Source organism: Mycolicibacterium setense (assembly GCF_000805385.1).
In the GTDB taxonomy this organism is placed as follows: Bacteria; Actinomycetota; Actinomycetes; order Mycobacteriales; family Mycobacteriaceae; genus Mycobacterium; species Mycobacterium setense.
On record NZ_JTJW01000007.1, the window covers coordinates 113670 to 171183 of the forward strand.

General features: G+C 67.2%; 54 protein-coding genes and 1 riboswitch (2 of these 55 only partly in view). Of the genes, 23 read left to right on the top strand and 31 right to left on the bottom strand.

Annotation, left to right across the window (positions count from 1 at the left end; all coding sequences use genetic code 11):
- The 3 genes from QQ25_RS17910 to QQ25_RS17920 form a co-directional block, all read left to right on the top strand.
- Window positions 1-689, top strand: the 3' portion of a protein-coding gene (locus QQ25_RS17910; protein WP_101906133.1) for a 3-methyladenine DNA glycosylase. Its footprint begins 238 nt before the window's first position; 689 of the gene's 927 nt are visible here — the last part of the coding sequence; the start codon falls outside the window, past its left edge; its stop codon occupies window positions 687-689.
- Window positions 690-767: 78 nt separating this feature from the next.
- Complete coding sequence (locus QQ25_RS17915; protein ID WP_039320952.1) at window positions 768-2990, top strand: malate synthase G; 2223 nt, start codon at window positions 768-770, stop codon at window positions 2988-2990.
- Window positions 2991-3045: 55 nt separating this feature from the next.
- Window positions 3046-5334: a substrate-binding domain-containing protein gene (locus QQ25_RS17920; RefSeq protein WP_039380216.1), complete on the top strand. Its 2289-nt coding sequence runs from the start codon at window positions 3046-3048 to the stop codon at window positions 5332-5334.
- Between the two features lie 77 nt (window positions 5335-5411).
- Here the strand turns inward: QQ25_RS17920 and gcvP are convergent, their stop codons facing one another.
- From gcvP to secA2, 11 genes are all read right to left on the bottom strand, one after another.
- Entirely contained in the window at window positions 5412-8276 is a 2865-nt protein-coding gene (gcvP, locus tag QQ25_RS17925) for an aminomethyl-transferring glycine dehydrogenase (protein ID WP_039380218.1), read from the bottom strand.
- A gap of 152 nt (window positions 8277-8428) precedes the next feature.
- Window positions 8429-8527: riboswitch (glycine riboswitch) on the bottom strand.
- A 141-nt stretch (window positions 8528-8668) separates the two neighbouring features.
- Window positions 8669-9289 (bottom strand): MerR family transcriptional regulator, encoded by a 621-nt coding sequence (locus tag QQ25_RS17930; RefSeq protein WP_039320974.1) that lies wholly within the window; start codon window positions 9287-9289, stop codon window positions 8669-8671.
- 255 nt (window positions 9290-9544) lie between these two features.
- Window positions 9545-10039 carry a bifunctional nuclease family protein gene (locus tag QQ25_RS17935; protein ID WP_039320976.1) on the bottom strand — a complete coding sequence of 165 codons (495 nt, stop codon included), beginning with the start codon at window positions 10037-10039 and terminating at the stop codon, window positions 9545-9547.
- 121 nt (window positions 10040-10160) lie between these two features.
- On the bottom strand, window positions 10161-10916 hold the full coding sequence (ftsR, locus tag QQ25_RS17940) for a transcriptional regulator FtsR (protein WP_039320978.1): 756 nt from the start codon (window positions 10914-10916) through the stop codon (window positions 10161-10163).
- Between the two features lie 3 nt (window positions 10917-10919).
- A complete protein-coding gene (gene garA, locus QQ25_RS17945) occupies window positions 10920-11399 on the bottom strand; it encodes a glycogen accumulation regulator GarA (RefSeq protein WP_039321183.1) in 480 nt (159 codons plus the stop codon).
- A gap of 190 nt (window positions 11400-11589) precedes the next feature.
- Window positions 11590-11985, bottom strand: coding sequence for a glycine cleavage system protein GcvH (gcvH, locus tag QQ25_RS17950; RefSeq protein WP_039320980.1), 396 nt, complete (start codon window positions 11983-11985; stop codon window positions 11590-11592).
- A 45-nt stretch (window positions 11986-12030) separates the two neighbouring features.
- Window positions 12031-12783 carry a DUF881 domain-containing protein gene (locus tag QQ25_RS17955; protein WP_039321186.1) on the bottom strand — a complete coding sequence of 251 codons (753 nt, stop codon included), beginning with the start codon at window positions 12781-12783 and terminating at the stop codon, window positions 12031-12033.
- Between the two features lie 214 nt (window positions 12784-12997).
- Window positions 12998-13330: a small basic family protein gene (locus QQ25_RS17960; protein ID WP_003882035.1), complete on the bottom strand. Its 333-nt coding sequence runs from the start codon at window positions 13328-13330 to the stop codon at window positions 12998-13000.
- Between the two features lie 28 nt (window positions 13331-13358).
- The gene (locus tag QQ25_RS17965; RefSeq protein ID WP_039380220.1) at window positions 13359-14258 is read right to left on the bottom strand and encodes a DUF881 domain-containing protein; all 900 of its coding nucleotides are present in this window, start codon (window positions 14256-14258) and stop codon (window positions 13359-13361) included.
- Window positions 14255-14884 (bottom strand): CDP-alcohol phosphatidyltransferase family protein, encoded by a 630-nt coding sequence (locus QQ25_RS17970; RefSeq protein ID WP_039320988.1) that lies wholly within the window; start codon window positions 14882-14884, stop codon window positions 14255-14257. The genes QQ25_RS17965 and QQ25_RS17970 overlap by 4 nt, the downstream gene beginning before the upstream one ends.
- Window positions 14885-14893: 9 nt before the next feature.
- The gene (gene secA2, locus QQ25_RS17975; RefSeq protein ID WP_039380222.1) at window positions 14894-17251 is read right to left on the bottom strand and encodes an accessory Sec system translocase SecA2; all 2358 of its coding nucleotides are present in this window, start codon (window positions 17249-17251) and stop codon (window positions 14894-14896) included.
- Between the two features lie 119 nt (window positions 17252-17370).
- Here secA2 and QQ25_RS17980 point away from each other — a divergent pair, with 119 nt between their 5' ends.
- Together QQ25_RS17980 and QQ25_RS17985 are read left to right on the top strand one after the other, a co-directional pair.
- The gene (locus QQ25_RS17980; protein ID WP_039380224.1) at window positions 17371-19302 is read left to right on the top strand and encodes an ABC transporter ATP-binding protein/permease; all 1932 of its coding nucleotides are present in this window, start codon (window positions 17371-17373) and stop codon (window positions 19300-19302) included.
- 28 nt (window positions 19303-19330) lie between these two features.
- The gene (locus QQ25_RS17985) at window positions 19331-21235 is read left to right on the top strand and encodes an ABC transporter ATP-binding protein/permease (protein WP_039380226.1); all 1905 of its coding nucleotides are present in this window, start codon (window positions 19331-19333) and stop codon (window positions 21233-21235) included.
- Here QQ25_RS17985 and QQ25_RS17990 read toward each other — a convergent pair.
- The 6 genes from QQ25_RS17990 to QQ25_RS18015 all read right to left on the bottom strand — a co-directional run bounded on the left by QQ25_RS17990 (window position 21232) and on the right by QQ25_RS18015 (window position 27590).
- Window positions 21232-22719: an FAD-binding protein gene (locus tag QQ25_RS17990; RefSeq protein ID WP_039380230.1), complete on the bottom strand. Its 1488-nt coding sequence runs from the start codon at window positions 22717-22719 to the stop codon at window positions 21232-21234. The two genes, QQ25_RS17985 and QQ25_RS17990, sit on opposite strands and share 4 nt — an antisense overlap.
- On the bottom strand, window positions 22716-23210 hold the full coding sequence (locus QQ25_RS17995; RefSeq protein WP_039321189.1) for a VOC family protein: 495 nt from the start codon (window positions 23208-23210) through the stop codon (window positions 22716-22718). Before QQ25_RS17995 ends, QQ25_RS17990 begins: the two co-directional genes overlap by 4 nt.
- 104 nt (window positions 23211-23314) lie before the next feature.
- Window positions 23315-23989 (bottom strand): Rv1815 family serine proteinase, encoded by a 675-nt coding sequence (locus tag QQ25_RS18000; RefSeq protein ID WP_162627822.1) that lies wholly within the window; start codon window positions 23987-23989, stop codon window positions 23315-23317.
- A gap of 178 nt (window positions 23990-24167) precedes the next feature.
- Entirely contained in the window at window positions 24168-24776 is a 609-nt protein-coding gene (locus QQ25_RS18005) for a LysM peptidoglycan-binding domain-containing protein (protein ID WP_039321002.1), read from the bottom strand.
- Between the two features lie 286 nt (window positions 24777-25062).
- A complete protein-coding gene (locus QQ25_RS18010) occupies window positions 25063-25971 on the bottom strand; it encodes a sterol desaturase family protein (RefSeq protein ID WP_409370958.1) in 909 nt (302 codons plus the stop codon).
- A gap of 38 nt (window positions 25972-26009) precedes the next feature.
- Window positions 26010-27590 (bottom strand): carboxylesterase/lipase family protein, encoded by a 1581-nt coding sequence (locus QQ25_RS18015; RefSeq protein ID WP_039380234.1) that lies wholly within the window; start codon window positions 27588-27590, stop codon window positions 26010-26012.
- Between the two features lie 76 nt (window positions 27591-27666).
- On the opposite strand from QQ25_RS18015, the gene QQ25_RS18020 reads away from it, so the two are divergent.
- Together QQ25_RS18020 and QQ25_RS18025 are read left to right on the top strand one after the other, a co-directional pair.
- On the top strand, window positions 27667-28002 hold the full coding sequence (locus QQ25_RS18020) for a DMT family transporter (RefSeq protein WP_039321008.1): 336 nt from the start codon (window positions 27667-27669) through the stop codon (window positions 28000-28002).
- Complete coding sequence (locus tag QQ25_RS18025) at window positions 28002-28325, top strand: DMT family transporter (protein ID WP_039321011.1); 324 nt, start codon at window positions 28002-28004, stop codon at window positions 28323-28325. The genes QQ25_RS18020 and QQ25_RS18025 overlap by 1 nt, the downstream gene beginning before the upstream one ends.
- Here QQ25_RS18025 and QQ25_RS18030 read toward each other — a convergent pair.
- From QQ25_RS18030 to QQ25_RS18040, 3 genes are read right to left on the bottom strand one after another with little or no spacing between them, the layout of a single operon-like run.
- Window positions 28275-29531 (bottom strand): MFS transporter, encoded by a 1257-nt coding sequence (locus QQ25_RS18030; RefSeq protein WP_052235900.1) that lies wholly within the window; start codon window positions 29529-29531, stop codon window positions 28275-28277. The two genes, QQ25_RS18025 and QQ25_RS18030, sit on opposite strands and share 51 nt — an antisense overlap.
- 44 nt (window positions 29532-29575) lie before the next feature.
- A complete protein-coding gene (locus QQ25_RS18035) occupies window positions 29576-30484 on the bottom strand; it encodes an SDR family NAD(P)-dependent oxidoreductase (RefSeq protein ID WP_039380235.1) in 909 nt (302 codons plus the stop codon).
- Complete coding sequence (locus QQ25_RS18040) at window positions 30481-31089, bottom strand: TetR/AcrR family transcriptional regulator (RefSeq protein WP_039380237.1); 609 nt, start codon at window positions 31087-31089, stop codon at window positions 30481-30483. Before QQ25_RS18040 ends, QQ25_RS18035 begins: the two co-directional genes overlap by 4 nt.
- A gap of 213 nt (window positions 31090-31302) precedes the next feature.
- On the opposite strand from QQ25_RS18040, the gene malQ reads away from it, so the two are divergent.
- The 4 genes from malQ to QQ25_RS18060 all read left to right on the top strand — a co-directional run bounded on the left by malQ (window position 31303) and on the right by QQ25_RS18060 (window position 36098).
- Complete coding sequence (malQ, locus tag QQ25_RS18045) at window positions 31303-33474, top strand: 4-alpha-glucanotransferase (protein WP_039380307.1); 2172 nt, start codon at window positions 31303-31305, stop codon at window positions 33472-33474.
- Between the two features lie 79 nt (window positions 33475-33553).
- Window positions 33554-33964 (top strand): hypothetical protein, encoded by a 411-nt coding sequence (locus tag QQ25_RS18050; protein WP_039321019.1) that lies wholly within the window; start codon window positions 33554-33556, stop codon window positions 33962-33964.
- Between the two features lie 98 nt (window positions 33965-34062).
- Window positions 34063-34962 (top strand): metal-dependent hydrolase, encoded by a 900-nt coding sequence (locus tag QQ25_RS18055; RefSeq protein WP_039380240.1) that lies wholly within the window; start codon window positions 34063-34065, stop codon window positions 34960-34962.
- A gap of 11 nt (window positions 34963-34973) precedes the next feature.
- On the top strand, window positions 34974-36098 hold the full coding sequence (locus tag QQ25_RS18060; protein ID WP_201774247.1) for a PDR/VanB family oxidoreductase: 1125 nt from the start codon (window positions 34974-34976) through the stop codon (window positions 36096-36098).
- A 4-nt stretch (window positions 36099-36102) separates the two neighbouring features.
- On the opposite strand, the gene QQ25_RS18065 is transcribed toward QQ25_RS18060, so the two are convergent.
- Complete coding sequence (locus QQ25_RS18065; RefSeq protein ID WP_039380311.1) at window positions 36103-36600, bottom strand: NUDIX hydrolase; 498 nt, start codon at window positions 36598-36600, stop codon at window positions 36103-36105.
- Window positions 36601-36903: 303 nt separating this feature from the next.
- Here QQ25_RS18065 and QQ25_RS18070 point away from each other — a divergent pair, with 303 nt between their 5' ends.
- Both QQ25_RS18070 and QQ25_RS18075 read left to right on the top strand, forming a co-directional pair.
- Entirely contained in the window at window positions 36904-37203 is a 300-nt protein-coding gene (locus QQ25_RS18070; protein ID WP_039380241.1) for a hypothetical protein, read from the top strand.
- A gap of 100 nt (window positions 37204-37303) precedes the next feature.
- Complete coding sequence (locus tag QQ25_RS18075) at window positions 37304-38074, top strand: SGNH/GDSL hydrolase family protein (RefSeq protein ID WP_039380243.1); 771 nt, start codon at window positions 37304-37306, stop codon at window positions 38072-38074.
- On the opposite strand, the gene QQ25_RS18080 is transcribed toward QQ25_RS18075, so the two are convergent.
- Genes QQ25_RS18080 through QQ25_RS18090 form a run of 3 tightly spaced genes read right to left on the bottom strand, consistent with a single transcriptional unit; the run spans window position 38071 to window position 39940 of the window.
- On the bottom strand, window positions 38071-38463 hold the full coding sequence (locus QQ25_RS18080; protein WP_039321030.1) for a DUF732 domain-containing protein: 393 nt from the start codon (window positions 38461-38463) through the stop codon (window positions 38071-38073). The genes QQ25_RS18075 and QQ25_RS18080 overlap by 4 nt on opposite strands.
- Before the next feature lie 52 nt (window positions 38464-38515).
- Entirely contained in the window at window positions 38516-39079 is a 564-nt protein-coding gene (locus tag QQ25_RS18085; protein ID WP_029109350.1) for a hypothetical protein, read from the bottom strand.
- A gap of 60 nt (window positions 39080-39139) precedes the next feature.
- Window positions 39140-39940: a ketosteroid isomerase family protein gene (locus QQ25_RS18090; RefSeq protein WP_039321035.1), complete on the bottom strand. Its 801-nt coding sequence runs from the start codon at window positions 39938-39940 to the stop codon at window positions 39140-39142.
- Between the two features lie 87 nt (window positions 39941-40027).
- Between QQ25_RS18090 and QQ25_RS18095 the strand changes: the two genes are divergently transcribed.
- The 3 genes from QQ25_RS18095 (at window position 40028) to QQ25_RS18105 (ending at window position 42745) form a co-directional block, all read left to right on the top strand.
- On the top strand, window positions 40028-40414 hold the full coding sequence (locus QQ25_RS18095; RefSeq protein WP_039321037.1) for an Rv0313 family protein: 387 nt from the start codon (window positions 40028-40030) through the stop codon (window positions 40412-40414).
- A gap of 113 nt (window positions 40415-40527) precedes the next feature.
- A complete protein-coding gene (locus QQ25_RS18100; RefSeq protein WP_039321039.1) occupies window positions 40528-40965 on the top strand; it encodes a hypothetical protein in 438 nt (145 codons plus the stop codon).
- A gap of 106 nt (window positions 40966-41071) precedes the next feature.
- Entirely contained in the window at window positions 41072-42745 is a 1674-nt protein-coding gene (locus QQ25_RS18105) for an acyl-CoA synthetase (RefSeq protein WP_039380245.1), read from the top strand.
- A gap of 72 nt (window positions 42746-42817) precedes the next feature.
- Here QQ25_RS18105 and QQ25_RS18110 read toward each other — a convergent pair whose 3' ends face one another.
- From QQ25_RS18110 to QQ25_RS18120, 3 genes are read right to left on the bottom strand one after another with little or no spacing between them, the layout of a single operon-like run.
- A complete protein-coding gene (locus tag QQ25_RS18110; RefSeq protein ID WP_039321050.1) occupies window positions 42818-43276 on the bottom strand; it encodes an SRPBCC family protein in 459 nt (152 codons plus the stop codon).
- A gap of 19 nt (window positions 43277-43295) precedes the next feature.
- Window positions 43296-44480 carry a cytochrome P450 gene (locus tag QQ25_RS18115; protein ID WP_052235901.1) on the bottom strand — a complete coding sequence of 395 codons (1185 nt, stop codon included), beginning with the start codon at window positions 44478-44480 and terminating at the stop codon, window positions 43296-43298.
- Entirely contained in the window at window positions 44477-45313 is an 837-nt protein-coding gene (locus tag QQ25_RS18120) for a mycofactocin-coupled SDR family oxidoreductase (protein ID WP_039380246.1), read from the bottom strand. The genes QQ25_RS18115 and QQ25_RS18120 overlap by 4 nt, the downstream gene beginning before the upstream one ends.
- A 115-nt stretch (window positions 45314-45428) precedes the next feature.
- Between QQ25_RS18120 and QQ25_RS18125 the strand changes: the two genes are divergently transcribed.
- The 5 genes from QQ25_RS18125 (at window position 45429) to QQ25_RS18150 (ending at window position 50843) form a co-directional block, all read left to right on the top strand.
- Window positions 45429-46034, top strand: coding sequence for a TetR/AcrR family transcriptional regulator (locus QQ25_RS18125; RefSeq protein WP_082017597.1), 606 nt, complete (start codon window positions 45429-45431; stop codon window positions 46032-46034).
- A complete protein-coding gene (locus QQ25_RS18130) occupies window positions 46031-47539 on the top strand; it encodes an AMP-binding protein (protein WP_039380248.1) in 1509 nt (502 codons plus the stop codon). The genes QQ25_RS18125 and QQ25_RS18130 overlap by 4 nt, the downstream gene beginning before the upstream one ends.
- 404 nt (window positions 47540-47943) lie before the next feature.
- The gene (locus QQ25_RS18140; protein WP_039321059.1) at window positions 47944-48504 is read left to right on the top strand and encodes a hypothetical protein; all 561 of its coding nucleotides are present in this window, start codon (window positions 47944-47946) and stop codon (window positions 48502-48504) included.
- Between the two features lie 6 nt (window positions 48505-48510).
- Entirely contained in the window at window positions 48511-49842 is a 1332-nt protein-coding gene (locus QQ25_RS18145; protein WP_039321061.1) for a Dyp-type peroxidase, read from the top strand.
- Window positions 49839-50843, top strand: a complete 1005-nt coding sequence (locus QQ25_RS18150) for a hypothetical protein (RefSeq protein WP_039380251.1) — start codon at window positions 49839-49841, stop codon at window positions 50841-50843. Before QQ25_RS18145 ends, QQ25_RS18150 begins: the two co-directional genes overlap by 4 nt.
- Window positions 50844-50857: 14 nt before the next feature.
- Here QQ25_RS18150 and QQ25_RS30850 read toward each other — a convergent pair whose 3' ends face one another.
- The 3 genes from QQ25_RS30850 to QQ25_RS18165 all read right to left on the bottom strand — a co-directional run bounded on the left by QQ25_RS30850 (window position 50858) and on the right by QQ25_RS18165 (window position 53385).
- Complete coding sequence (locus tag QQ25_RS30850) at window positions 50858-51928, bottom strand: DUF7159 family protein (RefSeq protein WP_131546192.1); 1071 nt, start codon at window positions 51926-51928, stop codon at window positions 50858-50860.
- A 117-nt stretch (window positions 51929-52045) separates the two neighbouring features.
- The gene (locus tag QQ25_RS18160; RefSeq protein WP_052235903.1) at window positions 52046-52588 is read right to left on the bottom strand and encodes a nuclear transport factor 2 family protein; all 543 of its coding nucleotides are present in this window, start codon (window positions 52586-52588) and stop codon (window positions 52046-52048) included.
- Window positions 52585-53385 (bottom strand): SDR family NAD(P)-dependent oxidoreductase, encoded by an 801-nt coding sequence (locus QQ25_RS18165; RefSeq protein WP_039321068.1) that lies wholly within the window; start codon window positions 53383-53385, stop codon window positions 52585-52587. The genes QQ25_RS18160 and QQ25_RS18165 overlap by 4 nt, the downstream gene beginning before the upstream one ends.
- A gap of 96 nt (window positions 53386-53481) precedes the next feature.
- On the opposite strand from QQ25_RS18165, the gene QQ25_RS18170 reads away from it, so the two are divergent.
- Window positions 53482-54744, top strand: coding sequence for a spinster family MFS transporter (locus QQ25_RS18170; RefSeq protein ID WP_039321070.1), 1263 nt, complete (start codon window positions 53482-53484; stop codon window positions 54742-54744).
- 6 nt (window positions 54745-54750) lie between these two features.
- Here the strand turns inward: QQ25_RS18170 and QQ25_RS18175 are convergent, their stop codons facing one another.
- Window positions 54751-55146, bottom strand: a complete 396-nt coding sequence (locus tag QQ25_RS18175; protein WP_039380252.1) for a DUF4267 domain-containing protein — start codon at window positions 55144-55146, stop codon at window positions 54751-54753.
- 119 nt (window positions 55147-55265) lie between these two features.
- Here QQ25_RS18175 and aceA point away from each other — a divergent pair, with 119 nt between their 5' ends.
- On the top strand, window positions 55266-57514 hold the 5' portion of the coding sequence (gene aceA / locus QQ25_RS18180; protein ID WP_039321075.1) for an isocitrate lyase ICL2. 34 nt of this gene lie beyond the right edge of the window; the window shows 2249 of its 2283 coding nt (coding positions 1-2249); its start codon is at window positions 55266-55268; the stop codon falls past the right edge of the window.

A 57514-nucleotide genomic window follows, 5' to 3' on the forward strand; every position in this document is an offset into this window, starting at 1 on the left:
GCTTCGGGGTGGTGCTCGCCGGCGAGGGTGCCCGCGGGTACCTGCAGCGCACCGGGTACGGCCCGCATCCCGACGGCGTCACGGTCCGGGACGATTACCTGCTGTCCCGTGTCGAGACGGTCCGGTTCGTCGCACGGTTGATGCGCGCGACCGCGACGCGCGCACCCCGGATGAACTGCTTCGGTCTCCATGAATGGGCCATGGTCTACCGGGCCCCCCAGCTACGGCACGGCCAGGTTCCGCTGCGCCTCGGCGCCGCCGGTACCGATGCGGTTGTCGAGTCAATGCCGTTGCGGTGCACCCACTTCGACGCGTTCCGCTTTTTCACCGACGCCGCGGTCGGCCGCAACGACCGACACCTGAGCCGCGACCAACAGGCCGACGCCGAGCAGCCCGGCTGCATCCACGCCGCCATGGATACCTACAAGTGGGCCTACAAATTGGGCCCACTGGTGCCGTCGGAGTTGGTGATGGACGCACTCGAACTCGCGGCCGACGCGCGGGCGCTCGATATGTGTGCCAGCCCATACGACTTGACGCAGTATGGTTTCCAGCCGATCGCCATCGAAACACCGGCCGGGCGTGCCGAATACGTCAGGGCCCAACAGCGCATCGCCGAGCGGGCGGCTCCGTTGCGGGTCACCCTGGCAAACCGGTGTGAGCTGTTGCTCACCAGGCTGGACGGCTGAAAGGCCGACGTTACCAATGGGTAAGCTGGATAAACGGCAGGCATCGCACGGTGCCTGGAGCCGAGGGAGGAAACGCGCATGACCAACCGCGTGACTGTCGGAAACCTGCGTGTCGCGCAGGTGCTGCACGACTTCATCACGAACGAGGCACTGCCGGGCACGGGCGTCGACCCGGACAGCTTCTGGTCCGGCGTGGACAAGGTCGTCGCCGACCTCACCCCGAAGAACCAGGAACTGCTGGCCCGCCGCGACGATCTGCAGGCACAGATCGACAAATGGCACCGCGCGCATGTGCTGGAGCCGGTCGACCCCGACGCGTACAAGCAGTTCCTCACCGATATCGGCTACCTGCTGCCCGAGCCGGCTGACTTCACCGTCACCACCTCCGGCGTGGACGACGAGATCACCTCGACCGCCGGCCCCCAGCTCGTCGTGCCGATCCTCAACGCCCGATTCGCCCTCAATGCGGCCAACGCCCGGTGGGGCTCGTTGTACGACGCGCTGTATGGCACCGACGTCATCAGCGAGGAAGACGGCGCGGAGAAGGGGTCCGGCTACAACCAGATCCGCGGCGACAAGGTGATCGCCTACGCGCGCAACTTCCTGGACGAGGCCGCGCCGCTGGCGGCCGGCTCCTGGAGCGACGCCACGGGACTCAAGATCGTCCAAGAAGACGGGGCCGGCCAGTTGCTGGTGACCTACGGTGACGACCTCAGTACCGGCCTGGCCACGCCCGAACAATTCGTCGGCTACACCGGTGAGCTGGGCCGGCCCCAGTGGTCGGTGCTGCTGCGCAACCACGGTCTGCACATCGAGATCCTCATCGACCCCGACTCCCCCGTCGGATCCACCGACGCCGCAGGCATCAAGGACGTCGTCCTGGAATCCGCGATCACCACGATCATGGACTTCGAGGACTCCGTGGCCGCCGTCGACGCCGACGACAAGGTGCTCGGCTACCGCAACTGGCTGGGCCTGAACCGCGGCGATCTGTCGGAGGAAGTCGCCAAGGGTGGCAAGACCTTCACCCGTGTGCTCAACCCCGACCGGACTTTCACCACCCCGGACGGTGAGGGCGAGCTGACCCTGCCCGGACGCAGCCTGCTGTTCGTCCGCAACGTCGGACACCTGATGACCAACGACGCCATCGTCGACGCCGACGGGAACGAGATCCCCGAAGGCATCCAGGACGCGCTGTTCACGGGCCTGATCGCCATGCACGGGTTGAAGGATGCCGCCGACAATGACGGCGCGAATGGTCCGCTGAAGAACAGCCGCACCGGGTCGGTCTACATCGTCAAGCCCAAGATGCACGGCCCCGACGAGGTCGCCTTCACCTGCGAGCTGTTCGGGCGCGTCGAGGACGTCCTCGGCCTGCCGGGCGGCACCCTCAAGGTCGGCATCATGGACGAGGAACGCCGCACCACGGTCAACCTCAAGGCCTGCATCAAGGCTGCCGCCGACCGCGTGGTGTTCATCAACACCGGTTTCCTGGACCGCACCGGCGACGAGATCCACACCTCGATGGAGGCCGGGCCGATGATCCGCAAGGGCGCCATGAAGGCCCAGCCGTGGATCAAGGCCTACGAGGACAACAACGTCGACGTCGGCCTGGCCACCGGCCTGGCCGGTAAGGCCCAGATCGGCAAGGGCATGTGGGCCATGACCGACCTGATGGCCGACATGGTCGAGCAGAAGATCGGCCAGCCGAAGGCCGGCGCCACCACTGCGTGGGTGCCATCGCCGACCGCGGCCACCCTGCACGCGATGCACTACCACCAGGTGGACGTCGAGGCCGTGCAGAAGGAACTGGCCGGCAAGACACGCAGCACCATCGAAGAACTGCTGACGATCCCCCTCGCGGATTCCTCCCTGACGTGGTCGCCGGAGGAGATCCACGAAGAGGTGGACAACAACTGCCAGTCGATCCTGGGCTACGTGGTCCGCTGGATCGACGCCGGTGTCGGCTGCTCGAAGGTGCCCGACATCCACAATGTCGCGCTCATGGAGGATCGCGCCACCCTGCGGATCTCCAGCCAGCTGCTGGCCAACTGGCTGCGTCACGGCGTCATCACCGAAGAGGACGTCAAGGCCAGCCTGCGCCGGATGGCCGCCGTGGTCGACGAGCAGAATGCCGGCGACGCCGACTACCTGGCGATGGCCCCCGACCCGGAGGCCAGCATCGCGTTCGCCGCGGCACAGGAGTTGATCCTGTCCGGGGCCCAGCAGCCCAACGGCTACACCGAGCCGATCCTGCACCGGCGCCGCCGCGAGTTCAAAGCGAGCACCGCCGGGAAGTGATTAGACTTCGGCGGGTCCGGATGACTAGTCGGCGCGAGACGTACAGGGGTTAGGAATGGGCAGGCACAGCATTCCCGACCCTGAGGATGCACCCGACGAGCCGCACGTCGGCGAGCCCGGGTTCTCCGATGACTATGAGCCCGATTATGAGCCGCCCCGCCGCGAGCAGTCTCGGCATGCCGGAGACGATTTCGGGGCGCCCGGGCATCAGGCCGACCGCGGTTACCGGGATGCACCCGCCTACCGCGACGAGCCCGGTGACCGGGGGTACCGGGCCGAGCCCGATTACCGCACGCCGCCGCCGTACGTAGACGGTGACGACGACTACGAATCGGACTATCGCGATTCGGAGTATGCCGACTACGACGAGGCGGACTACGTCGAGGACGCCGGTTACGACGACGAGTACATCGACGGATACCGCGGCAAGTACGCCGATGCCGACGACGACTATGCGCCGCAATACTCGGCCGAGTTTTCCGACGCCGAGTACGCGGACGACGACTACGCCGACGACCAGCCGACCGCGCAGTTCGGTGCCGTCTCCGAACCGCCACCGCCGTCCACCCCGTCGAGTCGCCAGCACGGCGGCGACTGGGACGGCGGTGAGTGGACCGGCAGCCATCGGGCTGTCGAATCCGGGCGGCGCGGTGTCAGCGTCGGCGTGATCGTCGCCCTCGTCACTGTGGTGGCCGTGGTCGGCGCGATGATTCTGTGGAAGTTCTTCGGTGACGCCCTCGCCGGCCGCAGCGATGCGGCGGCCGCGCGCTGCGTGGACGGCGAACTCGGTGTCGCCGTCATTGCCGACCCCACCATCTCGACGCACATCGAAGGGCTCGCCAACGCCTACAACGAGTCGGTCAGCCCCGTCGGTGATCGCTGCGTCAAGGTCCGCGTGCAGTCCGCCGAATCCGACCGCGTGGTCAGCGGTTTCGCCAACGCGTGGCCCAAGGAACTCGGCGACCGTCCTGCACTGTGGATTCCGGCCAGCAGCATCGCCGAGGCGCGACTGGAGGCGACCGCCGGCGCCAAGACCGTCAGCGACAGCCGCTCCCTGGTCACCTCACCGGTTCTGCTCGCGGTCCGTCCGCAGCTCAAGAACGGACTGGCACAACAGACCTGGGCCGCCCTGCCGCAGCTGCAAAGCAGCCCGGCCGCGATGAACGCACTCAAGCTACCGGGTTGGGGCACACTGAAACTCGCGCTGCCGACTCACAGCAACGGCGACGCCGCCTCGCTGGCCGCCGAGGCCGTGGCCGCGGCGTCCGCTCCCGCGGGCGCACCGGCGACCTCGGGTATGAGCGGTGTCAACAGCCTGCTGCACGGGCAGCCCAAGCTCGACGACGCCGAGTTGGGAACCGCCCTGGACGCGTTGCTCAACGCCTCCGATCCGGCGACCGCGCCGGTACACGCGGTGGCCACCACCGAACAGCAGGTCTTCCAGCGGGGCACCGCGCTCGACGACGCCAAGTCCTCACTGGCTGGCTGGGTACCGCCCGGCCCGACGGCCACGGCCGACTATCCGACGGTCCTGCTGGCCGGAGACTGGCTGGAGAAGGAGCAGGTAACCGCGGCCAGCGAGTTCGCCCGCTACCTGCGCAAACCTGAGCAGCTCGCCGAGCTCGCGAAGGCCGGTTTCCGGGCAGAGGGAACCACACCTCCGTCCAGCGACGTGACCGATTTCGGGCAGCTGGCGGCCCCGTTGTCGATCGGTGACAACTCCATGCGGGTGACGCTGGCCAACGCAACGGCCGCGCCGACGGGAAGCCCCGCGGTCACGATCATGCTCGACCAGTCGATGCCGACCGAGGAGGGCGGCAAATCCCGGCTGGCCAACGTGGTGGCCGCACTCAACGGCCGGCTCAAGGCGCTGCCGGACACCGCCGCGGTCGGCCTGTGGACCTTCGACGGCACCGAGGGCCGGTCGGAAGTATCGACGGGGCCGCTGGCCGAGCCGGTGAGCGGTCAGCGCCGCTCCGAGGCCTTGACCTCGACGCTGGACGAGCAGTCCGCTTCCGGTGGCGGCGCGGTGTCCTTCACCACCCTTCGCATGCTCTACAACGAGGCACTGTCGAAATACCGTGAGGGCCAGACCAATTCAATACTGGTGATCACCACCGGACCGCACACCGACCAGAGCCTGGACGGAGCCGGCCTGCAGGACTTCATCCGCGGCGCATACGATCCAGCCCGGCCGATCGCGGTCAATGTGATCGATTTCGGCACCGGCTCGGACCGGGCCACCTGGGAAGCGGTCGCGCAGGCGAGTAGCGGCACCTACCAACACCTCTCGAGCTCCACTTCGCCCGACCTGACCACCGCCGTCAACACCATGCTGGGCTAGACGCGCCGCCTTCTATCCCAGGGCGGCGGGAAGCGATCGCCCGCAGCCCCGGGGTGGAAAACGACGCGCGAAACGGCTCAGGCGAACGCCTCGACCGGCGGGCAGGAACACACCAGGTTCCGGTCACCGTACGCCCCGTCGATGCGACGAACCGGCGGCCAGACCTTCGGACGGAACCCCTTGCCCAACGGGTAGGCGGCCTGTTCGCGGGTGTACGGATGATCCCAATCCGCCACGAGAAGGCACTCGGCCGTGTGGGGGGCACCGCGCAGCGGGTTGTCATCCACCGGCCACTCCCCCGAACCGACCCGGTCGATCTCGGCGCGGATCGCGATCATCGCGTCGCAGAACGCGTCGACCTCGGCCAGGCTTTCACTCTCGGTCGGCTCGACCATCAATGTGCCTGCCACCGGGAAGCTCATGGTGGGTGCGTGGAAACCGAAGTCGGCCAGACGCTTTGCCACATCGTCGACGGTCACGCCGGTGTCCTTGGTGATCCCTCGAAGGTCGAGGATGCACTCGTGGGCCACCATGCCGTTCTCGCCGGTGTAGAGCACCGGGTAGTACTCATCGAGCCGGCGGGCCACGTAATTGGCCGACGCGATCGCGGTCAGACTCGCCGCGCGCAATCCCTCGGCACCCATCATCCTGATGTAGGCCCACGTGATCGGCAGGATCGACGCCGACCCGTACGGCGCGGCCGAGACCGTGTGCTCGTCGGGCAGCTCATCGGCGAGCGGATGGCCCGGCAGGAACGGCGCCAGATGCGATCGCACCGCGACCGGGCCGACACCGGGGCCGCCACCGCCGTGCGGGATGCAGAACGTCTTGTGCAGGTTCAGATGGCTGACATCGCCACCGAAGCGGCCTGGGCGGGCCAACCCGACCAGCGCATTGAGGTTCGCGCCGTCCACGTAGACCTGCCCACCCACGTCGTGCACCGCCGCGCAGATCTCGGCGACGTCGTGCTCGTACACCCCATGAGTCGAGGGGTACGTGATCATCAGCGCCGCAATATGATCCGAGTGCGCAGCGATCTTCGCGCGCAGGTCGTCGAGGTCGACGTCACCGTTCTCGCGGCAGGCCACCACCACGACCCGCATGCCGGCCAGCGCCGCCGAGGCCGCGTTGGTGCCATGTGCGCTCGACGGGATCAGGCACAGATCGCGATCGGTGTCGCCGCGGGAGACGTGGTACGCCTTGATGGCCAGCAGCCCGGCGTACTCACCCTGAGAACCGGCGTTGGGCTGCAACGAAATCTGGTCGTAGCCGGTGATGCCGGTGAGCCAGTCCTGCAGATCGGCGATCAGTTTACGCAATCCCGGGTTGTCCGACGCAGGCGCGAACGGGTGCTGCCGGGCGAACTCCGGCCAGGTGATCGGCTCCATCTCGGCAGCCGCGTTGAGCTTCATGGTGCAGGATCCCAGCGGAATCATGCTGCGGTCCAAGGCGATGTCCTTGTCCGCCAACGACCGGAGGTACCGCATCATCTCGGTCTCGGTGCGGTAGGAGTTGAACGCCGGATGAGTCAGGAACTCTGATGTGCGCGTCGCGATTCCGGCACTGGCCGGATCGGGCGCCGGGGCGGCTCCCCGGCTCGATGTCGCCGCCGGGGCGGCTCCGAAGGCCTGCAGTACCGAAGCCACATGCTCGTCGGTGGTCACCTCGTCGCACGACACCGACACATGATCGGCGTCGACGCGCCACAGGTTGATCCCCTTGCCCTTGGCCGCCGCAATCACGTCGTCGGCGCGTCCGGGAACTCGGGCCAGCACGGTGTCGAAGTACTTGTCGTGCACCAGCGCATCGCCGAGTGCCGCCGCGATGGTCGAGGCATGGCCGTGCACGCGGCGCGCGATCGCGGTCAATCCCGGTGCGCCGTGGTAGCTGGCATACATCGCCGCCATCACCGCCAGCAGCACCTGAGCGGTACAGATGTTGCTGGTCGCCTTGTCCCGGCGGATGTGCTGCTCACGGGTCTGCAGGGCCAGCCGGTAGGCCGGCGCCCCGTCCGCGTCCACGGACACGCCGACCAACCGGCCCGGCAACTGCCGGGCATGCTTGGCGTGCACCGCGAGGTAACCGGCGTGGGGTCCGCCGAATCCCATTGGTACCCCGAACCGTTGGGTCGTCCCGAAGGCCACGTCCGCCCCCGCCTCCCCCGGTGGGGTGATCAGTGTCAGCGCCAGCAGGTCCGCCCCGACGGCGACGAGCGCACCGCGCTCATGTGCGGCGCTGATCAGTCCCGACCAATCGTCGACACGCCCACTTGCCCCGGGCAGTTGCACGATGACGCCGAAGAACTCTCCGTCCGGAAGCCCTTGGCGCAGATCGGCGGTGACGATCTCGATGCCGAGCGGCTCGGCGCGGGTGCCCAGCACGGCCGCCGTCTGCGCGTACACATCGGTGTCGACCACCAGTCGGTTGGTCTTGGATTTGGTCGCGCGGTGCATCAGCGTCATGGCCTCGGCGGCGGCGGTGCCCTCGTCGAGCATCGAGGCGTTGGCCACTTCGAGTCCGGTCAGGTCCGACACCATGGTCTGGAAGTTGAGCAGCACCTCGAGGCGGCCCTGGCTGATCTCGGGCTGGTACGGCGTGTACGCGGTGTACCAGGCGGGGTTCTCAAGGATGTTGCGCCGCAACACGGCGGGGGTGAAGGTGTCGAAGTAGCCTTGACCGATCATCGAGACCGCGGTCGTGTTGGACTCGGCGAGGGCGCGCAGCTCGGCCAGCGACTCCTCCTCGGAGGCCGGCGCGGGCAGGCCCTCCAGGCCCGGTGCGATGCCGTCGAAGGAGAGCGCGTCGAGTATGCCTGCCGGTAGTGCCTTGGCGGCGAGCTCGTCCAGGGAGGCCACGCCGATCACCTCGAGCATGGTGCTGACGGCGGTGGCGTCCGGGCCGATGTGACGATCGGCGAAACGCGATTGATGCTGGTCGGACACGACACTCTCCTGAGGCGCAGACGTGCTCAGACGTCCTAGGCGTCCCTCTCCCTCTGTCGTCGACCCGGTCCGGGCGCCTGAGAGATTCAGCCCGGGTGCCGGGCCTTTCCCCATGGGCGGGTACCCAGCGGGCACCACTTTCCAGAGGCATCGGGGCCTGCGCGGTCCGGGGTGCCTGAGAGGTTGACGGAGAGGTATTGCTCCTTCGGCGTCCGTGGCTGGCTGTCACGAAACTCTCCCGCACGAGGGCGATGCGTCCCTCATCCTACCGGGCTTCTACCGGCTGCTCGGCAAGCCCGCGAAGTGCGCCCCGCGCGTCGAAGATGCCGTGAGCGCCACGACTCCACAGCGTTGGTGTGGGCCGGCTTCAGGTGTCTGTCCGCGAAGGTAAGTCAGCCGATTTTGCGGTCGCGACTTTTGCGCCGCGAGGCCAGCTCGTCCTCAGGCGACGGGATGGACTCGCCGCCGTCGGCGCGCTCGCCCGGGAAATCGGCGATGGTGCCGGTCAGCTCACGCATGGCGCCGGACACCGCGATGCCGAACACGCCCTGGCCGCCCTGCAGCAGGTCGACAACCTCTTCGGCGGAGGTGCACTCGTAAACCGTGGTGCCGTCGGAGAACAGCGTGATGTTGGCCAGATCCTGCACACCGCGCTGGCGCAGGTGGTCAACCGCAACCCGGATGTTGTGCAAGGAGATGCCGGTGTCCAGCAGTCGCTTGACGATCTTGAGGACCAAGACGTCCTTGAACGAGTAGAGGCGCTGGCTGCCCGAACCGGCCGCGCCCCGGATGGAGGGAACCACCAGGGATGTGCGGGCCCAGTAATCGAGCTGCCGGTAGGTGATACCGGCAATCTGGCATGCGCTGGGACCGCGGTAACCGACCAGTTCGTCGGGCACAGAATCGTCGGGGAAAAGCCCGCCCTGCACGGGTTCGCCAGATGGCCTGACCGGCGGCTCCGCACCGCTCCCGGTGGTCAGATCCAGCTCTTCCTGCCGTGGCGTGTCACCCACTGTGAATCCTCTCGCCGATCGAACTCGCCCGCACCGAACTTCTAGGTCCTGCACTGCAGCAATCTCTGCCGCGACGGTTTGCTGCGAGCTCGAATGTGTCGAGCATACGCTTCCCGCCGGGCCCTGATTGCCCGCTGTGAAGAAAGTATGGCGCCCGAATTCCCGCCCGATTGTCTCCCGCGCCGCGTGTCGACACCGGTATACCCACTTGAGACGTACCCGTGATCTGCGACCGGACGGCGGGGCGGGCGACGGTCATGTCGCCTTGAAGTCGTCCGGCGAAACGCTGTCGAGGAACTCCTTGAACTTTTCCACCTCGTCCTCACGGACGGTGCCCGCGGCCTCTTCGTCGTTCTCGTCGGGGATCAGCAGGCCGGCCTCGGCCAGCACCGCCTCTTCCACGTAGATCGGGACGCCGACGCGGAGGGCGATCGCCACCGAGTCCGACGGCCTGGCCGAAACCTTGATGTCGCGGTCGAAGATCAGATCGGCGTAGAACGTGCCTTCCTGCAAGTCCACGATCCGCACCTCTTTGAGCGAATGCCCCAGGGCGGTAATGACATCTCGAATCAGGTCGTGTGTGAGGGGCCGGGTGGGTTCGACGCCCTGCTGCTCCAGGGCGATCGCTGCAGCCTCCGACTGCCCGATCCAGATCGGTAGGTAGCGATCGCCGTTGGACTCCCGCAAAAGCAACACGGGCTGGTTCTGCGGCTGTTCCACCCGAATCCCGACCACGCGAACCTCAGCCATCTGTGCCTGCCCTCCGCACCGCCGTGCCGTTTCGTCGTATTTTCGTCCTCGCGCAGTCCGCCGTTACCAATCGGCAGGGGTCCCGACTTGGACGAACTGGCCGTCGAAACGAGTCTAGTCCTCAGCGATCCAGAACGTCGCGTACGGCGGACTTGATCAGAGACGTGTGCAAAGTGATGGCCAGGGCGGCCACTTCGCGGGCCAGGTCGTCGGCGCGGTCGCGGGCTCCGGCCCTGCCCGCCTTGCCCACTGGGCCCGCGATCTGGGCGATCAGATCGGATTGGCGATCAGCCGCGGAGCGGAATGCCCGCAGGTGTCTGGGCTCGACGCCGTAGTCGCCGAGGGCGCGTGCGCACTGAGCGATCACCACGGAATGTTCGTCGAAAAACCCGCCGGGCCCGGGGGTGATGATGCCGTTGCGGACCAGTGCCCCCAGCATCTCCTCGTCGATTCCCGACCGGGCCAACAGGTCTTCGCGGGACAGCCGCACCTGCGGCGGTCCGACCGCAGCGACGACGGCTGCGCCGGACCCGGCCGCAGCGTCGTCGTTGTCGCCGGACACCGGCACCAGACGCGGAACCCCATAGGGGGATCCGGCCTGCGGCAACTCCCCGTCCGGTAGAGCGTCCAGCTGAGCCTTGATCACCTTCAACGGCAGATACTGGTCCCGCTGGGCGGTCAGGATGAACCGCAACCGCGCACAGTCGTATGCGGTGAACCGCCGGTAGCCCGACGCAGTGCGCTGCGGTGTCACCAACCCCTCGGCCTCAAGGAACCGGATCTTCGAGATGCTGACATCCGGAAAGTCTCCCCGGAGCAGGTCCAGGACTGCACCGATCGACATCCCGGCCAGTGCAGGTCTGTCGGGGGCAGTCATCGGCTAGCTGGTCTGGCCGCTGTCGTCGTCAGAACGGGGGCCCGTGAGGAACACCAGACGGAACTTCCCGATCTGCACTTCGTCACCGTTGGCGAGGACGGCCGAATCGACCGGCTCCCGGTTGACATAGGTCCCGTTGAGGCTGCCGACGTCGACAACCTGGAACTCACCGCTCTCCAACCGGAATTCGGCATGCCGACGACTCACCGTGACGTCATCGAGAAAGATGTCGCTGTCAGGGTGGCGCCCCGCCGACGTCGTCGGCTGATCGAGCAAGAAACGCGATCCGGCATTCGGTCCGCGCTTGACGACGAGCAATGCCGAACCCGCGGGCAGGCCCTCGACACCGGAAACGGCGCCTTCGGCACCGGCCGTTGCGGGCGCATCCAGTTCGTTCAAAAAGTCCGCGCGGAAAACCGAAGTGGTTTCCACCGTCACGTCCTCCGACTGGTCGGCCCCCAAATTGCTGTCCTTGTCCGTCACCCGCTGCTCCTCACTGGCTGCTGTGGCGTTCGCCCGGCGTGGCCCCAGCCCATCGTCGGTCTCACGTCGACCGTACCGCGCATCAGGCATCATTGGGTCCACCACCGCCGGATCCGATGGGGAAGATATCTGCGCGCCGGGTACGGCCCAACCGGTCTAGGCGACCGGCCCCCGAAACCCTAACAATTCCTTAGTCGGTCACCGCGGCGCGGTAGCCGTCCGCGTCGAGCAAACCTGCCAGGGCGTCTTCGAGCGTGCCCTCCTCGAGGCGCAGATCGACCAGCCAGCCTTCGCCGTAGGGGTCGGAGTTGACCAGCTGCGGACTGCCGTCCAGATCCCCGTTGACCGCAACGACTTTCGCCGCCACGGGGGCGTACAGGTCCGACACCGATTTAGTGGACTCGACCTCGCCGAATGCGTCGCCCGCGGCCAGCTGGGCACCCACGTCGGGCAGTTGGACGAACACCACGTCGCCCAGCGCGGACTGCGCGTAATCGGTGATGCCGACCCGCACCGTGTCGTCACCGGTACGCAACACCCACTCGTGTTCCGAGGTGTAGTACAGGTCGGCTGGGATCTCGCTCACGGCGCTCCTTATTTCGTGGAGTTGGTTGCATTGCTCATTTGAAGCTCACTTGACGGGCTGAGCGTATTGGCGTGGTTTCGGTTGCCGCAAGGCGGTGACGTCGACGCGCTCGGCTTGTTGTACCACCATCGTGCCGCCGACACGTTTGACACTGTCCATTGCCCCACCGGGAATGTTCATCGCCGCCGCCAGCGTCGGCGGATCCCCAATCGCCAGAACCGAATACGGCGGCCGCAAGGTCACGTCGTCGACCGTGAGCTGCCCGGGAGTGCCGATGATCCAGGTGTCCAGGCCCACCCGCACAGCGGTTTGCTGATCGCCACCCCGGATCTCGATGGCCTCGGCCCCTGCCGCGCGCAGCTCGTTGATCACATCGAGCATGGTCTCTGCGGGCACCCCGGGCGCGTTGTCTTCTATGGTGAGCGTCACTCCCGGGCCTGTCGCGGCCACCGTCCCGATCTGGATGGACAGCGCTTCCAGCCGGGATTGCGCGTTCTCGATCGCGGCCTGATCACTGCTGCCCGAGGCCTGCAACTGTTGCAGGGTGCGCTGTAGGTCGGCCACCTCGGTGTTGAGCGACCCCTCACGTTGCTGCAGGGAATCGAGCAGCACCAGCAGATCCGCCGGCCGCGCGGTCTCCAGCGAATCCCCCGACTCGTTCTGGCGAACCTGCGTGACGATCGCCATGCCGAGCAGAATGCACAACAGGACCCCGAGACCACCGAAAACGAGCTGCGAACGGCTGCGGCGCACGATCCGCAGATTCCGGAATCGGCGTGGCGAGACATCGGCGGGCATCTCGTGACGGCCATGGTGCTCGGCGTGATGCTCCGCTGGGTGCTCCGGTGGGTGGTCCGCCTGGGTTTCCGGGGGATCGTCCGGCGGCGTTTCGGGCTTGGCTTCAGGTTCCGGCTCGGCCGCGGCTTCCGGCTGGATTGTGTCCTCGTCAGGCCCGGTGGAGCCCGCCGGCGGATCCGGCTCGGCCTGAGGGGTGGACTGCGGTTCGCTCATGTCAGGCGCCGAACAACCTGCGCCGCAGTGCGGCGGCATTACCGAAGATCCGGATGCCGAGGACCACGATGATGGCCGTCGACAACTGGGTGCCGACGCCCAATTGGTCGCCGACGTACACGATCAACGCCGCCACCAACACGTTGAACACGAACGACACCACGAAAACCTTGGCGTCGAATATCCGCTCCAGGTAGGCGCGCAACCCGCCGAAAACCGCATCGAGTGCCGCCACCACGGCGATCGGAAGGTATGGCTCGACGAATTCGGGAACGCTCGGGTGGAACACCAATCCGAGCACGATCCCGACGACCAGTGCGACGATCCCGATCATCTAACGGTCAATCCTGTGCACGTGCGGCCTATCCAATCTGTTTGGCGAAGTTGACATCCCGTACCGAAACCGCGGGCACGGTCAGACCGTCGCCCGCAGTCACGTTCACCCCGACCCCGTAGGAAGTCTCCAGCAACCGCAGCCGCTGCAGGCCCGGGGTGCGGTCGAACGTATCGGCCATCCCTTTCGGCGGTCCGATGGCCACAATGGCATACGGACTCGTGATCGGCTGGTTGTCGACCAGAATGCCGCCCCCGGCCTGGCGGATCGTCACACCGGCGCCGACCCGCACTCCGCCCACCGAAACGGCCTCTGCCCCACTGGCCCACAGTGAATTCACCACCAGCTGCAGGTCCCGGTCGAGGATGATCTGCTGGCCACCGGCGACCCGCTGCTTGGACACGTCGCTGAGGTCTTTGGACAGTCCGGGGTCGGTGACGGTGATGGTCAGCCCCGGACCGATCATCGGAATGGCGGCAGCGACGATGTTGGCCGTGTCCAGACTGCCGAGCAGCTGCTGGCCGTTCTCGTCCATGCCGAGCCTGCTGCGCCGCTCGGCGTCCACCTGATCGACGAGTGCATCGCGCTCGGCACTGACCTGGTCTGCACTGATCTGAGCCGCGCGCACCCGCCCGGCCAGGGTGTGCTGGGCTTCTCTGGCGGCCGGGGCCGCCGTCTGGGCCTGACCCGCGGCCATCGCGAACACGGTGGCGATCACCCCCGCCCCCAACACCAGCCAGCCGGCATCGCGTAGGCGTCGAGGCGGGCGGGCGCCTGCCTCACGTGCGGCCGCGGCCGCGGCGTAACCGGGATCGAGGTGCTCGGACAGCAATGACCGCAGCAGCGAGGGCAGTGGAATCCGCTTGGGCGCGTGGGCCTCATGGTCGTTGAGCCCGGCCCCCGACGCGTAGCCGCCCAGGGTGCTCATGATCTGGCAGGGAGTTGTCGCACCACCATCGCCACCTGGATCAGGTACAGCACCGCCGACCACAGGTACAACGCCGCACCCCACAACAGGAAGGCCCACCCGCAGGCCAGCGCCACCCGGCTCCACGTCGCGTCCCACTGTCCCAGCAGCACCCACGGGAAACCCGACATCAGCGCGAACGTGGCGGCCTTGCCCAGGTACGTCACCGGCAGCGCGGTCAGGCCGTGGCGCCGCAACAGGGGCAGCGTCGCGGCCAGCACCGCATCGCGGCCCAGCAGGGTCAACACCAGCCACCACGGCACCACGCCGTACAACGCCAGCGCGACCGGAACGGTGATCATGTAGATCCGGTCGACGAGTGGGTCGAGCAGTTCGCCGAGACGGGACGACTGATTGTCGACCAGACGCGCGATCTTGCCGTCAGCCCAGTCGGAGAAGCCGCTGAACATCAGGATCGCGACGGCCCAACCGTTGGCGTGCGCACCGAACAGCAGCCACAGGAACACCGGGACCAGCACCAGGCGCAGCACACTGAGCGCATTGGGCACGGTAAGCACCCGATCGGACGCAGGTGGTGCGGTCCGGCTCGCTGCGCTCCTGCCCTCAGGAGCAGGCGCGTGGTCCATGCCTAAAACCTAGCGGAACACGCCCGGCAGGCTCAGCGCCGACATGGTGTCGTCGTTGAGCGGGTTGTCGTGGACCATGTAGGTCCACGTCGACGTGGGCCGTGCGAGCTTGGACAGGTCGATGCCGGGTTCGTCTTCGATCGAGTCGGCGGTGTCGAAGGTCTGCTGGGCGGCCTCGATGGCATCGGCGGCCAGCGACGCGAACGCGTCGACGGCCATCCGGTGGAATTCGTCGAGCGGGTTCTGGCGGCCCAGGGCCCGCAGGTGGATGCTCTCCCGGATGTCGGCTAGGAACGCCAGGTGGTCACACCAGCCGCGGTCCAGGTGGTAGAGCATGATCAGCCGGCAGATCTTCTCCAGCTTCTCCTCGCCGCCTTCCCCGAGTTCCTCGACGAGCTTTTCGTACCGCTCGGGCGAACGTTCCTTGAGCTCCTGGCGCGCGGTGTCGGTGCGCAGCAGGGTTTCCCGACGGTCCACGATGATGGCGCGTTGCTGCGCGATCAGCTGGTTGTAGCGCCACGTGTTGGCGTGCACGTCGAGCAGCCTGCCCTCGGCGACCCGCTGCGCGTGGTCGAGCAGGCTCGGGGCCTTGGGCGCGAGGATCCGGCCGTCTTCGTCGGTTTCGGTCGGCAGCTTCGTGTCGTCGAGATGGGAGGACACGACCTCGTCCTCCCAGCTGGAGAAGAACACCGTCGAGCCCGGATCGCCCTGCCGCCCGGCGCGCCCGCGCAGCTGATTGTCCAGCCGTTCGGTGTGATGCCGGCCGGTACCGACCACGTGCAGCCCGCCCAGGTCGGCCACCTTCTCCTTCTCCGCCGAGTCGTCGGCGGCCTCGGATCCGCCCAGCCGGATGTCGGTGCCACGACCGGCCATCTGGGTGGACACCGTCACCGAGCCGAGCTTGCCCGCCTCGGCGATGACGGCCGCCTCTTCGGCGTCGTTCTTGGCGTTGAGCACGACGGCGGGGACACCGGCCTTGACCAGCCTGCGGTGCAAGTCTTCGGATTCGGCGACGTCGTGCGTGCCGACCAGCACCGGCTGGCCGGTCGCGTGCACCTCGGCGATGTGCTCGACGATGGCATGGTTCTTGGCCGCCTCGGTGAGATACACCCGGTCGGTCTCGTCTTCGCGAATGTTGGGCTTGTTCGGCGGGATCGGCGACACCCCGAGCTTGTAGAACTGGCGCAACTGCTCGCCGGCGGCCAGCGCGGTACCTGTCATGCCGCAGACCGTCGGGTAGCGGTTGACCAGCGCCTGCACCGTGATGGTGTCGAGCACCTCACCGGTCTCGGTGGTCTCGATACCTTCTTTGGCCTCAACCGCGGCCTGCAGGCCGTCCGGCCACCGTTGCAGCGAGGCGATCCGTCCGCGTGACGCGTTGATCAGGTGCACCGCGCCGTCCCGGACGATGTAGTGCACATCGCGCTGCAGCAGCACGTGCGCGTGCAGCGCGACGTTGACCTCGGTGAGCGTGGTCGCGACGTGCTCCTCGGAGTACAGGTCGATATTGCCGAGTCGGGCCTCCAGCTTGCGGGCGCCGGTGTCGGTGAGGTGCACGTTGCGGTTGTCGTCGTCGGTCGCGAAATTCTCGTGCGAGTCCGGCCCGCTGATGAGGTCGCCGACCATCCGGATGATCTCGACGCGCGGCTGTTCCCGATGGCTGGTACCGGCCAGCACCAGTGGCACCAACGCCTCGTCGACCAGCACCGAGTCGGCCTCGTCGATGAGGGCCACATCGGGATTGGGTGAGACCAGGTCCGCGACGTCGGTGACCAGCTGATCGCGCAGCACGTCGAACCCGATCTCGTTGACCGAGGCGTAGGTGACGTTGCATTCGTAGGCCTCGCGCCGCTGTTCGGCCGTGGAATCGGCGGTGATCCAGCCGACCGTGAGTCCCAGCGCCTCCAGCAGCGGGGTCATCCACTCGGCGTCGCGACGCGCCAGGTAGTCGTTGATGGTGATGACGTGGACGTGCCTGCCGCCGATCGCGTAGCCGGCCGCCGCGATCGCGCCGGCCAGGGTCTTGCCCTCACCGGTGGCCATCTCCACGACGTCGCCGGCGAGCATGCGCAGCGCCGCGAGCAACTGCACGTCAAAAGGACGCAGACCGGTGGTCCGGTCGGCGGCTTCGCGCGCGAGTGCCAGGAATTGGGGCATGTCCGCGGACGCTGCGAGGTCCTGCAGTTCGAGTAGCTTGGCGGCCTTGGTGAGCTGCTCGTCGTCGAGCTTGGCAGCCTTGTCTTCGAAGGCGGCTGCTCCCTTGACCTCTGAGAGCGACCGGGCCTCGTTGCGCTCGGTGCTGGCCCCCAATAGCTTCCAGAACTTGCTGCTCACGCGGCCCGGTTTGGCGCTGGACGTCTTCGGCACACGTTCACGGTACGCGGACGCGGCGGATGCCTTTGAGCGTGACCCCGGACAGGATCGGCGCAGCACACCGGGACGGCGCCCCACAGGCTCGTCGCCGTTGCGCGGGGTACCTTGCCCGCATGGAGATGTTCACTCCGACCCTGGACTGGGGCAACGAGCTCGCGACGTCGCTGGTGTGGATCGCCAAGGGCTGGCTGATCGCGGCGGTGTGCACGCTGGTGATCCTGGTGCTGCTCGCCAAGTTCACCACCTGGGGCCGCCAGTACTGGCGGATCACCAGCGGATACTTCACCGGCCGCGACAGCGTGATCGTGTGGGCATGGTTGGCCGCGTTGCTGCTCTCGGTGATCACGAGCGTGCGCCTGACCGTGCTCTTCAGTTTCTACGGCAACGACCTGATGACCAGTTTCCAGGTGATCGCCGGCGGCATCTCCAGCGGCAACGAGGCCGTGAAGCAGTCTGGTAAAGACGGCTTCTGGATGGCGATGACCGTATTCGGCATCCTGGCGACACTCAACGTCGCACGGATCATGCTCGACCTCTACATGACCCAGCGCTTCATGCTGCGGTGGCGCGCCTGGCTCACCGATCGCCTCACCACCGACTGGCTCGACGGCAAGGCCTACTACCGCGCCCGCTTCATCGACGACACGATCGACAACCCGGATCAGCGCATCCAAACCGACATCGACACCTTCACCGGCAGCGCCGACTCCCTGCCCAACCGGCCCAACAACACATCAACGGCGACCTTGTTGTTCGGCGCCATCAACGCGATCGCCTCGATGATTTCGTTCACCGCGATTCTGTGGAATCTGTCGGGTGGGATCACCCTGCCGCTGGTCGGCATCGAGCTTCCGCGGGCGATCTTCTGGATCGGCATCGTCTACGTCCTGTTCGCCACGGTCGTGGCGTTCTGGATCGGCCGGCCCATCATCACGCTGTCGTTCAACAACGAGAAGTACAACGCCGCGTTCCGCTACGCGCTGGTGCGGCTGCGCGACGCGTCGGAAGCGGTGGCGTTCTACCGTGGCGAGATCGCCGAGCGCACCGGGCTCCGGCGGCTGTTCGAGCCGGTCGTGACGAACTACAAGAATTACGTCAACCGGATGACCAAGTTCCTCGGCTGGAACCTGACGATCGACCAGGCCCAGGAGCTGATTCCGTACGTCGTGCAGTTCCCCCGGTTCTACAGCGGCGAGATCACCCTCGGCGCGCTGTCGCAGACCGCGAGTGCGTTCCGCAGTCTGCTGGACGGCCTGTCCTTCTTCCGTGGCGCCTACGACAACTTCGCCGGTTACCGGGCCGCGATCATCCGCCTCCACGGCCTCGTGGTCGCCAACGGCGACGCGAGAGAGTTGCCCGAAGTGACCACCACTCCGTGTGTGGACGGCACGGTGAAGCTCACCGACGTCGAGGTCCGCACACCCGATGGCAGGCAGCTCATCAAGCCGCTCGACCTGCACCTGCAGGTGGGCGACACATTGGTCATCACCGGGCCCTCGGGCAGCGGCAAGACGACCCTGCTGCGTAGCCTCGCCGAACTGTGGCCGTTCACCTCGGGCACCCTCACCCGACCGTGCGGCCCCAACGAAACCATGTTCCTATCGCAGTTGCCCTACGTCCCGCTCGGCGACCTGCGCGCGGTGGTGACCTACCCGGGTGAGGAAGGTTCCATCGACGACGAGGCACTCAGGCGGACCCTCGACGAGGTGGCGCTGGCTCATCTGGTCAGCCGGCTGGACGAGGTGCAGGACTGGGCCAAGGTGTTGTCCCCCGGTGAGCAGCAACGGATTGCGTTCGCCCGCATCCTGCTCGTCAAGCCCAAGGTGGTGTTCCTCGACGAGTCGACCTCCGCGCTCGACGAAGGTCTCGAATTCATGCTCTACCAACGGGTGCGCACCGAACTGCCGGACACCATCCTGGTCAGCGTCAGTCACCGCACCACCGTCGAGCAGCACCACACGCACGAACTCGAGCTCCTCGGCGAAGGCGAATGGCGGCTGGGACGAGTCGAAGATGACGAGGCCGGCCTGATCAAGCAACCGTGAGCGCCCGTTCCCGGTAACTTCCCGGGGTATGGAGATGTTCACCCAGTCGCTGGACTGGGGCAACGAGATCCTTGCGTCGTTGTTCTGGGTGCTCAAGGCCTGGGCGATCGGCGCGGTGGCGCTGGTCGCGGTGGCAGCGGTGCTGGCCCGGTTCACCACGTGGGGCCGTCAGTTCTGGCGGGTCACAAGTGGATATTTCATTGGGCGCCAAAGCATTCCGGTGTGGGGGCTGCTCGGTGTTCTGCTGTTTTCGGTGATGCTCTCGGTGCGCATGGACGTCTTGTTCAGCTACTACCTCAACGATCAGACCACGGCGCTGCAAGTGGCCTTCTCCGGCGCGGGATCGGGCGATGATGCGGTGCGCCGCTCGGGAATCGACGGTTTCTGGCAGTCGATCCTGATCTTCGCGATGTTGGTGACGGCCGACATCACCCGCACCCTGCTCGACCTGTATCTGATGCAGTACTTCATCGTTCGGTGGCGGGTCTGGCTGACCACCCGGCTCACCGGCGACTGGCTGGATCAACGGGCCTACTACCGCGGACGTTTCATCGGCGGCTTCGGCGGTACCCCGATCGACAATCCGGACCAGCGCATCCAGCAGGACATCGATGTGTTCACCACGGGCACCGGACCCGAAACCAACACTCCGACCGTCGCCACCGCGCAGACGCTGTTGTTCGGATCGGTGTACGCGATCGTCTCGGTGGTGGCGTTCACCCCGATCCTGTGGAACCTGGCGGGGCCCTTGACGATTCTGGGTGTGACGGTGCCGAAAGCGTTGTTCTGGATCGCTTTGTTGTGGGTGTTGATGACGACGGTGGTGGCGATCTGGATCGGCAGACCGATGATCCGCCTGACGTTCCGCAACTCGCTGACCAACGCGGCGTTCCGGTACGCGCTGGTGCGCGTCCGCGACGGCGCCGAGGCGGTCGGCTTCTATCACGGCGAACGTACCGAACGCGGCACGCTGGCAGACCGGTTCGCCAACGTGATCGCGAATTACCGGCGGCTCGTCGTGCGTGGCGTCGCCTTTCTCGGCTGGAACCGGTCCATCAACCAGATCATCGACCCGCTCCCGCTGATCATCCAGGCGCCTCGGTTGTTCGCGGGTCAATTGACGTACGGCGACGTCCTGCAATCGGCGAGTGCGTTCAGCCGGGTGCAGAGTTCGCTGAGCTTCTTCCGCTCGGTGTACGACGCGTTCGCCGGGTACCGAGCCGCGATCATCCGCCTGGACGGGCTCGTGACTGCGAACGAACAGGCAAGGGCGCTACCGCGATTGGACACCGGGGTGAGCACCAACGGCGGGGTCGAGCTCGAGGATGTCGAGGTGCGATCGCCCGACGGTGATCTACTGCTGCACGATCTGGACATGCAACTGGCGCCGGGCGATTCGCTTGTCATCACGGGGCCGTCCGGCACCGGGAAGACGACGCTGTTGCGCAGCCTGGCCCGGCTCTGGCCGTATGGTTCGGGCACGGTCCGCTATCCCGAGGTGGGCGGGGTCATGTTCCTGTCCCAGCTCCCCTATGCCCCACTGGGCGATCTGCGGACGGTGGCCTCTTATCCCTCACCGGCCGGTACCTACAGCGACGACGAGGTCCGGGCGGCGCTCGACGCCGTCGCCCTGGGAAACCTGACCTCCCGGCTCGATGAGGATGCCGATTGGGGAAAAGTGTTGTCCCCGGGCGAACAACAGCGGATCGCGTTCGCCCGGGTCCTGCTGGCCGGACCGTCGGCAGTATTCCTCGACGAGGCCACCTCGGCACTCGACGCCGGTCAGCAGCATGCGTTGTATACGACGCTGCGCACCGAGTTGCCCGACTGCATCGTGGTCAGCATCAGCCATCGGGACAGCGTCAACCGGCTCCACGACCGGCGCCTGGAACTGCTCGGCGCCGGTCGGTGGGAGCTCACGCCCGTGCGTTAGCGTGCCGCCGCGTGCGCTCCCGCGCGACGCCCGAAGAACGAACCTTCGCCGAGCTGAACACCACTGGCGTATCCCATGCCGTCCTGGGCGATGTTGGACGCACACGCGCCCGCCGCGTACAGGCCGGGGATGACGGTGCCGTCCGGCCGCAGTACCTCGCCGTCGATCGACACCGTGAGCCCGCCCATGGTGAAGCCCGAGTACATGGCGACACCGAGCGAGAGGTCGAATGCCGCGTACGGTCCGGTGTCCTGTGCGGCGATGTAGTCGGGTTGCTTGTGGAAGTCGGGATCCTCGCCGTTGGCCGCGAACTTGTTGTAGCGGTCCAGCGTCTCCGCCAGGTTGCCGGCCGGAATGCCCAGCGCCTCTTCGACTTCGGCGATCGTCTCGTACCCGTCGATGAACTGGATCAGCGGCATGGCCGGCATCTCCATGTGCGCCTCGTCGACGATGAGGTATGCCTGCTGATCGGGCTGTTGCAGGACGAATGCCGAAGTGCGGGAATGGTACGAATCCTCGGCGACGAACCGCCGGCCCTGATTGTTGACGATGACGCCGGTCAGCAGGATCTCGGGAGGATAGGCCGCGGCGGTGATGAACAGCTGATCCATGCCGTTTGCCACGCCACCGGCTGCCACACCCATCCGGATACCCAGGCCGTCGTCGTTGGGGTTGCCCAGGATGTAGGGCTCGACCTCACCGTGGTGCTTGGTGCGGCGCTTCTTGCCGAGCGCGGGAGTGTATTCGGCGACCATCTCGGGGTTCATGGCGAAGCCGCCTGCGGTGATGACGACCGATTTGGCTTTGACATAACCGGTTTCGCCGAAGTGCTTCCATTTCACACCGACAACCCGGCTCTGATCCGGACTACCGTCGACGATCAGGTTGGTGGCCCCGACCTCGTAGCGGATCGTGACACCCAGCGTCTCGGCACGTTTGAGCAGCAGGTCGATCACCATCGCCGCCCCACCCAGCTCCCCCGGCACGGGCACCGAGTGCCCGCGTGGAGCCGGTTTGGCCTGCTCGGTGAACGGCCACACCTTCTCGTTGCCCGTGTAGGACAGGCCCTCGGTGCCGGGCGGCACCACCACCTTGCCCGGGTAGAAGCTGCGCTCGAATTGGAAGCCCAGTGCCTCAAGCCAATTGAAGTGCTCGACACTGCCGTCGCAGTAGGCGCGGATCTTGTCCAGATCGGGTTCGCGGGATACGGCGACCAGGTACTTGTACATCTCGTCGGCGGTGTCGGCGTGCCCCGTCGCCTCCTGCACGGCGGTGCCGCCGCCGAGGTAGAAGTGCCCACCGGCCATCGAGGTGGTGCCACCGGCGGCCGCCGCCTTCTCCAACACCAGGACGCGGGCGCCCTGTGCTGCCGCGCTGACCGCTGCGCAGCCTCCGGCGATGCCGAATCCGACCACCACGACGTCGAACTCGTCGGACCAGGAATCGACGTCCGCAGCCGCTACGACCTCGGGGATTTCCTTCACTGCTGCTCCTGTTTCACATACTCGAAGAACGCCCGAATCTCGGGCGGAATGTAAGCGATCTCCAGATACGGCACGCCCGCTGCGGGGGCCGAGAGGTAGGCGAATCTCATGCCCCCGGGCATGACGCCCTGACACACGACCGGTGTCCCGTCGCCTTCGGCATCGCGCAGCTTTGCGTCGAATGCGTACGCATCGGCGGCCTCGACGCAGATGTGGTGCAGCCCCGCACCGTGCCGGTCGAGGAACTCGGTGTAGACACTGTCCCCGCGCACCGGCGCGATGAGTTCCAGTTGGGTGTCACCGGCGTAGCTCAGTGAGATGTCGGCGGTGAAATCGGCAGGTCGGCCGCGGTAACTGCAGCTCTCGGGGCTGAAATGCACCCCGGGCATGCGCACCCACCGGCGTGCGCCGAGCAGCGTGCTCAGGGCCCGTTCGGTGGCGTCGAGATCGGCGGTAACCCACGCGATCTGGACAGGTGTCTGGTCAAGCATCGCCATGAGAATATCGCCGACTCGACGCGAACGCTAGAACGTGTTCTAGTTCCGCGATTCGTCACGCCGGCGAGCCGCACGGCCGGGTGTCCGGTTCACACCGGTCAGGGCTGCCCGACCAGGTTGGACACCTCACCAGCCTGAGGTCCTCCGTCGCTGCGGGCCTGTCCACTGGCGTTCTGCCAGGACACGGCCGCCGGATAGTTGCCCCACGTGCTGTTGAACATCCCGACGATGGCGGCACGGCCATCCGGCGTGATCACGTACACCGGACCACCGGAATCGCCCTTCTGGCTCACCACACCGTTGGCCATGGTGAACCAACCGTTGTTGACCGCCTGGATGGTGCCGCACGTCTCCCCGGTGACCACACCGAAGTGACAGACCGGAGCCCCCGGCGTCGGCACCACGGCGGGATCCTCCGTCAACATCCGCCCTCCCGGGAGGATGTTGTTCACCACGACGTCGCCGGCCAATTGGATGGTCTCCCAATCGGAGATCATGTGGTTGGTGTCGACGGTGGCGCCGTCGGGCGTGTTGTCCCGGAAGGAGCCCATGTGCCCGATGAAGTTCCCATCCCGGTCGTTCACCGGGCCGGCACCGCGGCAATGGCCCGCCGTGAACGCCATCCGGCTACCGGGATCCACGAAGCCCAAAGTGCAGACATTGGTGTCCTGCCGGATCTCCATGCCCGGATACACCAGCGAACCCACCGCGGACGCCGTCGGCGCCGGACACACCAGCAGCCCGGCCACCGGAACCACGACCAACGTCCGCATCACCCCACCAAGCCACCTCTGCACGGCCGGCCTCCCTCGTTATCGGACGTGGTGCACGTCACCCTACCGACATCAATATCTATCCCACGGCAACTTCGTTACCGGGGGTACCCGTATCCCGGCGCGGAAAACGACGACGGCCCGGACCACGAGGGCCCGGGCCGTGCATCCGAACAGGTCAGGGAATCGTCAAGACCTGGCCGGGGTGGATCAGGTCAGGATTGGCGATGCCGCTGGCATCGGCGATCTGCTGGTACCTGTTGCCGTCACCGTAGAACCGCTCGGCGATCGCCCACAGCGTGTCACCGGAGACCACGGTGTAGGTCCGAGGCGCCGGCGGGGGCGGGGGTGGCGGCGGCGCGGCCGGCTCGGGCGCGGCAACCGGCTCCTCGACGGCGGCCGGAGCGACCTCGACCTCGGGCGCAGGTGCCTCGGGGGCCGGTGGCGGCGGCTCGGAGGTCTCGGTCTTGGACGACCACGCGGGCCCGTCCGCGGCGTACAGCACCAGGTTGCGGTCGTCCTGGAGAACCAGTTTGACGTTCTTCTTGCCCTTGGTGTCGGTGTGCCAGACCGGCTTCTCGGAGGTGTACAGCACGAAGTTGCCGTCGGTCTGCACCTCCGCCCGCTCCACGTTCTGGCCGTTGGTGGAAGTCGACCAGACCGCTTCGTCGCGTGCGTACAACACGAGGTTGCCGTCGTCCTGCAACGTCAGCGTGTACGCGCCGTTGTTGGAGGTGAGCGACCCCCCCTTCTCCAGCTTCTGTCCTTCGGTCAGTGTGTCTCCCACGCAATGCCCCTTTCTGAACCGTGACCCGGACTGTGTGCGCCCGGTTCAGTCGACCTTACTGATTTGAAGTTTGCTTTGGTGCTATTCGGCTCGGCCCGAATTCAAACGTCACACAAACTCTGGGGAACACCGGGAATTTCGCCGTCAGAAGGCCCGGATCACACGGGCGCGGCGTGTCGCAGATCGAAGCCCGAGCCGAATAGCGATCCACGTCAATTGTTGTGCCGGGCAATGCTTGTGGCGGAGAACGACGCCTTTCATGGCCGGACGTACAGCGGCAGCGCCGCTAACCGACCGGCTGCGACCGGGAAACCTCGGAGGGCTGCCAGCCCGGCGGGCCGAAGACATACCCCAGCCTGTCCCGCAGCCGGTTCGCCTGCCGCACGTCACGGGCGATCGCCACGTATTCGTGCGTCTGCAACTTCCAGATGTTGAAGGTGTTCACCGGCTTGGTCAGCCCGTAGTGCGGGCGGAACACCTCGGGCTGGAACGTGCCGAACATCCGGTCCCAGATGATGAGAATCCCGCCGTAATTGCGGTCCAGGTACAGCTGGTCGCGGCCGTGGTGCACGCGATGATGAGACGGTGTGTTGAAAACGAATTCGATTGGTCGCCACAACTTTCCGACGCGTTCGGTATGCACCCAGAATTGATAGACCAGATTCACCGAGAAGCTGGCGAACACCAGCCACGGCGGAATACCCAGCAGCGGCAAAGGAATCCAGGCCAGGATCTCGCCGCTGTTGTTCCATTTCTGCCGTAACGCGGTGGCGAAGTTGTAGTACTCGCTGGAGTGATGGGCCTGATGCGTGGCCCAGATCAGGCGCACCCGGTGCGCCACCCGATGGTAGGTGTAGAACAGCAGATCCACCCCGACGATCGCGATGACCCAGGTGTACCACCGGTTTCCGGGTAGATGCCACGGCGCCAGGTAGGCATAGATGGCGGCATAGCCCACCAGCGCGAGCAGTTTCCATCCGCCCGTGGTGAGGATCGACACCAGTCCCATCGAGATGCTCGCCCAGGCATCGCGGGTGTGGAACCCACCGGCGGGTGCGCGTTCGGATTCGAGGTGTTCCAGGCGGCGGGCCGCGACCCATTCCACGGTCAGCAACACCAGGAAGAACGGGATCGCGAAGAACACCGGATCCCGCATCGGCGGAGGCAGAAAATCCAGAACGGACCTGATCATCATGTCCATGTCAGCGTCCTCGTGGTCTCAGCGGATCGGTCTCAACGGAAGTTGAGGATCTGGCTCCCCCAGGCCGCGTGCAGATCGCGGTCGAGGTCGGCGACGGCCTTGTCGTGTTTGTCGATCACCAGGGTGGCCCGGTCATCGCGGCGATACGGCCGCCACACCGGTTCCCCGAGTGCGCCCGCGGGCTGCCCGGTGGTGGCGAAACTGACCCAGCGGCGACGTACCCGCGCCGATACCGCGCGACCGTGCTTGAGCCCGCCCATCTTGAACGTCGGATCCTTCGGCCCGGCAACAAGATTGCCCCACACGTACGGCAGCTCGGTGGCGTGGGCGGCGCCGAGTCGCAGCAGCCGCAGCATCGGCGTCGTGAAGTCGAAGCGGTACAGGTACACCGGGGCGACGGTGCTGTGCCCCTCGGCGAACCACAGGGTCGGCATCCGGAACCCGATGTCGCGCGCCATGCCCAATCCGATCGCCTTGGGACGCAAACCCGCATAGGCCGAGGTGATCTGGGCTTCCGTCGGCAGTTGCAGGCCCGGTTGTTCGGCGGCGATCGCGGCGAACATGGAACGCAGCGCGTCCGGGGTGACCGGCATCAGCGGCGACTTCATCCAGCGGAACACCGTGGCCTCGTGCTCGTTGGTCCCGATGATCAGCGGCACGGCGTGGGTGCGCCCCTCCTGCGCGGCGGCCACCGGATACTCCGGGACGATGTCACCGTCGACGACGGGGGCGAATGCCAGCAGCCCCGGGGTCTGGGTCGGAACCGCGTCGAACACCGCCTTGGCGCCGGCCAGAATGCCGGGTACCGACATGCCGGACAATCGACCGACGTCGTCGCCCGCGATGCCGAGCCGCTCCAGGAACTGCGCGGCCACGGTCCGGGACCGCTCGGCGTCGTACACCGATGTCGCAGGCGAACTCTGCGCGATCGCAGCGTGGAACAGCCCTTCGGCGGCCGGGCTGGCCAGCAGGGTGGTGACGATCCCGCCGCCGGCCGACTCGCCGAACAGCGTGACGCGGTCGGGGTCGCCACCGAACTCGGCGATGTTGTCGCGTACCCAGTGCAATGCCGACAGCACGTCGCGCAGGCCGAGGTTGCTGTCGAAACGCAGGCCCTTCGCCCCGGGCCGTCCGTTGAATTCGGACAGGTCCAGGAAGCCGAACGGCCCGAGCCGGTAGTTGAGGGTGACCACGACGACGTCGCCTTCGGCGGCCAGCACCCTCCCGTTGTAGAGCGGTTGGCTTCCCGAGCCCAGGACGTAGGCGCCGCCGTGAACCCACACCATGACCGGCTTGGCGGCGCCGTCCCCGGCTCCGCTGGGCGCCCAGACATTGAGCACCAGACTGTCCTCGCCCTGCCGACCGCCGAGGTCCAGCGGGAGCCTCGGATCGGTGATCTGCGGGCATACCGGACCGGCCACGGTCGCGTCGGCGACCTCCTGCCACCGCGCGGGCGGTTGCGGCGACCGCCACCGCAGCTCACCGACCGGAGCGGCCGCGTACCGGATACCCAGCCACTGCTTGACCGTGCCGTCGTCGGTACCGCGAACCGGTCCGTACTCGGTGTCGGCGACCGGCCGGCCCCTGGTGCGGGCGCGTGTCGGATCGGTCATGCGGACTCCTCGGTAAAGCTGGGCGAACTCCCCCACGGTACTCACCCGCCTTCGGGCGCTCGGATAGGTTTGTCGAGTGCGGACGTGGGTGTTGTTGATTGCGGCCGTCGCCACCGAAGTCACCGCCACCCTGTCGCTGCGCGCGTCCCAGGACCATGCGGGTTGGCTGGCCCTGGTGGTGTCCGGGTATCTGGCCGCGTTCGTGTTGTTGACCCTGGTGCTCCGGGCCGGCATGCCCGTCGGTGTCGCCTACGGCATCTGGGGTGCGCTCGGTACCGCCGCGACGGCCGTACTGGCCGCGTTTTTGTTCGACGACCCGTTCACCTGGCCGATCGCGGCAGGCATCGGTTTGATCATCGCGGGCGTGCTGCTGGTCGAACTCGGGTCGCACCCACGGGAGGCCGAATCATGATGTGGCTGGCGCTGACCGGGGCGATTCTGGTCGAGGTGTGCGCCACGCTCGCACTGCGGGCATCGGACGGTTTCCGTCGCAAGGTCTGGATCGCGCCGGTGATCGCCGGTTACCTGATGTCGTTCTACCTGCTGTGGCTGGCGCTGTCGTTCGGCGTGCCGGTGGGGATCGCCTACGGCATCTGGACCGCGTGCGGGGTGGCCCTGGTGGCGGTCGTCGCCAAGTTCCTGTTCTCCGAGCCGTTGACTCCGGTGATGATGCTCGGCATCGTCTTAATCGTGTCGGGTGTGTTCACGATCGAGCTCGCGGGCGTCACGCACTGAATCCGATATCGCCGCGGGCCTGCGCGGAAGCACCCCGGCCAGCAGGGCGGCGACCACCCCGGCCACCGGTACCGCGAGCAGACCGGCCCGCAATCCGGCGGCATCGGCGACGAGCCCCACCAGCAGCGGCGCCCCGAAGAAGCCGACCCGCATGAGCCAGGTCACCACGGTGAGCCCGGTGCCGGGTCGCAGGCCGGGCAGCTGATCGGCACCGTGCATGGCGGCGGGCACCAGGGTGGCCACGCCCAGGCCCGCGAGCGCGAACCCGGCGATCGTGGTGGCGATGCTGGGGAATGCCAGCGCGGTCCCCATCCCGGCAGCGGCGATCAAACCGCCCGCCCGCGCCACGGTGGCTTCGCCGAACCGGTCGACGAGCCGGTCGCCCGTCAGCCGGCCGATGAACATGAACCCGACCAGTGCGATGTATCCGAAGACCGCCAGCGCAGGCGGCGAGTGCAGGGAGTCACGCAGATACAGCGTGGCCCACGAGCTTCCGGCGTCCTCGACCGTTGCGCCTGCGATTGCGATCAACACCATGGCCAGCAGGATCGCGTACACCCGCGGCCCGGCCTTGGTCGCCGCAGCTGCGGCGTGTGCGGCCGGGTGGTCGTCATGGTCCGGGCCGGGCAGCAGGTAGCGGTAGGCGGCCAGGGCCACCACGCTCAACAGCACTCCGACCACCGAAAGCTGGATTCCGCGCGGTATTCCGAGCGCGATCGCACCCGCGCCGGTGAGGCCGCCGAGGATCGCCCCGGCGGCCCAGACCGCGTGCAGGGAGTTGATGATCGAACGGCCGTGTCTGCGTTGCAGCCGCAGCCCGTGTGCGTTCTGTGCGACGTCGACCACCGAATCGCTCGCCCCGGCCAGGAACAGGGCCGCGGCAAGCATGAACGGCGTGCCCGCGACGCCGGCCGTGATGACGAAGGCGGAAAGGGCGACCGTGCCGATCACCGCGACCCGTGCGCTGCGGAACCGCCGAATCAGCGTCGCCGCAGTCAATCCCGCGACCAGTGCCCCACCGGAGAACGAGGCGACGGCCGCGCCGTACTCCGCGTTACCCAGGTGCAGATCGGTTTTGATCTCCGGATAGCGCGGCAGCAGGTTGGCGAAGATCGCCCCGTTGGTCAGGAACAACGCCCCCACGGCGATCCGGGCCCGGCGCAGCGCGGCGCCGCCGCGTTGTTCTGAGACCGATCCGGATGCCACCGAGGCGACACTACTGTGCGTCGGGAAAAGGGCCGGGGAGGGAGCTAGCCGACCGCGGCCACCAGCCGTTCGCTGATCTGCCAGAGATCGGCAGCCAAGGCCGCGTCGTACGAATCGCGCGAGGAGCGGATCCGGCGAGTTCCTTCGAAGTACTCCCCGGTGACGCCCTCGAGGGCGGGATCGGCGACGAGCGCGGCGAGGTTGGCTCCCGACCGTCTGGGGCTGTTCACATTCGGCAGTATCCGCAGCGCCGGCATCAGCAGGCGCCAGGCCAGTCGCTGGACGCTCCCATAGTCCCTGGCCAGCCCGGAACCCGGCATCAGGCCCGGATCGAACGCGTTGACCGTGATGCCTCCGACCCCGTGTCCCAGCCGCCGGTCCAATTCATAGCTGAAGAGCATGTTGCAGAGTTTGGAGGTGGTGTAGCGACGCCTGCCCTCTTCGCCCGTCAGGCCGGCCGCCGGCAGACGCAGCAGATCTTCTGCTGAATTGTATTGCGGTGCAGGCATACCCGTGAATTTGTCCGGATCGTGGGTGCCGCTACTGACCACCACGATTCGGGCCGGGGCCGTCAGGGCGCCGAGCAGATGCTGCACCAGGGCGAAATGACCGAGGTGGTTTACCCCGAACGTGATCTCATAGCCGTCCGCCGTGGTCGCCGTCCCGGAGACCACCTGCAGCCCGGCGTTGCACACCAGCGCGGTCAACGGCGGGACCTCCAACTGCGGCAATCTGTCGGCGAAGTCGCGCACCGACCGCAGCGATGCCAGGTCGAGCTCACCGACGGTGGTGCGTCCGGGACAGTCGAGCCGGGCGGCGGCGTCGGCCCCACGCTCGGGGTCGCGCACGGCCAGCACCACATGCCACCCCGGATCGGATGCCAGGAGTGCACGCGCGCATTCGAATCCGAGCCCCGTGTTCGCGCCGGTGATGATCGCGGTCTTGCCGGTCACTTTTCCTCCAGGAGTATCGGGATGAGGGCGGTCACGGCTTGCCACAGCCGCTGGTACATGCGCGCCACGTCGGTGCTGTCGGGCTCGAGATGGCCGGCGAAGAAGACGCCGTCGGATTGCGCGACGGCGAATGCCGTGAGTTCGGCCACCACCCGCTCGGCACGGCGCGGTGGCACGTCTGCGGGCAACTGGCCGCGCACGGCGGCGGAGACGCGCGAGATGGCCGTGTCCCGCACCCGGCGCACCACCGCTGTCACCGTCGGGTCATCGCCGCGTTCCAGGGACAGCAGGTAGAGGATGCGGAGAAACTCGGGGCGCTGTGATTGCTGGTCCGCCAGGACCGCCAACTGGTCGTCGATGGTGCCGCCGCTCGGTATGGCCGCGAAGAATCGGTCGGCTCCGCGTTCCATCACGGCCGCGAGGACTCCGTCCTTGGACCCGAAATGCCAGTAGATCGAGCTGGCCGGCAGGCCGCAGGCCTTACGGATGTCGCTGATCGAGGTGGCGGCGTAACCGCGCGTGGCCATCAGTCGCTCGGTGGCGTCGAGGATCTGTTCGCGGGAGTCCGCTCCCTGCCGTTGTCGCCTCGTGGATGCAGTGGTCACGTGAACCGCCTCTGTAAGGATCGTTACAGACAGCTTACAACACCTGCGGACACTGCGTCAGGGCGACCGCACCGAGACGCCGACGGTGCCCGTCGAGTTGTGTTCGCGCACAACGGAACCGCCCGAATGGCCGTGCGCCGTGGCGCATGGGACGGGGCGCTGTCCGGCCGTGTCAACTGACACGATCGCGTTGTGGGCACCAAGATTGACGCCATGACCGCTTCGTCATCGGCCCTGCTGGAGTTGGCCCGCCGCTATGGCGTGGCCGCCGAGTTCGACGATTGGACCGGCCGGCGCACCGCTGTCTCTGAGTCCACGCTGGTGGCCGTGCTGGATGCGCTCGGCGTCCCGGCGGGCACAGAAGCCGACCGCATCGATTCCCTGGCTGCCCACGACCGCCAGTACTGGCAACGCTCTCTGCCGCCCATCGTGCTGGGCCGGGCGACAGTGGCGTCGAGCTTCTGGGTGCATGTCACCCACGGGGCTCCGGTCGACCTGACGCTGCTCCTGGAGGACGGCACCGAGCGCACCGGTCTGCGGCAGCTGGAGAACAACCGCGCCCCCTACGACCTCGGGGACCGGTTGGTCGGCGAGGCCACCTTCGAGCTGCCCTCCGATCTCCCGCTGGGCTATCACCGGCTGCGGTTGCGGGCCGGCGAGCGTCACACCGATGAGCGCTCGCACGAAGAGCGTTATACCGAGACCCCGGTGGTGATCTCCCCCGCCACACTGGAATTGCCGGCCAGGCTGGGCCGACGCCGGGCCTGGGGCCTTGCCGTCCAGCTCTACAGCGTTCGATCCAAAAACTCTTGGGGCTCAGGCGATCTCACGGATCTGACCGACCTTGCGGTGTGGTCGGCAGCCGAGCACGGGGCCGGCTTCATCCTGGTCAACCCACTGCATGCGGCCGCCCCCGTCGCCCCGATGGAGCCTTCGCCGTATCTGCCCACGTCCCGGCGCTTCGGCAACCCGCTCTATCTGCGCGTGGAAGCCATCCCGGAGTACGCCGCGGTCCGTGGCCGCGGCCGCCTACGGGCGCTGCGCGCCGGGCTCGACAAACGCGCCGACCGTCACCCGACCATCGACCGCGACGCGGCCTGGCAGGCCAAACGCACCGCGCTGGAGCAGGTGTACCGGGTCGAGCGCTCGGCAGGCCGAGAGGTGGCGTACGCCGCCTACCGCACCCGCCAGGGCCGCAGCCTTGAGGATTTCGCGATCTGGTGTGCGCTGGCCGAACAGTACGGGCCCGATTGGCATGACTGGCCCGAGGCGCTGCGGCATCCGGCCAATCCGGAGGTCGCCGCGTTCGCCGCGGCCAATGCGCACGCCGTCGACTTTCATCGGTGGCTGCAGTGGGTGCTCGACGATCAACTCACCGCCGCCCAGGCCACGGCGGCACAGGCCGGCATGGAACTCGGCGTCATGAGCGACTTGGCGGTGGGGGTCGATCCCGACGGCGCCGACGCCTGGGCGTTGCAGGATGTGCTGGCGCTCGGAGTGACCGCGGGCGCACCGCCGGATGAGTTCAACCAGCTCGGGCAGGACTGGTCGCAGCCGCCGTGGCGACCCGACCGGCTCGTCGAGCAGGGCTATGAACCGTTCCGCGCAGTGGTCAACATGGCGCTACGGCATTCCGGCGGTGTGCGTATCGACCACATCATCGGCATGTTCCGGCTGTGGTGGATCCCGAAGGGGGCCGCACCCACCGAGGGCACGTACGTGCGCTACGACCACGACGCGATGATCGGCATCATCGCGCTGGAGGCACATCGGGCCGGCGCCGTGGTGGTCGGCGAGGATCTGGGCACTGTCGAACCGTGGGTGCGCGATTACCTGCGGGAGCGAGGCCTGTTCGGCACCTCGATCCTGTGGTTCGAGTCCGACGGCTCAGGAGATCCCCTGCCCGCCGAACGCTGGCGCGAGTATTGCCTGTCTTCGGTGACCACTCACGATCTGCCGCCGACGCCCGGATATCTGGCGGGCGAGCACGTGCGGTTGCGCGATGAACTGGGTCTGCTGACCCGGCCCGCCGATCAGGAGTTGGCCGCGGACCGCGCCGCCCAGGCCGCCTGGTTCGCGGAGTTGCGCCGGGCCGGCCTGCTCGGCCCGGAGCCGGACACCGACGAGATCGTGTCGGCGCTGTACCGGTATCTGGGCCGCACCCCGTCAAAACTGCTGGCGCTGTCCCTGGCCGATGCGGTCGGCGAGGTGCGTACCCAGAATCAACCGGGAACGACCGACGAATACCCGAACTGGCGGATTCCGCTGGCCGGTCCGGACGGTCGCCGGCTGCTGCTCGAAGACGTGTTCTCCGATGTTCGGGCAGCGGCGTTGTGCGACGTGATGAGGTCGATCACCGCCCATCCCGGCCAGGCCGGGATGTAACGCCCGGGGTGTCTGCTCCGGTTTCACATTCGTCACAGCTGCGATATGTTCGCAAACGCCCCCGACTGACGGAGTTCACGTGAAGAAGCTTGTTGCGCTCGGCGGCGGTCTGCTCGCCGCCGGTTCGATCGCCCTGTTGGCCGCAGGTACCGCCACCTCACAGCCGACGTCGGCATCGATCAACGTCGTCGGCGAGCCGTACATGAAGGCGCTGGCGATCCTGAAGAGCCAGGGCGTCAAGGCCACGTTCGGTGGGTCGTTCGGCAGCGCCCTGCCGCAGGCCGAGTGCCTGGTCGATTCCCAGAAGGTCAACTCCAGCGGAAAGATGATCCTGACGCTGGACTGCAGCGAGGCCGCGGCCGAGCAGTCCGCCGACTCCGCCGTTCCGGGCGGCCCGAGGGTGGGCAGCAACGGTGTCACCACGGTGACGCCGACGCCGGTGGTTCCGATCGCCGGGGCACCGGGCGCGGGCACCCCACCGCCCGCCTGATCTGACGCCGACCTGACCCGACACGGGTAACCCGGTACCGCCGTTCCCACCTAAATCCGTACACTACTGAGAGTCCACTCATCCCAGGGAGGCTCTCGATGCTGCGTCCGTTGCGGTTCGACCACGAGATCGATCCGGGCCCGGTACAGATCCAGGCTCGCAAGGTGCATTTCGATCTCGACAACATCCCGCTGCACTGGATTCCCGGCCATCCGGTGGCCTCGTCCATGGTGAACCTGTTCAATGTGGTGCTGCCGATGGCCGAGCACTGGTTCGTCGCGACGTTCAACGAAGCACTGCCGTACGTGCGCGATCCCAATCTCGCCGACGACATGCGTGGCTTCATCGGCCAGGAAGCCACCCACGCCGAGACGCACGATCAGGTGCTCGAAGAGTTCCTGACCAACCACGGTGTGGATTACCGGCCAGTCATGTCGCTGGTGGAGCATGTGTTCACCCGGACCCTGGCACCCACCGACTCGACGGATCCGCGCCGCAGGCTGTCCGACCTGTGCGACCGGCTCTGGCTCATCGCGGCCATCGAGCACTACACCGCGGTGCTGGGCGACTTCGTGCTGAACTGCTCGTGGGAGGACTACGACGCGGACCCGACGATGACGGATCTGTTCCGCTGGCACGGCAGCGAAGAGGTCGAGCACCGCAGCGTCGCCCACGACGTCGCGATGTACTTCCAGCCCAGCTATTTCAGCCGGGTGCGGGCAATGTCGATCGCGGCGACCGCGGTCTATTTGTTCTTCCAGCGCGGCTGCTGGGCGATGGTCAAGAGCGACCCGACCCTCGACATCGGCTGGTGGCGGATGAACAGGATGCGGATGCGCGATTCCAAGCTGGGACTGCTGCCGAAGTTCTCCCGCATGTTCGGCACCAACACGCTGGCCTACTGCCGACCGCGCTTCTCACCGGAGGAGATGGGGTCGACGGCGCAGGCGGTCGCATACCTGGCCAGCTCGCCCGCGGCTCGGGCCGCCCACCTGTGACGGGCACGGGTATGCCGAATCTGTCACTGATATCCCGATACCGCCGGATACCGCCGAGCATCTCGGGCCGTTTCCGCCATGATCCGATGCTCGGTGCCGCCGACGTGGCCATCGCCACCATCTGGACGGTCGGCCGGTTGGTGCGCCGGCCCGCCCCGCCACCTGAGCTGGATCGCACAATCGTTCTGACCGTGACCGACCGGCAGGTGGTCGCCCACGATCAGGATGTGGTCGCCCTGACTCTTGCTGCCGCGGACGGCGGCGAGCTGCCGCGGTGGTATCCGGGCGCGCATCTCGACCTGCACCTGGCCAGCGGACGGGTCCGGCAGTACTCGCTGTGCGGCGACCCCGCGGTCGCCGACAGTTATCGAATCGCGGTGCGGCGCATCCCCGATGGCGGCGGCGGCTCGGTCGAGGTCCACGACAGCCTGCAGGTCGGCAGCCGAGTGAGCACCCACGGCCCGCGTAACGCGTTCGCCCTGGCGGTTCCCGGCCATGGGTCACCGACGCAGCGGTTCCGCTTCATCGCCGGCGGAATCGGCATCACCCCTATCCTGCCGATGCTCGGGTTGGCCGCACGGCTCGGTGTCGACTGGTCGATGGTGTACGTCGGGCGCAGCCGTGACAGCCTGCCGTTCCTGCGTGAGCTCGCCCGGTTCGGCGACCGCATCGAGATCCGCACCGACGATGTCCACGGCCTGCCGAGCGCCGGCGATCTGCTGGGCGACTGTCCCGGCGGCACCACGGTGTACGCGTGTGGCCCGGCCCCGATGCTGACCGGGATCCGGGCGGCGCTCACCGGCCGTGGCGACGTCGAACTCCACTTCGAAAGGTTCGCGGCCCCACCGGTTGTCGACGGCGCCGAATTCTCGGTGTCCGTCGCCTCCACCGGGGCCACGGTGACCGTCGGAGCCGACGAGACGCTGCTTGCCGCGCTGGGCCGGGCGGGGGTGAACGCGCCGTATTCATGCCAGCAGGGGTTCTGCGGGACCTGCCGGGTTCGCACCGCGCCGGGCTCCGACGGGATTGTGCAGCACCGGGATACGTTGTTGACCGACCCGGAGCGCGACGCGGGCTATCTGCTGACCTGTGTGTCGCGAGCGGAGGCCGGCCAGCGGCTGACTCTCGATCTCTGAGTCACTAGCCGCCGTCGGGGCGGCCCTCTCCGTAGCCGGCAAGTTCCGGCGCGGCCATCAACTGGTCCAGCAGCGGACGCTGTCCACTCAGCAACTTGGCGCGTGCCGCGGCCACCGAAACCCAAGCGACACGATCGATTTCAGGAAATTCGACCAACCGGCCCGAACCCTTGGGCAACTCAACGGTGAAGGTGTTGCTCACCGCCGCCGCGGCGTCGAAGTCCCCGCGCACCGCGAACGCGGTGACGACCTTGCCTCCCGCCTGGCGTATCGGGAGGAGGTCGATCCGCGGTCCCGGGGGCGGCGGGGCACCGAGTTCCTCGGTGAACTCCCGCTGCGCCGCAAGCCAGGGGTCTTCCCCATCGGCGTACTCCCCCTTGGGCACCGACCACGCCCCCGCATCCTTGCGGGCCCAGAACGGTCCCCCAGGATGGGCGATCAGCACCTCGACATCGGTTCCGGCGAGGCGGTACAGCAATACCCCGGCGCTCAGTTTGGCCACGGGTTGCACGCTACGCGGCGACGCCATTGCGCCGACACGGGTGGCGTGAACCACTTTGCCACAACCGGGTAATCCGGATCACTCCCGAACGCGGTGCGGCGGCTCCGTGAGCGGAGCCCGGAGGTCTGGTTCCCGAGTGTGACGCAGCACTCGTCAACCTTTTCGGACAGCCGGAATTTTATTTGTGAACTCCCGGTTAACTCCTATGTAACACCTAAACGGACTAGCGAAGACGCCCCGCGGACATTGCGCTGCCGGTGCGCCGGGTGCGACACAAAAGAACAGCGAAAGAAGGCACCAAAGATGATGAGACTCGGATTTGCTACAGCACTCGCGGGCGCCGCGGCGGCAGCCGTGGTCGGCCTGGCTGCACCGGCACAGGCCGCACCGACCGGCCCGGGCAATGCCCAGCAGACCATCAGCGAACTGCAGGCCCAGGGCTACCAGGTCGTCGTGAACCACGTCGGCTCCACCCCGCTGGACAAGGCCTCGGTGGTGGCGGTGCGCCCCGGACAGACCTACACCCGGACAGACTCCGGTAACCCGGGCGACAGCTTGCAGACCAACGTTGTCAACAAAACGATTTACGTGGACGTGAAGTAAGTCCAAACTTCGTGAAACATCAAGGAGGGGCGCCCTTTTGGGCGCCCCTCCGACGTGTCCGGGTGCAAAGCCCGATTCCGGGCGCGCTAGAGTCGCCGACGTGCGACGTTTCGCCCGGTATGTCGCCCTCGGCGACAGCCAGACCGAAGGACTGTGGGATGGCGACGACACCGTCGGCCTGATGGGTTTCGCCGATCGGCTCGCGGTGCGCCTCGACGGGCTGTATCCAGGTTTGGGCTATGCCAATCTCGCCATTCGCGGCCACCGTATCGGGGATGTGCTGCATACCCAGTTGCCCACGGCCCTGTCGATGCGCCCGGACCTGGTCACCGTCTGCATCGGGATGAACGACGTGACGCGGCCCGGCCGTTCGTTCATGCGGGCGTTGGGCGATCTCGAGCGCGTCTACCGCGCTCTCGCGGAATCCGGGGCCACGGTCGTCACGACCACGTTTCCCGACATCACCCAAATCCTGCCGGTGGGGCGACTACTCGGAAAGCGAGTGGTCCAGATCAACGACGCGATCAGGGACGCCGCCGAGCGGTACGGGTTTCATCTCGTCGATCTGTACTCGGCACCCTCGATGTGCGAACCCGAAACCTGGAGTCCCGATCGGGTGCACGGCTCAGCGAAGGGACACGGCCTCTTCGCCGCAGCAGCCGCCGAGGCGCTCGGACTGCCTGGCAGCAACCATGATTGGGCGCTGGCCACCGGGCCGGATCAGACTCAGTCGTTTCGGTCCCGGGCCTACTCGCAAGTGTTGTGGACGCAGAACATGCTCATGCCATGGCTGTGGCGTCACCTTCGCGGCCAGTCCGGCGGCGCCGGACGCTCACCCCGGCGGCCCGCCCTGATGTGCCTGAGCGCCTAACCGAAGCCGAGGATCGACCACGCGAGATCGGCCGGGCCACCCGTGAGGTTGCCCTCGCCGGCCTTGGCGACCATCGCGGGGCAGAACGTCGAGATCGCGATTCCGGTGAACATCGTGGCCGGACCGAGCGACATCCCGCCGGTGTCGGCAACTTTGGCGGCCACATCGGCGGCATTCTGGCCCGGCTCGGCGAGCATCGGGCACACCGACTGCCCGAGCGCCACGGCCTGAGCCGGATCGGCGGCTCCCACTCCTGCCTGGCTCAGCGCATCGACGAAGCTCTGGTCGATCGGATCGGCATGGGCGGGTGCGGCGATGGCGACGGCGGCGAGCCCTGTCGCCACCGACGCCGCGACCGCTCGACCGATCCGGATCACGTTGCGCTGCATGGCTGTAATGGTACGGGGCGGCTCGGCATGCCCCTGCGGTCAGGGCCCGGTGTCAGATCCCGCCCCAGGCGGAGTCGAGTTCCTTGGCGACGTCGATCACCTTGGCCTGCTCCGATTCCGGACTGTCGATCTCACCGGCCACGTGTGCGGCGATGAACCGTTTGATCTCCGCGTCGACTCCGGCCAGGATGCGGAGCACCTCGGCGCGCAGCGATTTCGAGGTGACGTGGATCGAGATGTCGGACGGGCGCGGTTTCTTGACATCGAGGATCAGCAACAGCGGCTCGGCCGCCAACGCCGAAGCCCGCAGGGCGATCTCGCCGAACACCATGAACTTGGGCCGGTCGATCCGCAGGTCGATCACCATGTCGATCTCCAGCGGGATCCGGATGGAGAACGTGATGGTTTCGCCCACGATGCGGCTCACCCGCGGCTTTTGGATCTTGACCCGAGCGGTGACCTTGGCGATCTTGCCCGGGCCCTGGGCGATCGGGCCCAATTCGAACTCGTCGCCCGCGATCGCCCCGATGGCGTCGCCGACCCGGTCCTCGGATACGGCCACCTCGAAGAATCGGCGACCGAATTCCTCGTAGGTGATGTAAGCGTGATCAGCCATGATCCCTCTACGGTCTCACGACAGGGTGCGGGGACGGTGACGCCGGGCCGGTACGACTGTTCACGTCGCGTCGGCGAAGTGCCGCAACCGGGTGACGGCGCGCGGCCCCCGACCGAGCTCGGCGATCAGTACGGCCCGGTGTCCGTCGCGGTCCAGGCCGGCCACCACGCTCGACCCGGAGGCGATCATCTTGCGCCAGGACGCACCCGCGGTGCGCTCCACCAACCCTGATGTGCTCAACGGCTCGTCGTCACCGGAACGTATGACGGCGTCCGCACCCAGCCGGCGTTGCACCGCCACCTCGTCGCCGCCGCACAATTCGTCGAACAGGCCCGCGATCAGGCGCTTGCCCGACCGCCCGGCACCGGTCATTCCCTTGGCGAAACCGAGCGAGCCCGCCGGGCCTTGGTTGCGCAGCAGCGCACCGGCCAGCCGCAGCCCGACCGGCAGTGCGCCGGCGCCGGCTGAGGCGAATTGGCGGATCATCGACGGCAGCTCCCAGTACGCCTGCAGTTCGGCGATGCGCGGGCCGGCGGGCGCCGGGACGACCGCGTAGCGCAGGTACGCCGGAATCCGCATGGTGACCGACGGGCTCATGGCGACCTCGAGTTCGAGATCGCGGATCACGGTGGAGCCGCTGACGATGTCGGCGTCGCGGTGAAAGGTGATGTCGCGCGGGGCGATGAAGGTGTCGTAGAACCGCTCGATCTGCGCGGCTCCGCGGTGTGGCCGTGAGCCCACCGGGTCCTCGACCGTTCCGCCGGCAGCGAACAGTCCGACCCATCCCTGCCGGTCGTGTGTGCCCGCTGCCTGCGGCGACAACTCGACGGTGCCCAACAGCTCGTCCCGTGTGAAGACCATATGGATCGTTTACCATCCCGCCCGGCGCCGCGTGCGCGCACACTGGTGTTTGGACATGTTTTACCCACAACCACCGAGGAGAGCGCAATGAGTGGCAGTGGACCGTTCGGCTTCGACCCCGAGGATTTCGATCGGGTGGCCCGCGAGGCCGGCGAGGGGTTGCGCGACGCCCTCGACGGATTGGGCAAATTCTTGGGCAATCCCGGACAGGGTGCCGGCTGGGCTGGGTTGCTGGATGAGGTGACGCGGTTCTCCCGGCCCAGGACCGAACCCGAGACCACCGGCGAGAAGGGCGACGGGGTGTGGGCGATCTACACCGTCGATGACGCCGGCGGTGCCCATATCGAGGAGGTCTTCCCCAACGAGCTCGAGGCCCTGCGGGCCAATGCGAGCAACACCGATCCGGGCCGGCGGGTGCGGTTCTTGCCGTACGGCATCGCGGTCAGCGTGCTCGACACCGATACCGGTGAGTAACAACGGCGCCAAATGCCGACTGCTCGCCGCACCGACCGGCTAGGATTCTGGCCCAAAGTCAACGAACTGGCCCGCCTCATTCGACAAGCGGCCGGCAATGCTGAGGGTGGAACATGATTCGCGAACTCTTCGGTGCAACAGCGGTCGCCGCGGCCGCACTGGCAACAGCGCTCTCGGCGGCACCGGGTGCCTTCGCCGACGACAACACCAACATGTACCCGGACAATCCGGGCCGCTACCCCACCGATGTGCCGGGGATGAGCTATGAGGCATCCAACGGCGCGCCGTGCTTCAGCTGGGAGCGCAACGTATTCGGCCGCGGGCCGGGCGGCACGGCCATGCAGTGCAAGTGGATTCCCAACCAGTGGCCGCCGGTCTACACCGGCTTCTGGACCTACGCGTATCCGTTGAACGGCGTGCAGGAGATCGGCTCGCCGTGTCCGGGCCCGCAGGAGGCGGCACAGTCCCCCGACGGCCGGCCGATGCTGTGCCTCGGCGCGCAGGGCTGGCAGCCCGGAGTGCTGACCGGGGACGGGTTCTTCCCGGTCTGACACGTACCCCCCGGGGTCTGAGGCGCGGGTCACACACCCCCGGCCATACAGCTAAGCGATGCATGTATGGTCGTGGGGCCCGAATTCCGCGCACATCAGGAGTGCCATGAGCGCCGACGTGAAGTTCGATCTGTCCACAGTGTTCTCCACGGTCGCCAAGGCCGTACCCGATCAGACCTTCCTGGTGTGGCGGGACCGCCGCTTGAGCTACGCCGAGTTCGACGCCCGCGTCGAAGGCTTCGCCCACTACCTGGTCTCGGCGGGTCTCGGCGCGCACACCGAGCGCGACGCGCTGGCCGGTCACGAGTCGGGTCAGGACCACCTCGGCATCTACCTGCGAAACGGCAACGAGTACCTCGAGTCGATGATCGGCAGCTACCGCGCGCGGGTGGCACCGTTCAACGTCAGCTACCGCTACGTGGAAGAGGAACTCCTCTACCTGCTGAAAGATTCGAACGCCCGGGCGGTGATCTTCAACGCCGAGTTCGCGCCACGGGTGGCCGCCATCCGCGATCAACTGCCGAACCTGCAGGTGCTCATCCAGGTCGCCGACGAATCGGGCAACGACCTCCTGCCGGGTGCGGTCGATTACGAGACGATCCTGCAGACCTCTGCCCCGGAGGCCGGCATGCCGACCCCGTCCGGCGACGACCTCTACGTCCTCTACACGGGCGGCACCACCGGCATGCCCAAGGGCGTGCTGTGGCGTCAGCACGACATCTTCCTGTCCTCGATGGGTGGGCGGCCGTTCGGCAGCGACACCTTCATCGGGTCGTACGACGAACTCGCGGAGCGGGCCCGCACCGCAGGCGGTGGATTGTCGCTGCTGATGATCCCGCCGTTCATGCACGGCGCCGCGCAATGGGCCGCCTACAACGCCATCACGATGGGCGGAAAGCTCGTGATCCCCGACGATGTGGTGCGGATGCGCCCCGACAACGTGCTGACACTCGCCGCACGCGAGCGGGTGCTGAGCATCCCGGTTGTGGGCGACGCGATCGCCCGGCCGCTGATCGACGAGATCGAGAAGGGCGATTACGACCTGTCCGGCCTGTTCACCATCAGCAACGGCGGCGCACCGCTGTCACCGACCGTGCGTGAGCGGATCTTGGCCGCGCTGCCGCATCTGATGCTGCTCGATGCAGTGGGGTCCTCGGAGTCGGGCACCCAGATGAGCACCGCTTCCACGGCGGGCACCGATTCCGAGGCGGCCACCTTCAACGCCCAGTCCGACACCGCTGTGGTGTCCGAAGATCTGTCTCGGGTGCTCGGCCCCGGCGAGGGCGGCGGCTGGCTGGCGCGGCGCGACCTGATCCCGCTGGGCTACCTGGGGGATGCGGCCAAGACCGCACGCACATTCCCCACGATCGACGGAATACGCTGGGCGGTTCCTGGCGATCGGGCAAACGTGTTGGAAGACGGGCGTATTCAGCTTTTGGGCCGTGACTCGGTGACCATCAACTCCGGCGGGGAGAAGATCTTCGTCGAGGAGGTCGAGCGTGCCATCGCCGCGCACCCCGCCGTGTACGACGTGGTGGTGGTCGGCCGGCCGTCTGAGCGTTGGGGCAGCGAGGTGGTGGCCGTCGTGCAGTTCGCCGAGGGCGCCTCGGCGACCGACGAAGAACTTGTGACGGTGTGTGAGAGCGCGATCGCGCGCTACAAGATCCCGAAGGCGTTCATCCGGTCACCGCAGATCGTGCGCTCCCCCGCGGGCAAGGCCGATTACCGCTGGGCCAAGTCGGTGGCCACCGTGCACGCCGAAGCGGTCAGCGCCTCGTAGCCCGAGATCGCTCCAGATCAACGCTGTGGTCGTGGAAACCGAATTCCGCGACCACGGCGTTGTTTTCGAATACTAGGCAGCGAACAGCTTCGCAATCGCGGCGAGCATCGTGGTGTGGGCGGCGACCGCCTGCTCCACGGTGAGCGGCAACAACGGCCTCGGCGCAGTGATGGTCAGCTCCTCGGTGATCCGCGTCCCGGTCTCGGTCGGTGCGAAGTCCACCCGGCTGTCCAGCTGCACCTGCGGAAACTGGCGGGCCCGGGCTCGCACCGGACCCGCGGCGGGGACGATGAGCCGAGCCCGGTAGGTGATCGGGAGTGCCAATGGCCCCAACGGGATTCGATCTCGCACCCGATAGTCCTGACGGTACCCGTCGGGCAGGTCCACCCGGGATTCGCCGCGGACCCACTGCACCAGCGGGTGCACCTGCGAAATGTTGTCCAGGTCGACGTAGAAGGCCCGCACCCGATCCGGCGACGCCGGTACCTCTCCGCTGACCCTGCGCCGCGCCTGCCCGATCCACCAGCTCACGGTGCCCAGTTCACCACAGTCAGCTGACGACGATGCGCAATTGATCCCAACCGCGGACCGTCGATGTCGGCGCCAGTTTCGCACTGTCGTAGTCGATCTCCCATTCGGGGAACCGGTTGAGCAGTTCGTCGAGCGCGACGCGGCCCTCGAGGCGGGCCAGATTGGCGCCCAGGCAGTAGTGCAGACCCTTGCCGAAGGTCAGGTGGCTGACGTTGTCGCGATGGATGTCGAACGTGTCGGGATCGTGGTAGCGGCGCGGGTCGCGGTTGGCCGCGCCGAACAGCAGCAACATCGCACTGCCTGTCGGCACCTTGGTACCGTCGTACTCGAAATCTCTTGCGAGCCAACGTGCCACGTGTGGACCGGTGGGTTCGAAGCGCAGGGTCTCGTCGACGGCCCTGGTCAGCAGTGACCGATCCTGCTCCACCTCGCGACGCTGGTCGGGATGTTCGGCGAGCACTTTGGCCAGCCAGCCGATGAGCCGGCCGGTGGTCTCGTTGCCGGCGCCGGCCACCACCTGGGTGTAGTGCAGGACTTCTTTGCGCTCCAGCTTGCGGGTGACTCCGAACTCGTCGGTGAACTCGACGTTGAGCAGCGCCGTCATCAGATCGTCGGAGGGGTTGTTGGCCCGCCATTCGACGTAGTCGGCATAGATACGGCCGTCGGCGATCCGGTCGGCCTGCACGACCTTCATCGGCGCCCCCGGCTTGGTCCGCAGATTGGCGTCGTTGGCATCACGAACACCAATCTGCTCGGATTCCGGTATGCCGAGCAGCATTCCGATCACCCGCATCGGCATCATCGAGGCCAGTTCGGCGATGATGTCGAATCCGCCCGAGCCGATCAACGGGTCGAGGCAGCGCACACAGAACTGCCGGATCTGGTCCTCGATCTCGGCCATCCGCCGCGGCGTGAACACCCGCGACATCAAGCCGCGCAGCAGGGTATGCATCGGCGGGTCTTCGAACATCATCACGCCCGGCGGCATGTCGAAGTCGGACTTCACCAGTTCAAGAATGTCACTTCGGCTGTTGGAGAACGTTTCCCAGTCCGACAACGCCCGCTCGACGTCGGCGTGCCGGGACAGCGCCCAGAAATCGTAGCGCTCGTTGTGGTAAATCGGGGCCTCGTCGCGCAGCCTGGCGTAGACGGGGTAGGGATCGGCGACGATGCCGATGTCGTACGGGTCGTAATAGAGCGTCATTTCAGACAGCTGCCGGCATCGACGGGAAGGGTGACCCCGGTGATGTAGCGGGCCTCGTCCGACGCCAGGAACAAGACCGCATTGCTGATGTCGTCGGGCGTGACCCAAGGGATCGGCAGCATGTGGAATGTCTGACAGATCGGGGCAAGGTCGTCCGGCCCTGGGTTCTCCAGGTCCGGCCGGAACATCCGATAGGTCGTCTCGTTCATCAGCATCGGGCTGTTGACGTGGGTCGGATGTACCGAATTCACCCGGATCGAGTGCTGACCCAACTCGACGGCGAAGCTGCGCATCAGCCCGACGACACCGTGCTTGGCCGCGACGTAGTGCCCGGTGAACGGGTAGGCCTTGGACCCGGCAACCGAGCTGGTCAGGATGATCGAGCCACCGCGTCCCCCGGCGAGGATATGGGGCACACCGGCTTTGACGGTCTTCCAGACACCGCTGAGGTTGACGTCGATCATCTCCTGCCAGAGGTCCTCGTCCATCCGGTCCAGCTTCACCCCGGTGGTCCCGATACCCGCATTGGCCGCGATGATGTCGAGGCGCCCCAGTTGCTCGACTCCACTGTCGACCGCGTCCTTGAGGGCGCCGAAATCGCGCACGTCGACCTCGGCGGTGACGATGCGCCGCCCGATGTTCTTGACGAGGTCTGCGGTTTCGGCGAGGTCTTCGGCCGTCGCGCCCGAGGCCGGTGACCGGTCGAACGTCGCGCAGATGTCCACCGCGATGACGTCGGCGCCTTCGGCGGCCAGCCGCACGGCATGGCTGCGCCCCTGCCCGCGTGCCGCTCCCGTGATCAGTGCGACCTTGCCGTCGACCCGTCCAGTCATCGCCCACCTTCATCGCCAAGGGCAGGTGCCGCCACACTGCCGACATTGGGCGATCGCCCAATAACTACACTCGGGCCATGTCTAGCAGCTGTTGCCGCGCGGGGTCAAGGGTGCGATGAGCCCGCAGAGATCCGCCGGGCAGGCCGCACCCGGACGCGAATCGACCACCCGCCGGGCCCTGATCCGGGCCACCGCCCAGGTCATGCTCGACGAGGGATACGCGGCGGCGACGTCGCGGCGGGTCGCGGCGCAGGCCGGCGTGAAACCCGCTCTCGTGCACTATTACTTCCCCAGCATGGACGACCTCTTCGTCGCGGTGCTGCGGGCGGGCGCCGACACCAACCTCAGTGCGCAGCAGGAGGCCTTCGCCGAGGACGGTCCCCTACACGCACTGTGGGAGCTCAACAGCGCCCAGGGTGCGGCCTTGTGGATGGAGTTCATGGCCCTTGCCAACCACCGCAAGGCCATCCGTAGCGAGATCGCCGGCTATGCCGACAGGTTCCGTGAGCTCGAGGAGGCCGCGATGGCGTCAGCGCTGCGAGCCCACGGGGTCGATACCGACGAGTTCCCGCCCGTGGTGATGTCGATGATCGTGGCGAGCCTGGCCCGCATCCTGGTGCTCGAACAGGGGCTCGGCATCAGCCGAGGCCATACGCAGGCTCAGGATTTCGTGCGGCGCTATCTGGACCGGTTCGAACTTCCCCCGGGCGATCCGGCATGAGCCTTCTGCACGAGTTGATTTCGACGGCCGCCGGCAATGCCCCGCAGCGGCGGGCCATCGTGACCGACGACGGCACCACCGCGACCTTCGCCGAGTTCGACCGCCAGATCCGCGGCGTCGCGGGCTGGGTGTCCGCGCGGACCGCTCCGGGCGACCGGGTGGCCGTGGTCGCCGACAACAGCGCCGCCTACGCCCAGCTGTATTACGCCGTGCCGCGCAGTGGCCGCGTACTGACCCTGATCAACCAGCGTCTCAGCCCGACCGAACAGGCCGCGCAGTTGACCACCGCCGCGCCCTCCCTGCTGCTCGGCGACGAGCGTTACCTGTCGGCCGTGCCCGGCAGCGCGGCGCCGGCCGTCGCGTTCGAATCGGCACAGTGGAAGGCCGCATCCGCAAGCGCTCTCCCTTTCGAGGATGCCGCCGGACCGGACGACCCGGCCTGGCTGCTCTTCACCAGCGGCTCCACTGGGATTCCCAAAGCTGTTGTGCACAGCCACCGTTCGATACTCACCGCGGTGTGGGGATCGGTCGAGGGCCGCTCCGTGACGCCCGGCGGGGTCTACCTGCTGCCGTTCCCGATGTGCCACATCGCCGGGTACAACATGTTGGTCCAGCACGCGGTCACCGCCACCGTCGTCCTGTGCGGGCAGTTTCGCCCGGAGAGTTTCGCGCAGCTGGTTCGCGGCCACGCGGTGACCTCGTGCTCGTTGGCGCCGACCATGTTGCATGCGCTGCTCGGGTACCTCGACCGCACCGGAACCGATTTGCCCACCCTCACCTCGATCGCGTACGGATCTGCCGCGATGCCGCTGGATCTGCTGCGCCGCGCGATCGACAGACTCGGAGTCGACTTCCACCAGGGGTACGGGATGACCGAAACCGGCGGGAACATCACGTTTCTCGGCCCCGACGATCACCGGGCCGGAACCACGGACCGACCAGAATTACTCACGAGTGCCGGCTATGCGCACCAGGATGTCGAGATCGGAATCGCCGCGCCGTCAGGGGATCTCCTGCCGTCCGGGCAGGTGGGTGAGATCGTGGTGCGCGGCGCGCAGGTGACGCCCGGCTACTGGCCCGACGGTGTCAGTACCGAGGGCGGTTGGCTGCACACCGGCGACGTGGGCCGAACCGATGCTGACGGAAGGCTGTTCGTGGTCGACCGGCTCAAGGACATCATCGTCACCGGCGGTGAGAACGTGTCCTCCCGCGAGGTCGAGGACGCGCTGTCCGATCACCCGGCAGTCGACCAGGTGGCCGTGGTCGCCGTGCCCGACGACTACTGGGGTGAAGCGGTCTGCGCGGTGGTCGTCGCGGCTCACGGATGCCAACCGACCGCCGAGGAACTGATCGGCCACGTGCGCGGCACGATAGCGGGTTTCAAGCGACCGCGGTTGGTGCTGTTCGCCGAGGCGCTACCGCTGACCGGCAACGGCAAGGTCGCCAAGGACCGGGTTCGCGCCTTCGCTCGCGCCGCCGTTCAAGGTGGTGCCGAGAACTCGTAGCAGACCGGTCCGCCGAGAAGTTCGCCCGCACAGCGCGGGTCATCGCAGCCGTCATCGCAACCGACGGCATGGCGAGGCACTGGATCGGCACGTTGGGTCAGGCGTGCGACACCGGCACCGCTACCCCACCGATAGATGCCGAGGCAGCCATCGCCACGGCAATCGTTCTCCTCAATCTCGGGACGATCGCCATCGTTAACCCCATCCCCGGCGAAGCATCCCCGGAGATGGCCGTGGCCAACCCCTCAGACGGCCGCGACACAACGGACGATACGCCGAGTGCAGGCGTTTGCCGGGTTTTCCGCGACATATCGGGGTAAATTTGACAAGCCGTCCTGCCATGCCCATTCCGGACGCGTTGGGCCGCTTCTGTTCAATTTTACGAAATCCAGCTGGAGGCCCAAATGACTACGCCAAATCGTGACTGGACCAAGCCGGCCGCAATGGCGATTCCGCCGGAAGGCTATTTCGAGCTCGAGCAAGGCCGGTACGGCCCTACCTATCCGAGAACGCCTGCCTGCCACGGGTTCTCGATCATCGCTAAGGTGAAAGAGGGTCGTGAGGAGGTGGTGCGCGCGTACGGCAAGCAAATTGAGGCCGCGGTCGCCGCCAGCCCGGAAGTGCTGGCGCCGCTGCGGCTGCATTATTTGCGTTGGGTACTTTTCGACGTCGGATCGGGCCTGCATTTCCAATACCAGGGCATCTTCGACACCGATTTCGACAAGTACACCGAGGATGCGGTGCAATTGTTCAGCAGTACGGGAATCACAACGGTGTTCACGAATCTGGAGGGGTTTCCCGACGATTGGAAGGAGAACCCCGGAGCTTTCATCGAGTTCGTCCGTGCGCATCAGGTCCCGAGCTTCCTGGAATATGGCGAGTACCCGTACGTGACCGCCGATGAGATCAAGAAAGCGCTGCGGCTCAAGGCCGCCTTCTCCACCATGCTCGATCAGATGCAGTAGCCGGCCGTGCTCGAGTTAGACGAGATCCAGCACATTCTGCTGACCCGCACCCCGGCCATCACCGGGCGCTACGAATTCCTGACGTTCGACACCCCGGAGGGCGGCCGGGCCTGGGTTACCGCACTGCTCGACAAGGTGTCCTCGGCAGCGGCGGCCGTAGCCGCCATGGAGGAATCCGACCGCTGGGTCACACTGGCGTTCACCTGGACCGGATTGCGGGCGCTCGGCCTCGACGAGGAATCGCTGGCCACCTTTCCGGCGGCATTCCGGGAAGGCATGGCGCACCGGGCCACCATCCTCGGGGACACCGGCGAGGCCGCACCCGAACACTGGTTGGGTGGCCTGGCCGGTGCAGATCTTCATGCGATCGCGATCCTGTTCGCGCGCACCGACGAACAGTGCCGCCGCTCCATCGAAGAGCACGACAAGCTGCTGGCCAGAACCGACGGCGTGCGCAGTCTGTCCTACCTCGACCTCAACGCGACCCCGCCGTTCAACTACGCACACGACCACTTCGGGTTCCGTGACCGGTTGTCGCAACCGGTGATGAAGGGTTCCGGTGAGGAGCCGACACCGGGTTCGGGCGACCCACTGGAGCCCGGTGAGTTCATCCTCGGCTACCCCGATGAGGACGGATCCGTCCCCGATCCGCCCAAGCCGGAGGCGCTTTCGCGCAACGGCAGCTACCTGGCCTACCGCAGGCTCGCGGAGCATGTCGCACTGTTTCGGGACTACATACGTGAACGGTCGGATTCTCCCGAGGGCGAAGAACTGCTGGCTGCGAAGTTCATGGGTCGCTGGCGCAGCGGCGCTCCCCTGGTCTTGGCGCCCGAGCACGACGATCCCGAGTTGGGCGCAGATCCCATGCGCAACAACGCTTTCGATTACAAGCAGATGGACCCTTTCGGCTATGCCTGCCCGCTGGGATCGCATGCGCGCCGGCTCAATCCACGCGATACCGCGCACTACATGAATCGGCGGCGGATGATCCGGCGCGGCGCCACGTACGGTGCGGCCCTGCCGGACGGCGCACCCGATGACGGTGTGGATCGCGGGATCGCGGCATTCATCATCTGTGCCGACCTGGTGCGCCAGTTCGAGTTCGCGCAGAACGTCTGGATCAACGACAAGACGTTTCACGAACTCGGCAACGAGCACGACCCGATCTGCGGCACCCAGGACGGCACTCTGGACTTTGCCGTCCCGAAACGTCCGATACGTAAGGTACACAAGGGGATTCCCGCTTTCACCACACTGCGCGGCGGCGCCTACTTCTTCCTGCCGGGCATGTCGGGACTACGCTTCCTGGCCACCGGCGGCGGACAGGCAACGTCATGACCGGTGCGCGCACCTACAACCAGACCCACATCCCCCGCCGTCACGACGGGCGCCGCCGGATCAGCATCTACTGGACCTGGAGCTACCCGTGGGAAGCCCAGCGCGATCCGGCTGCCATGGAGAACCGGTTCTCCACCATGACCGAGGTTCGCAATGTGCTGTGGCCGGCGTACGAGACCCCCGAATACGCTGCAGCGTCATTCCTGCAGGGCATCGCCGGCACGCTGGAGTTGTTCCACCGTTCGACGCTGGCCTTCCAAGAATTGGCGGGTGAGGTCACCGGGCATCCGGTGGCCGTCTTCCAGCGGATCGATCAGGCCGGCTACCACCTTCCGATCGATGAGCGGGTTCTCGACGATTGCGACACCCTCATGGTGTTCGGCCTCGACCACATCCTGTCCGAACAACAGGCCGCCCCGGCCGAGGTCGACGCGATCCGTCGCTGGCTACAGCGTGAGGGCACCTGCCTGCTGCTGGCGCCGCACCACGATGTCGGTGACACCGACGACTTCACCAGGCGCCAGGTCGAATACCTGCATCACGGAGATCCGCTGGTGCCACGGCAACAGCGCTTCGGGCAATACACCCGTTCGCTGATGGCGGCGCTCGACGTCCCCGTGCTCAACGTCTGGGGGCTACGTCCGGCTGTCGTCGCGGGCACCACGGAGATCGCACCGTTGACGGCTCTACGCGATCTGGACTCCCCCGGGTTGCTCGCCGATGTCAGCACCTTCAATTTCCACCCACACCTACCGCACTATTCACTCACCGCACCGGAGAGCAGCACACTGCGGGTGCTGGGGCGCCAACTCGTCGACCCCACCCGGCCGCATCCGTTCACAGCGTCGGGCGACTCCGAGTTCAACGCGCTGGTCTGGCTACCCCCGACCGCCGCTCGGGCCGGCGATATCGTCCTGGTCGATTCCACCAATTTCACGACATTGTTCGGCGGCACCGACAGTCTCAGACATTTCTGGAACAACCTGGCGACCATGCCGTAATTCGGTCGGAGCCCCTACGGCATCGCGCCGAGGAACCACAGGCCCGCGGGCGCAGGTGCTGGCGCCGGTGCGGGCACTGGCGCAGGTGCGGGTGGCGATGCGGGCAGGGGCAGTGCGGGCTGTGGCAGCGCCGCCGGGCCGGGCGCCGGATCTGTCGCCAGGTGCGGTGCGGCTGCCGGCGCGGCGCCGATCGGACCGGTGACAGCCGCCGGAATGTGCTGCACCGGGGCCGCACCGGCAGGGACGGCGAGCGCGACGGGCTGCTGGACCGGACGCGGATCGACGGTCGCCTGCGCGACGGCCGGCACCGACTCCCGGACAACCGGAATCGCTTGGGGTACCGGCGATTCGGCATGGGCTACGGGTTGAACTGGTTCCGCCGCGGTTTCCACCGCCGATGCCGCAGGTTCGACCGGTTCGGCGATCGGTGTCCTGGCGGCCCGCTCGGCCACGAACTCCTCCTCGGGCAGCGCCACCGATCGGGTTGCCTCGCGCGGCGTGGCGACTGTGACGAGCTGAGGTTCCGCAGCCGCGGTGATGGCACCGTCGTCGGCTGCCGGGCCCGGCACCGGTTCGACGTACTGCGACCCCACCGTGAGAAGACCGGCGGCAATCGCCGCGGCAGCAGCGGCCGCTGCCCGCGCCGCTGTGTACCTGCGGGGCGCGACAACCCGAACCGCGACAGGTCTGGGCGCCCGGGCGACCACGTCGGTGGCGACGGCGAGCGCAGCTGACCGGGCGGCCCGCAGACGCACGGCCGCCCCGATGTCGTCGGGGTCGGTCGTGGCGAACGGTTCGGGCACGACGCGCACGTCGTCGAAGCCCGCGCCCGCAAGCAGGTCGAGAAGTTCGGCCATGCGGTCGTCCTCGGCGGCGCATACCCCGATCGAGGCCACATGCTGACCGCTGGAGGCCGCGATGGCCTGCGCACTGCGGGCCGCGGCGGCGGCCCGGGCAGCCAGCTGATCGGCGGAGTCGACGTCAAACGCATCGTCATCGAGCGGGGTCGCGTCGGCGGAGCGGCGGTCGCAGAGTGCCCAGGCGATGCCGTGCGAAGTCATCGACAGGCCCAGCACTGCCTTCACCCGGTGACCTCGATTTCCCTCGCGCGACCCGACCGCGACGAGCGTAAGCCGCGCCGCGGGGATCGGCATCCCGTGGAAGCGATCGGTAACCGTGTGGGCACCCAGAATTCATCTGGGTCAGCTCGCGGGCTCTCCTGCCACGCCTGCGGTCAGCAGCCGATGCGCCGCAGGATCACCGTTGAGCAGGCGGCTGGACCGCCGGGTGATCTGCCAGTGCCCGTCCGTGCGCGCCAGTTCGAAGTGATTGGCCGTTGCCCGCCACACCACATACTCACTGGAACCGTCCGGGGTCTCGCGACGGACCAGCACCAGCGACTCACACACGGCCACCGCGGTGTCGGCGTCGACCGTGACCACGGCGGGGCCGAGAAAGTGACTGCAGCCCGAGGCCACCAGGGCACGGTGCGACGACGAGCTGACCATCGCGTGGACATCCGCGCGGCCGGCCATCGTCCAACCCTCGACCTCATAGCGACCGTCGGGTGCCCACAGTGCAGCGGTCCCGTCGGCGTCGGCGGCGTCCACCTGCGGGCCGTAGGGCGCGATCAGCCGGGCGATGTCGCGTTCGTCCTCGAGGCGACGCAGCCGCGCCTCGAGCGCGGCCACGTCGGACGCCGCGGTCCCGGATGTCGCGGCCCCGGATGTCGCCTCGAATGTCATTGCGGCGCCCGCGCATTGATCAGGTTGCGGATGGCGGCGTCGGACTTCAGCACCACCTGGGCCCGGTCGGGCGCGCTGTTCATCTCGGCGCGGCCGGCGTTGCCGCCGGCCACATGGACCGGCCCCGCACCGAGGTGGTCCAGGCCCTCGCGGGCAACCTCGGCGGGGTCGTTGATGCGCATGCCCGGCGCCTCGAAGTTCAGGCCGGCGCGCTGCATCGCCGGGGTACGGGTCACGCCGAGCACCAGTTCCAGCACATCGACGTTGTACTCACGCAGTTCCAGCCACAGGCTCTCGGCGAACAGCCGGCCATAGGCCTTCACCCCGCCGTACACGGTGTGCCGCATCGACCCCGCATAGCCCGCCAACGAACCAACGAGCAGAATGCCGCCCCGCCCCCGCGCAGCCATCGGCCTGCCGAAATGCTGGACCAGCTCCATCATCCTGGTGACGTTGAGGTCCACGACCTTCTGGAACTCGGCCAGCGGCGCGTCCAGGAACCGTTCGCTGCAGGTGTTGGCGCCTGCGTTGTAGATCAGCAGACCGACGTCCAGATCAGCAGTCGCATCGGCGATCCGTGCGGTCGAAGCAGGATCCACCAGATCGACAGTCACCGTGCGCACCTGCACACCAACGTCACGGCACCGCTGCGCCGTGGCCTCCAGCGGACCGGCCTTGCGGGCCAGGAGCACCAGGTTGAAGCCGTCTTCGGCGAGCATGCGGGCGAACTCTGCGCCGACCCCCTCAGAGCCGCCGGCGATCACAGCCCATGGTCCGTATTTTCCAAGGTCGGTCATCCTTCGGATGCTATCTTTGGCCGCCGAGCTGCCCCGTCGTCGGGCGCTAAGGAGGCGATCATCGGCACGCACGCGGTTACCGGGTCCCCATCCGGCATGGGATGTCAGGACGTGCACGGGCCGCGGCGCGCGTGGGCGGCGGTCGGGCTGCTGACCGTGGTCGGCACCCTCAACTACGTCGACCGGTTCCTGCCCTCGGTGCTGGCCGAGCCGATCAAGCACGACCTCGCCCTGTCGGATACCGCGATCGGGGTGATCAACGGGTTCGGCTTCCTGATCGTGTACGCAGTGCTGGGCATCGCGGTGGCGCGGGTCGCCGACCGTGGCACGTACGGTGCGGTGATCGCGGCCTGCCTGACGCTGTGGGGCGGCATGACGATGCTCGGCGGCGCGGTGCAGTCCGGGTTTCAGCTCGCGCTCACGAGGGTGGGTGTCGCGGTGGGCGAGGCGGGCAGCACTCCGGCCGCCCACGCCTACGTGGCCCGCAATTTCGCCCGGGATCGCCGCGCCGCGCCGCTGGCGGTCATCACCCTGGCGATCCCGCTGGCCAGCGGTGCCAGCCTGATCGGCGGCGGGCTGCTGGCCGAAAGCCTTGGCTGGCGAACGGCTTTCGTGGTGATGGGCGGGCTCAGCGTGGTGTTCGCCCCACTGGTGTTGCTGGTGGTCGGTTCGCGTCAGGCACTGCCCGTCGCGAAGCCGAGAGAACACGTCGCGCCCGACGAGTGGTGGGCTCTGCTGCGCAAGCGCAGCTTCATGTGCCTGGTCGGCGGCACCGCGTTCATCGCGGCGGCCGGCTACTCGCTGACCACGTTCTCCCCCGCCTTCCTCATGCGCACACGTTCCATGTCGCTCAGTGACGTGGGGCTGGAGTACGGCGCGGCCACCGCACTGGCCGGTGTGCTGGGCCTGGTGATCGTCGGCCGGATGGCCGACCGGCTGGCCGTGCGCGATCCGCGCTGGCTGCTGTGGATCGTGATACTGACCACGGCCCTGCTGCTCCCGGCCTCGGTGTTGGCGTTCACCGTCGAAAGCCGCGCCGCCTGTGTGTGGTTCCTGGCGCTCAGCTACGTGATCGGCACCGCGTACATGGCGCCGTCGATCGCGGCGATCCACCGTCTCGTAGTGCCCGAGCACCGGGCGACCGCGTCGGCGATCTTCCTGTTCTTCAACGCCACGCTCGGTGCCGTCGGCCCGTTCGTCACCGGCCTGATCAGTGACACGCTGACCCCCGATCTCGGCGCCCACGCGCTGGGCCGCGCCCTGCTGGTGCTGGTTCCGGTGCTGCAGCTGCTGGCCATGGGCTGCTACCTGATGGCCACCCGTTGGTACCGCAGCGACATCGTCGAAACGGATAGGTAGCGGGCTCTAGCCTGCGGGCGTCGCCGTCGCGGGCTCGCGGCGGCGGGTGGCGCCCCACAGACCCACCGCGATGCCGACCACCGCTCCGCCGAGGCCGATGACCTGCTGCGAGCGTGGCAGCTGCTCGTGGACCGCAAGGCCGCCCAACAGGTCGGAGGCGTCAGCGCCGCCGGAGGCCAGGAACCATCCGCGGGTGTCCTTGCCGCGTAGGCCGGCGGCCAGCAGCAGTCCGCCGATCAGGGCATCGCGATACCCCATCGACCGCCACAGCAGCTGTGCGGTCGCATCAGGCAAATCCCGTGACCCCCATAGTTTGTCGGCCCGCTTCGGGTCGACAAGAAACGAGATGCCCGACGCGAATCGGATGGCACCGGCGGCCAGCGCGGCCCGGTCGATCGACATGTCGTGCAGCCTAGGACCTGGCGGCCCCCGCGGTCCGAACTCCTGAGAAATCTCCCAACCGGCTCCGGTGTCGCGACTTGCCAGCAATGATTGGGGTACCCGAGTTCAGGAGCGCACACATGGCCACCATCGAAGCCAACGCACAGACCGACTCGTCGTTCGAGAACGATGTCGCGGCCACCCAGGCCTACATCGACAGTCCTCGGTTCGAGGGCATCACCCGGCTGTATTCGGCGCGTCAGGTCGCCGAGCAGCGCGGCACGATCCCGTCCGACTATCCGGTGGCCCGTGAGGCCGCCGCGGCGTTCTATCCGTACCTTCGCGAGCTGTTCGCCCAGAAGAAGAGCGTCACCACATTCGGTCCGTATTCGCCGGGCCAGGCGGTGGCGATGAAGCGGATGGGCATCGGGGGCATCTATCTGGGCGGCTGGGCGACCTCGGCCAAGGGGTCGATCAGCGAGGATCCAGGGCCCGACCTCGCCAGCTATCCGCTCAGCCAGGTGCCCGACGAGGCCGCCGGGCTGGTGCGGGCCCTGCTGACCGCCGACCGCAATCAGCAATACCTGCGGCTGCGGATGACGCCCGAACAGCGCAGTACGACGCCCGTTTACGATTACCGGCCGTTCATCATCGCCGACGCGGATACCGGCCACGGTGGCGATCCGCATGTGCGCAATCTGATCCGCCGCTTCGTCGAGTCCGGGGTGCCGGGCTATCACATCGAGGATCAGCGTCCCGGCACCAAGAAGTGCGGCCACCAGGGCGGCAAGGTTCTGGTGCCGTCGGATGAACAGATCAAGCGGCTCAACACCGCCCGGTTCCAGTTGGACATCATGCGGGTGCCCGGCATCATCGTCGCGCGGACCGACGCCGAGGCCGCGAACCTGATCGACAGCCGTGCCGACGAACGTGATCAACCGTTCCTGCTCGGTGCGACCAACCTGTCGGTGCCGACCTACAAGTCGTGCTTCCTGGCGATGGTGCGCCGGTTCTACGACCTCGGCGTCACCGATCTCAATGGCCACCTGCTCTATGCGCTGCCCGAAGGTGAGTACGCGACCGCAGAAGCCTGGCTGGAACGCCAGGGCATCGCGAGCACGATCGCCGAGGCCGCCAAGAGCCACACCGCAGGCGATTCGGTGGATGCCCTGTTCGACAAGGTCGAGTCGGCGTTCGTCGAGGCGTGGCAGAGCGACGCCGGCCTGAACACCTACGGCGAGGCCGTCGCCGAACTGCTGGAGTTCCGGGAACGCGAGGGCGAGCCCGCCGCGATGAGTGTCGCCGACTGGCGCACCTTCGCCGCACGGGCATCGCTGTACTCGGCACAGCAGAAGGCGCACGAACTGGGCGCCGATGTGGCCTGGGACTGTGAGCGCGTCAAGACGCCGGAGGGCTACTACCAGGTCCGCGGCGGCATACCCTATGCGATCGCGAAGTCGCTGGCGGCCGCACCGTTCGCCGACATCCTGTGGATGGAGACCAAGACCGCGGACCTGGCCGATGCCAAGCAGTTCGCCGACGCGATTCATGCCGAGTTCCCCGATCAGATGCTGGCCTACAACCTGTCGCCGTCGTTCAACTGGGACACCACCGGCATGACCGATGACGAGATGCGGGCCTTCCCTGCCGAACTCGGCAAGATGGGCTTCGTCTTCAACTTCATCACCTATGGCGGCCACCAGGTCGACGGCGTGGCCTGCGAGGAGTTCGCGACGTCCCTGCAGCAAGAGGGCATGCTGGCGCTCGCCCGGCTGCAACGCAAGATGCGGCTTGTCGAATCTCCCTACCGCACACCGCAAACGCTGGTCGGCGGGCCACGCAGCGACGCCGCCCTGGCCGCCTCGTCGGGCCGCACCGCAACCACCAAGGCGATGGGCGCAGGCTCCACGCAGCACCAGCATCTGGTGCAGACCGAGGTGCCCAAGAAGCTGCTCGAGGAGTGGCTGGCGATGTGGGGCGATCATTACAAGATCGGCGAGAACCTTCGGGTGCAGCTCCGGCCGCGCCGCGCCGGGTCGGACGTGCTCGACCTCGGCATCTACGGCGACGGCGAGGATCCGCTGGCCAACGTCGTCGTCGACCCCATCAAGGACCGGCACGGCCGCAACATCCTGACGGTGCGCGATCAGAACACCTTCGCCGAGAAGCTCCGCAAGAAGCGCCTGATGGATCTGATCCACGTGTGGCTGATCCACCGGTTCAAGCCGGAGATCGTCTACTACGTGACGCCGACAGAGGACAACGTCTACCAGACCGAGAAGATGAAGGCCCACGGCCTGTTCAGCGATGTGTACCAGGAGGTCGGCGAGATCATCGTGGCCGACGTGAACCAGGCCCGCATCGACGAACTGCTGGCACCGGACCGCGA

Bases quoted from the DNA above. Each gene is read 5' to 3' on its own strand.
- QQ25_RS17915 (WP_039320952.1), top strand. From the start codon at position 768: ATGACCAACCGCGTGACTGTCGGAAACCTGCGTGTCGCGCAGGTGCTG.
- QQ25_RS17920 (WP_039380216.1), top strand. From the start codon at position 3,046: ATGGGCAGGCACAGCATTCCCGACCCTGAGGATGCACCCGACGAGCCG.
- QQ25_RS17935 (WP_039320976.1), bottom strand. From the start codon at position 10,039: ATGGCTGAGGTTCGCGTGGTCGGGATTCGGGTGGAACAGCCGCAGAAC.
- ftsR (WP_039320978.1), bottom strand. From the start codon at position 10,916: ATGACTGCCCCCGACAGACCTGCACTGGCCGGGATGTCGATCGGTGCA.
- QQ25_RS17955 (WP_039321186.1), bottom strand. From the start codon at position 12,783: ATGCCCGCCGATGTCTCGCCACGCCGATTCCGGAATCTGCGGATCGTG.
- QQ25_RS17960 (WP_003882035.1), bottom strand. From the start codon at position 13,330: ATGATCGGGATCGTCGCACTGGTCGTCGGGATCGTGCTCGGATTGGTG.
- QQ25_RS17965 (WP_039380220.1), bottom strand. From the start codon at position 14,258: ATGAGCACCCTGGGCGGCTACGCGTCGGGGGCCGGGCTCAACGACCAT.
- QQ25_RS17970 (WP_039320988.1), bottom strand. From the start codon at position 14,884: ATGGACCACGCGCCTGCTCCTGAGGGCAGGAGCGCAGCGAGCCGGACC.
- QQ25_RS17980 (WP_039380224.1), top strand. From the start codon at position 17,371: ATGGAGATGTTCACTCCGACCCTGGACTGGGGCAACGAGCTCGCGACG.
- QQ25_RS17985 (WP_039380226.1), top strand. From the start codon at position 19,331: ATGGAGATGTTCACCCAGTCGCTGGACTGGGGCAACGAGATCCTTGCG.
- QQ25_RS17995 (WP_039321189.1), bottom strand. From the start codon at position 23,210: ATGCTTGACCAGACACCTGTCCAGATCGCGTGGGTTACCGCCGATCTC.
- QQ25_RS18000 (WP_162627822.1), bottom strand. From the start codon at position 23,989: ATGCGGACGTTGGTCGTGGTTCCGGTGGCCGGGCTGCTGGTGTGTCCG.
- QQ25_RS18010 (WP_409370958.1), bottom strand. From the start codon at position 25,971: ATGATGATCAGGTCCGTTCTGGATTTTCTGCCTCCGCCGATGCGGGAT.
- QQ25_RS18015 (WP_039380234.1), bottom strand. From the start codon at position 27,590: ATGACCGATCCGACACGCGCCCGCACCAGGGGCCGGCCGGTCGCCGAC.
- QQ25_RS18025 (WP_039321011.1), top strand. From the start codon at position 28,002: ATGTGGCTGGCGCTGACCGGGGCGATTCTGGTCGAGGTGTGCGCCACG.
- malQ (WP_039380307.1), top strand. From the start codon at position 31,303: ATGACCGCTTCGTCATCGGCCCTGCTGGAGTTGGCCCGCCGCTATGGC.
- QQ25_RS18055 (WP_039380240.1), top strand. From the start codon at position 34,063: ATGCTGCGTCCGTTGCGGTTCGACCACGAGATCGATCCGGGCCCGGTA.
- QQ25_RS18060 (WP_201774247.1), top strand. From the start codon at position 34,974: ATGCCGAATCTGTCACTGATATCCCGATACCGCCGGATACCGCCGAGC.
- QQ25_RS18070 (WP_039380241.1), top strand. From the start codon at position 36,904: ATGATGAGACTCGGATTTGCTACAGCACTCGCGGGCGCCGCGGCGGCA.
- QQ25_RS18080 (WP_039321030.1), bottom strand. From the start codon at position 38,463: ATGCAGCGCAACGTGATCCGGATCGGTCGAGCGGTCGCGGCGTCGGTG.
- QQ25_RS18085 (WP_029109350.1), bottom strand. From the start codon at position 39,079: ATGGCTGATCACGCTTACATCACCTACGAGGAATTCGGTCGCCGATTC.
- QQ25_RS18090 (WP_039321035.1), bottom strand. From the start codon at position 39,940: ATGGTCTTCACACGGGACGAGCTGTTGGGCACCGTCGAGTTGTCGCCG.
- QQ25_RS18095 (WP_039321037.1), top strand. From the start codon at position 40,028: ATGAGTGGCAGTGGACCGTTCGGCTTCGACCCCGAGGATTTCGATCGG.
- QQ25_RS18100 (WP_039321039.1), top strand. From the start codon at position 40,528: ATGATTCGCGAACTCTTCGGTGCAACAGCGGTCGCCGCGGCCGCACTG.
- QQ25_RS18105 (WP_039380245.1), top strand. From the start codon at position 41,072: ATGAGCGCCGACGTGAAGTTCGATCTGTCCACAGTGTTCTCCACGGTC.
- QQ25_RS18115 (WP_052235901.1), bottom strand. From the start codon at position 44,480: ATGACGCTCTATTACGACCCGTACGACATCGGCATCGTCGCCGATCCC.
- QQ25_RS18120 (WP_039380246.1), bottom strand. From the start codon at position 45,313: ATGACTGGACGGGTCGACGGCAAGGTCGCACTGATCACGGGAGCGGCA.
- QQ25_RS18125 (WP_082017597.1), top strand. From the start codon at position 45,429: ATGAGCCCGCAGAGATCCGCCGGGCAGGCCGCACCCGGACGCGAATCG.
- QQ25_RS18130 (WP_039380248.1), top strand. From the start codon at position 46,031: ATGAGCCTTCTGCACGAGTTGATTTCGACGGCCGCCGGCAATGCCCCG.
- QQ25_RS18140 (WP_039321059.1), top strand. From the start codon at position 47,944: ATGACTACGCCAAATCGTGACTGGACCAAGCCGGCCGCAATGGCGATT.
- QQ25_RS18150 (WP_039380251.1), top strand. From the start codon at position 49,839: ATGACCGGTGCGCGCACCTACAACCAGACCCACATCCCCCGCCGTCAC.
- QQ25_RS18160 (WP_052235903.1), bottom strand. From the start codon at position 52,588: ATGACATTCGAGGCGACATCCGGGGCCGCGACATCCGGGACCGCGGCG.
- QQ25_RS18165 (WP_039321068.1), bottom strand. From the start codon at position 53,385: ATGACCGACCTTGGAAAATACGGACCATGGGCTGTGATCGCCGGCGGC.
- QQ25_RS18170 (WP_039321070.1), top strand. From the start codon at position 53,482: ATGGGATGTCAGGACGTGCACGGGCCGCGGCGCGCGTGGGCGGCGGTC.
- QQ25_RS18175 (WP_039380252.1), bottom strand. From the start codon at position 55,146: ATGTCGATCGACCGGGCCGCGCTGGCCGCCGGTGCCATCCGATTCGCG.